A 57671-nucleotide genomic window follows, 5' to 3' on the forward strand; every position below is an offset into this window, starting at 1 on the left:
TGTCAGATAGAGGTTCGTGCCGTTTAGCACAGCAGTGCTGATTGCAATCGTGTTTCCACTTTGTTTTACAATAAACTGGTTCTGTGCTCCTGTAGGAAGTAGAGGAATCGTACGATCTAAGGTTAGGGTCAACGTATTCCCGTAAAACATTCCACTAACAGGCTTGGGCAATGTTGAATCAGTCGTGTTCTTAACCACTTGATTGTTAAAGGAAGCTGCCTCAACCCCACTTGCATTTTGCAACCTTCTTGCAGGTACGGAACTATCTTGGTAGTAAGACACTTGTACAGCTTGACCTATAAGTACAGGATATTGAAGCGACAAACGAACTTCCTTTCCTGTGATGTTCACACCCATTACCGCAGTAACAACACCGTTAACTGTCACATAGAAGTTACTAGGGGATGGAATTTTAGATGAATCAAGGTTCTCGCTATAGGTCAGAGCAATACTAACTCCATCTATCGTCGCTGTATTGATTACAGGAGTGCTATTAGTGCCTGTTTGGAAAGTCCATTGATATGGATTAGAGATTCCTGCAAATAGATTTGGCTTTACAGGAACTAAATCTGCGATTACATTCTCAGGGATAGAGATCGAATAGGTTGCTGAATTGCTTAATTTCGCAGTTCCGACAAGCTTGAATAGAATCCTAGTATTGTTCGTCGGGTCCACCGTCATTGTGAGTTCGCGCCTCGCAGTTGGGCTATTCTGCGGAAAAATATAAGCTTTCGGTGTTCCAACCAGAGTGATTGGTTTGTTAAATATCAGACTAAAGTCAGTTGTAGATATACTATTTGATATAGAAGCTACTGCTGGCGAATAAGCTGTAATTACTGGCGGAGTCACGTCAACTAGAGCTTTGAACTTCCAGATCACTCCCTCAAAGTAATTGCCACTTGCATCGCGATACACATCCGGTCCGATCGTTACTGTATAGTCCGTATTGTTCACGAATGCAGGACAGTAAGAGGCTGCAAGATTTGCCACAATCTGGTCGGTGCCATTATCTGTCGCTGTCACCGTACAAACTAAGTTATTAGTTACTGCGTTACGAATGACAAGGCTTTTGTTAGGGCTAGCGAATACTTTTTCATCGAATTTGATCGATATAACTCCTGGAGTTAAGCTCCCTAAAGTCCCATTGTTCACCGGATCAAATGTAACTACCTTAGGTTTGGTTGTATCTAATGCTGGTTTCGTTGCGAAGTTCCAGTTACCTGCACTGATTCCTGCGAAAGCACCACCATTACTGGCATCCTTCAACGCCCCCGGATCGATTAGAATCGTATAGGCTGTATTATATTCCAGACCGCGTAAAGGAGCACTCATCGTTAGTCCCGACGGGGATATAATCACTTCAGCTGATGCAATGTCAATCGACTGAACCGTGAAGTTATCCGTGGTTCTCTTCACTTGTATGTATCCCATTCCTTTAGCAATCTGCCTAGTAAAATCGAGCGATAGATTACCTGGAGCGCCAGGATCTACCATATTCGGCGAATTAGATGGAATGAAGTTATAAGCAACCGGTACAAGCTGCAGCACTGTGAATGACCACTGCATCGCACTCAGACCTACATATGGCAACCCAGAAGCATAACTCAATATTGCACTAGCAGGCACGATTACATAATAACTGCCATCTGTCAGACCACCTGGCTGAATAACAATAGATTTATTCGCATCATCACGTTGGACGACAGCTACATTAGTAACATCATAAATTCCGATGGCTGTCGCAACCCCAACTTTATAAAGCTCAATCGAACCAGAGCCAGGTATAATTTCTTCATCAAAAGTAAGCTTTAAGCTCGTATTGGGAACAACCCCTGTCGCACCACCATTTGGAGATGCCGATACAAGCTGAGGCCCAGCAGCCCCCGCTAATGCATGCACTTCAGGCCCTTTTGGAGCTGCGGCAGCAGTCATTACGGATAGACACTGTACGACGAGTGCAACAATTAAGATAAGCGATAGAGTACGAATACGTTGCAACAAAATTACCTCCCGAAATTTAAACAGACTTGTACTTATTACTTCGGCTAAAGTGAGGAACATAATTAGTGTTTTGGACAGAAAAAAACGCATTGCACCTCATTTATTACGGTGCAATGCGTTTTTGATGAATGAATTAGAAATCTATACTAAAGCGCCTTGCTTCAAAACTTCCACTTTATCCAGACGTTCCCACGGAAGATCAACATCCGTACGACCGAAGTGGCCATAAGCAGCAGTCTGACGATAGATTGGGCGACGTAGATCTAGCATCTTAATAATGCCAGCAGGACGAAGGTCAAAGTTGTTAACGATCAATTCAACCAGCTTCTCTTCTTCGATTTTGCCTGTGCCATAAGTATCCACATTAATGGATACCGGGCTTGCAACACCGATAGCATAAGCGAGTTGGATCTCACATTTATCAGCCAGTCCCGCAGCCACAATATTCTTCGCTACATAACGCGCCGCATAGGCAGCGGAACGGTCAACCTTTGTCGGATCTTTACCGGAGAAAGCGCCTCCGCCATGACGAGCATAGCCGCCGTAAGTATCAACGATGATTTTACGACCAGTCAATCCTGCATCCCCTTGAGGTCCGCCAATTACAAAACGGCCTGTCGGGTTGATGAAGAATTTTGTGTCCGCATCCAGCCATTCTTTAGAAACTTCCGGATAGATAACATGTTCGCGTATATCGTTCTGGATTTGCTCCAAAGTAATATCCTCCGCATGTTGAGTCGAAACAACAATCGTATCTACACGAACCGGCTTACCGTCTTCGTATTGAACCGTCACTTGAGTTTTGCCATCGGGACGTAAGTAGCCTAGTTTGCCATTCTTACGTACTTCGGACAAACGACGAGACAAGCGATGGGCAAGTGCAATTGGAAGAGGCATCAATTCAGGGGTTTCATTCGTTGCAAAACCAAACATAAGACCTTGGTCACCCGCACCGATATCTTCGTTCTCTTGTTGAATATCTTTGCCGTCACGGTTCTCCAGAGCAGCGTTAACACCTTGTGCGATGTCAGCAGACTGTTCATTCAGTGACGTAAGTACAGCGCAAGTACTGGAATCGAAGCCGTACTTAGCACGAGTATAACCGATCTCCTTGATCGTGCGACGCGCAATTGCAGAAATATCGATAAAATCAGCTTTACTACTAATTTCACCAATAACTAGTACAAGTCCTGTAGCAACAGACACTTCGCAAGCTACACGTGCATAAGGGTCTGCTTCTAAAAACGCGTCCAATACCGCGTCTGAGATTTGATCACATATTTTATCCGGATGGCCTTCTGTGACCGATTCGGATGTGAAGAGATGCCGTCCTTTAATCGACAAAGTCTCCAACCTCCACATATAAAAATCAGCCTTTCCCTATAGGAAAAGGCTGTTAAGAGAAACCTTCGATTAATAATGATACCGAAATTGTCGAGGGGTGTCAATGTACAGCGACCTATTCACTTCTAAAATTGCTTATAATTTTGCTATAATATTGTTTGCTGAGCCTGACGTATTAGCCGCTGTGTAATTCCTCCACCAAGTGCTCCAGCTTCTCTAGATGTAAGGTCACCTAGATATTGTTGCCCATAACTTGCAATTGCTATGCTTCCCAACTCGCCAGCAAATTCGGTGTCTAATCCTTCAGTGTGCTGAGTAATGGGTACTCCCAGCTCTGCAGCGATCTCATACTTCATCTGTTTCAGTGCATTCGCGCATTCCGGAACGACCAATCTGTTGCTTCTGCTGTTTCTCGACATAATATTTGTGAGCCTCCTTGAATGTGATGACTTTTAGTATGTGTCGGTGCATCATAATCAAGGCGTATTACATTATGGATGTCGGGGGAAAATGTAGGAGGAGCGGAATTTGATTATCTTGTCTTCGCAGTTTAACTAATTTCGAATCTTCGACTTAATTTCTTTGCGCTTGCTCCAAGTCAAAGGCATTAGACGCAACAAGTTAATCCAACTCCCACCTAATACTTTAGGATCTCGAACAAGCAGAGCGATCTATAGATGCGTTATCCACAGCACTATTGTATGTAACGATACATACAGTTACTTGAGATTCATCAGAAGCCCTAATCAAGTATTTGATCCTTCATGAAAGCTTTCAATCCCTCACGCCACGGACGCAGATCCGTCAACCCATTCTGACGAATAGCTGAATGATCCATTACCGAAAAGGCAGGTCGAGGCGCCGGTCTAGGGAATTCCTCCGTTGTGCACGGTTCTGTCCTAATGGACATGTTACTCTCCTCGAAAATAGCTTGGGCAAATTCATACCAAGAGCAAGTTCCTGTATTCGACGCATGATAAATACCATATGCTTCTGTCTGTACAAGCTCAATGAGAAAACGTCCCAAATCATAAGTATATGTCGGGGAGCCGAGCTGATCGTGAACAACCGATACATACTCCCGCTCGGACCCCAGCTTTAGCATTGTTTTCACAAAATTATTACCGTATTTACCGTATATCCAAGACGATCTCACGATAAAATATTGATTACTTAGACTTTGTAGAAGTACTTCTCCCGCACGCTTTGACTTTCCGTATACCGTTTGTGGATTCGTATTATCATACTCGTTGTAGGGCTCTGTGGATGTCCCATCGAATACATAATCCGTACTCACATAGCAGAGTTTAGCACCATACTCATTTGCCGCAAGGGTCAGGTTGCGTGTACCCATCGCATTAATTCGGTAAGCTTCATCTGGTTCTGTCTCCGCTTTGTCCACAGCGGTATATGCACCTGCATGTATGATAGCGTTAGGTCGTACTGCAGCAACCATCTCTCGACATTGTGAGAGGTTCGTTACATCAAGCTGATCGCGGCCATATCCAACAATGGTTACCTGATCATTTCCGAGCCTAATCAACTCTTGTCCTAGTTGACCATTTGCTCCTGTTACTAGCAGAGTAACCTTTCCCGCGCCCATCCGTTAACCTCCCAAACGTTGTCCATATTGTTTTTCATAATATTGTTGATAAGCTCCGGAGCGTACTTGCTCCATCCATTCCAAGTTGCTCAAGTACCAACGAATCGTTTTGCGAATACCTGACTCATAGTTATATTTCGGTGTCCAACCTAATTCATCACGGATTTTCGTTGCATCAATTGCATAGCGACGATCATGTCCTAGACGATCCTGTACATAACTAATTAACGTTTCTGGCTTGTTCAATTCTTGCAGTATCGTCTTAACGACTTGAATATTATTACGCTCATTGTTGCCACCTACGTTGTAAACTTCTCCACTGCGACCTTTTCTTATAACAAGGTCAATCGCACTGCAGTGATCTTCCACATAGAGCCAATCGCGCACATTCAACCCATCACCGTATACTGGAAGCGATTTGTCCGCCAAAGCATTCTGGATCATAAGTGGGATAAGCTTCTCTGGAAATTGATAAGGTCCATAGTTATTTGAACAACGAGTAATATTCACATTAAGACCGAAAGTTTCATGATAAGCTCGAACTAACAGGTCAGCTCCAGCTTTACTCGCAGAATAAGGACTGTTAGCTTGCAAAGGTGTCTCTTCCGTAAATAGCCCAGTATCACCCAACGTGCCATAAACTTCATCCGTAGACACTTGGACAAACTTCGCTACTCCGTATTGCTTGGTAAGATCAAGTAGAGTTTGTGTTCCCATGATATTCGTACGTACGAATACATCAGGCTCTAATATACTTCGATCGACGTGAGATTCTGCAGCGAAGTTCACGACTACATCGATACCTGCTTCAAACAATGGCTCTAGTGCAGCACGGTCTGTGATATCTGCTTTGACAAAGCTATAGTTCGGATTGGAATCGACCAATCGTAAATTCTCCAAATTACCCGCGTAAGTCAAACTGTCCACATTAACGATTACATCTTGAGGATGCTCCTGCAAAATATAATGAACAAAGTTACTGCCAATAAAACCGGCTCCGCCGGTAACGAGCAATTTCATCAGAGTTGTCACCCTTCGTATACGAAATTATTTTCTGCATCGGCCAATACCGGATGCTCTGCATCTTTATCAGAGAGTATAGGCTGATGTAATGGCCATTCAATACAGAGTGCAGGATCATTCCAAGCTATCCCACGGTCATTTTCCGGTGAATAATACTCATCAACCTTATATAACACCTCTGTATTCGGCACTAATGTGCAGAAACCATGCGCAAATCCCTGAGGTACAAATAATTGTCGTTTGTTGGAGGAAGTAATTATGAATCCTTCCCATTGTCCAAAAGTAGGTGAGCCTCGTCGAATGTCCACCACCACGTCATAAATCGCTCCGGAAGCTACCCGTAGCAATTTGGATTGGGCTTTGGGGTTTAATTGATAGTGAAGTCCTCTCAGCACACCCGCTTCTACAGATAAGGAGTGGTTGTCCTGAATGAACGTACGATCAATACCGTTATCAGCAAATTCCCGCCAGCTATAGGATTCCATAAAGAAACCGCGATGATCTCCGAACACGGCTGGATCAATGAGTTTCAGACCTGGTAACTTAGTTGCAGTAACCTTCATTTCAATCCCCCTATCTCATCTTGTTACAATTTCAATTTCCCGAATTCTTCTCCGAAGAGCAAATCCTTTGCTAGTTCATTTGCATGTGTTAACGATGCGTGTGTTCCAGCATCCGTCCACCAGCCTTGCAGAATATCATACTTCAGTTGTCCTGCAGCAATATAAGCATTATTTACATCAGTGATTTCCAGTTCCCCACGACCTGATGGTTTCAACGTCCGGATGACGTTAAATACGTTCGTATCAAACATATATATGCCAGTAACCGCATAGTGACTCTTCGGATGACTAGGTTTCTCTTCGATAGATACAATTTGGTCTCCGTGAAGCTCTGGAACACCATATCTCTTCGGATCAGGCACTTCTTGCAGAAGAATCTTTGCGCCTTTACCTTGTTTCACAAAGCTGTCAACGAAAGGAGCGATGCTGTCGGAGAATACGTTATCGCCTAAGATGACAACCATAGAATCGTCTCCCACAAAATGCTCTGCCAGACCCAGCGCTTGGGCAATACCTCCTGCTTCATCTTGCACTTTATATGTAAATGTGACTCCCATCTCATAACCGCTACCGAGTAAGTTAACGACGTCCCCCATATGGTCTTTTCCTGTGACGATCAAGATATCATTAATGTCTGCAGCCTTCAATTTTGATACTGCATGAAAAATCATTGGATACTTCCCAACTGGGAGTAAGTGTTTGTTGGTTACTTTGGTTAACGGGAACAGTCGTGAACCTGTCCCTCCAGCAAGAATTATTCCTTTCATTCCGGTTCGCCCCTTGTCATTATTCCTCAATAAAAACCTTATAACTAGTTTTCACCAGTTAATGTAAACGATGTTGGAGAACAACACAGTTCTCCAACATCGTTTACACAATTCAAATTGCAATCCCTCTATATCACATTTAATAAATACATTATACGAAATAGAGAATTATCAATTATTGAATGTCTGTATAATCCCGGTTTCCAACAATAACTTATTCGTTTATATAATGATGAATTGCTGTTTAAGAATTTTTCAATCAATGTCCTTTTGTCCTTCGATAAGTCTTCACAATATAAACGATAAAACTCTTGCGCTTGTTTTCGAAGTAACTGTCGCTTCCGATTCCTACTGAAGTTCATTAACTTTCTTGACCACTTTTGAACAAAGCTCGTAGTTCCGCCAATGCTATTGGAATCATGTTGCCTATACATTATAGTTGGCTCATCATCATATATGACACGTCCAAAAGCTGATATACATAAGTAGATCCACCAATCATGCATAATGACCTTGCTAGAATCGGGAACTCTACTTAAAATCAACTTCCTTGCAGCACTATTAATAACAACAGTGCATCCTACCGCAATATTCTCAATGATCGCATTAGCGAATAAAGCATTCTTTCGTGGTCTTGGTGGCCAATATCCGAGGTGATTTAGGTTCTCATCTACCAATTCCGTTCTGGAACAATACATTGCAGGAATATTGGGTGGGATTGTTTTTAAGTGGGATAGCGCCCGGTTCAATTTATTCGGCTTCCATACATCATCCTGATCACAAAAGGAATAGTAATCAGTATCCTCAGATGCTTTTTTTAACAAATCGAGAAAACTGTCAATTATCCCCACGTTTGAACCTAATGTGATTGATAATGAATTATCCTTCAAGGACAATAGAACTTTTTGAGTTTCCCCAGAAGAACCATCGTCTCGTATAAGGAGTTTCATTTGTACTGAAGTTTGATTTTTTAAACTTACGATTTGTTCAGTTAAATGCTTCTCGCCGTTATATGTAGACATCAACACTTGAACCCTATCCATATTTGTCACCTCAAGACGGCTTCTAATGACATCATAACAAATACGACTCAAATATTTTATTTCGTTATTATCTCTACAATATCTGCTTGCTGGAGGTTGTAGACATTGGGTATTTACCAATTAGAAGTATATATTTGTTGATCACATTGGTTGGTAGAAATATAAGGGGTCGCATTCCGCCTGCAAGAATGATGTCTTTCATTTTGGATGTCTAGTAGCTATTGATCAATACCCTTAATCACTCGCTTGCTTAGCATAAAAGTAACAGGTATGGTTGTAATGGTTACCAACAACGGCGCTACCCTCTCATTCGTGTTTAAAAGCTCAATGATAACGTACATAAGAAGATATCCGAGAACTAACTGCACCAAATAAACAATCGGAAAAGATAAGAGTTTCTTTAATGATAACGGTACCCGAAAAACAAATAAAGAGTTAATCAAGTATGAAATCAATATTCCAATAATAAAGGAGAGCACATAAGAAACATTATAAGACATAAACAACAATAAAACTAAGTATAGCGAATATCCAAGCAGCGTGTTGAGTAATCCACCTATAATAAACTTCTGAAATTCCGCTTCCTTAACTTTCATCCACAGTTTATTAATACCTTCTCCTACACCCACGCCTAATCCCCCATCACTATTCCCATTAAGACTCTTCAGAAAAATTAATTCTTTCCTTCTCTGTTACTAACGGCCTTTTTAATACTTGTGTATGAATAGATCCTATGTACTCGCCGATAATCCCAATGAAAAACAGTTGAACAGAAGAAAATAAAAACAAACCAATAACTAGCGGAGCAATACCCACAGAGAAATAATTCCAAAAAATTAGTTTTGCTAGTAAATAACCAATAGCAACTAGGAAACTGCCCGCTGACATAACAAATCCAAGTATCGCCGCCATTCTTAATGGTATCTTTGAATGATTCGTAATTCCTAGCATTGCAATGTCGTAGAGAGTGTAAAAATTATTTTTGGTAATTCCCCTTTTACGTGCAGGCTGTACATATTGAATTTTATAGCTTTCAAAGCCTATGTCAGAAATAAGACCTCGGAAATATGGATAGGGATCATTTACTTCCTTTAATATCGTTATAATCTGCTTATCATACAGTCCAAACCCGGTATTATTCTTAGTCAACTCGATTTCAGAAACCTTGTTTATAAAGTTATAATACATTTTTCTTATCATAAACATGGCAGAGGATTCTTCACTTTGGTGCTTAACTCCTAAAACAACCTTAAACCCTTCTTCCCACTTTTGTATGAAATCTTTAATCATCGAAGGTGGGTCTTGCAAGTCAGCAACCAATAAAATAACAGCTTCTCCAGATGCCTTTAACAAAGCATGATAAGGAGAACGAATGTGTCCAAAATTTCTTGCATTTACAATAATCTTGACATTTTTATCTTCACTTGCAATTTTCTTTAAAATACTAACAGTTCGATCTTTGGATGCGTTATCTATAAATATATGTTCATAGCTATAACCAATGAGTTGATTAAAAATCTCTTTCACCTGGCTGTATAACTCTTCTACATTATCCTCCTCATTGAAGCATGGAGTGACTATACTAATCCTCTTCATTAACAGTACCCTCATCCATAATCGATTTGTAAATCTGATGAATGCCTTCTAAAGATGTGTATCGAGGCTGATAATCTATTTCATTAGCATTGAAATGCTGAGAGTAATAATTGATTTTCATTCCAGTTACCGAAGCTTCATTATGCTCGGTATATTGATATTTAACATCATAGTGCTTTTCAAAAAAATCCAGCAGTTCAAACTTAGGAACTGGCTTCAAAGAACATACATCATAAGCTGTATTAATCCTTCGTTTTTCAATACATAGCTCAATCAATTGCAATAAATCATCGGGATGCACATAATCTCTAACTATGTTCACTCTATTTGTCACAAACACTCGATTACTTTTAATTGAACTAACCAGCTCGGTCAGAAAAAAACTTGCATTCATATCCACATACTTACTAAAAAAACCGAAAACTCTTAAGTCTACAATGTGCAAGTCTGGATGACTTCTATGTTTTGCCTCTGAATGTAACTTGGCAATACTATAGTAATCTTTTGATGATACATTATTTATAGAAATTGCAGCCAAAGTATCCATATTTGCCGGATCATTGAACGATGATCCATATGCTGCTCCGCTGCTCAAGTTGATATATATTGTGTCAGGGGAACCTTGAAGATAATCAAGCACTAAATTATCAAACTGTTCCGTAAGTCTGAAAATAGCCGATACATCTTGCTTAAGGGATCCTGGATTGCCAATACCTACTCCATTAATAACAACATCATAATTATGGTTATGAAAATCACCATATGATAATATATCAACTACATAATTGCTTCCCAACTGATCTACAAAAGACTTAGTGCGATCAGGAGTTCGAGAGAACAGGTATAGTTTATATTTCTTGTTTCTTATCATTCCGGCAATGATATTTTTAGAAATATGTCCAGTCGCACCCAATATAGCTATTTTCATTTAGGTATATCCATCTCTTCCACCAAATCAATAATCATCAGACTCTTCAACTCTTGTCGTTCTAAATGTGGCGACATGTCTTCAATTGGTCGATTAACGACTAACTTTGGATTCACGGTAGTCGTACTTTCCAATAACACTTCAATGAAAACCGGCCCGTTTAAAGTTAGCGCCTCAGATAGAACCGGATCAACGTCATCATTTACGGATATTTGATATGTTGGAATACGGTATGCTTTTGCGATTTCAATAAAACTAGGATTCGCAGAGGTAGTCGATTGTTTCCTGCCTTTAAAATAAAGGTCTTGGAACTGTCGTACCATGCCTAATGAATGATTGTTCATGACTACAATTTTTATTGGCAAATTCATTCTAACGATTGTATCCAGTTCTTGAATATTAATTTGGAAGCCGCCATCTCCGGCAATAACAAGCGCAGCCTTTCCTGAAGAAAGAACAGCCCCTATCGCAGCAGGCAACGCAAAACCCATCGATCCCATACCGCCTGAATTCAATAATCGCTGTCCACGTTTTAAATTGAACGATTGGGAGGCCCACATTTGATGCTGCCCTACATCCAAACAAATACTCAAATCCTCTTCACATTTTGCAGAGAGTTGTTCCATAAACCGATTCGGTTCAATTTTATTGGACTCAGCGTCTGAACGTGTAGGATATTTCATTTTGTATTCTTTGATTTTGTTCAACCATTCATCTATTTGACTTCCCTTGTAATCTTGCAACGCTTCATTTAAGTCTGTCAAAAATATCTTAATATCCAAATCAACACTAATATCGACCTGGACTTTACTATTAAACTCATTTTGATCTATATCTACATGAATTTTTTTTGCACTTCTAGCAAAAGTGTCCGGTCTAGTCCCTGTTTGTCGACTGTCTAATCTTGATCCTAGAATAATTAATAAATCGCAATTTGCTAGAGTAAGATTGCTGTAGCGATTACCGTATGAACCGATAAGCCCATAGAAGGATGGGTGATCATGAGGAATTACATCAACCCCCATCAATGAGCTGACCATAGGAAAACCAGTAGAGTCTAGAAATGCTTCCAGTTCGTTCTGGGCTCCGCTTAATCTAACACCACCGCCAGCGAGAACGACGGGCCTTTCAGCTTCACACATCAGCCTTATAATATCTTGAATTGATTCCTGAGAGATTGATTTTGTCGTCTTTACTTCCATGCTTGCATATTCTTCGCTATCGTAAAAACTTTCTAAAGTATCTGGTTCAATATTTGTTCTTTGTAGATTCATAGGGATATCCAATAAAACCGGCCCTGGTCGACCGCTTTGTGCCATATAAATAGCTTTCTCAAGACAGTATCTTATCCTTAACGGATCTGTAACAAGTTCCGCATATTTGGTTAGCGGCTTAGCCACACTGACAATATCTGTTTCTTGAAAGCCTATTTGCCGGACAGGTTTGTCAAATTTATATTCATAAGTGTTCACTTGTCCTGTAATAAACAAGCAGGGTACGGAATCAAAATAACAGCTTCCGATCCCTGTCATTAAGTTAAGCGCCCCTGGACCGCTGGTAGCCATAGCGACTCCCAGCTTACCGTTTAAACGAGCATATGCCTCTGCAGCAAATGCCCCAGCTTGTTCATGTCGGACTGAGACGCACTCTATATCATCTCGATATGAAATGGAATCTAATAAATGAACAATCGCCCCTCCAATAAGTTCGAATACGTGCGATACACCTTCCTCAACTAATGTGTCCACCACATAATCAGAAAGCTTCATCTTATCAACTCCATTTCGATGTCAGATTACTTCCACGTTGTATATTCTTTTATCTGCTCCAAACTAAATGCCCGCATATCTTTCTTTGACATATAGGCTCTCGTCCATGCTAATATTTGTTCAATCGTAAATTCTAAGCTCCACCTTGGCTGCCAGCCTAGTTCGTAAAAGGCCTTAGAACAATCTAGTTTTAAATAATGTGCTTCATGCGGGTTAGAGCCTGTGTCTTGTTCATAATTGATTTTTGGCGTCCAACTGCTGATAACTTTTTCCACAATCCACTTCACAGGTTTAGCTTCTGAGTCTAACGGACCAAAGTTCCATGCATCAGCATATTTGGATCCGCCCTCATATAAATGCTGCAAAAGCATTAAATATCCGGATAAAGGTTCAAGAACATGCTGCCATGGCCGAATAGAATCTGGATTTCTTACTTTTATAGTTTGATTCGAAAGCAACGAACGTACACAATCCGGTATTAATCGATCATTTGCCCAATCTCCACCACCAATTACGTTTCCCGCTCTCGCTGATGCAATTGCTACTGAATTCTCTTGACCAAAAAATGAATTTCTATATGCACTTGTAACTAACTCTGAACAAGCCTTACTGCTGGAATAGGGATCAAAACCTCCCAATGGTTCAGTTTCACGATATCCCCATACCCATTCTTTATTCTCATAACATTTATCTGTGGTAACATTTAATACCGCTTTAACAGATTTACATTGTCTAACGGCCTCTAGCATATGAACAGTCCCCATCACATTCGTTGAATATGTTTCAACCGGGTTTTTATACGATTCTCGAACTAAGGGTTGCGCAGCCATATGGATTACAATATCAGGCAACGCTTGTTTCATAGCGCTAATCAAGAAATCCAAATCCCGAATGTCACCTACATGATGGTTTTCAATCAATTCTTCTACTTTACATAATTCAAAAAGGCTGGGATTTGTTGAAGGTGGCAGGGCAAACCCTGTTACCTTGGCTCCCAAATCTGAAAGCCACATACATAACCATGACCCTTTAAAGCCTGTATGTCCTGTAACGAATACTTTCTTATTTTCCCAAAATTGCTGATTGATCATCGTTGGTTCACCAACACATTCTCCCAAATTTTCCACGGAGCTTTGTTGCTTTTCCATAACTGTTCCAAATGATTCTTGTCTCTCAACGTATCCATAGGTTGCCAAAATCCATCATGCTTGTAGCTCATTAATTCTTCCTTCTTGGCAACACCTTCTAGGGGTTCCTTCTCAAAAACGGTTGAATCACCTTGAATATAATCGAAAATTTCAGGCTGAAACACGAAGAAGCCAGCATTAATCCAAGAGCCATCTCCTTTGGGTTTTTCCTGGAACCCTCTAACTTCATTGTTTTCCGAAATATCTAATGCGCCAAATCTACCACTAGGCTGCACAGAGGTGACAGTAGCAGTTCTTCCATGTAATTTATGATAGTTTACTAGCTTACTAATATTCACATCAGATACGCCATCTCCATAGGTTAGCATGAATGGCTCATTATTCACATAAGGTTGAATTCTTTTAATTCGTCCCCCAGTCATCGTATCTATTCCCGTATTTACTAATGTTACTTTCCAAGGCTCTGCTGAATGATGATGGGTAATCAATTGATTATCATTTCTAAAATCAAACGTCACATCTGATTCATGTAAAAAGTAATGAGTAAAATATTCTTTAATAAAATAACCTTTATAACCTAGACATATTATGAAGTCGTTGTACCCATAATGGGAGTATTGTTTCATAATGTGCCAAAGAATAGGTCTTTCACCGATTTCGATCATAGGTTTAGGTCTTAAATGGGACTCCTCACTAATTCTAGTGCCGTATCCACCCGCTAAAATAACGACTTTCATAGATTATTTCCCCCTAGATTGTCTATAAAACTTCTTATATTAGCAATCACATAATCGATCATTTCATTCGTTAACCCTGGATATACGCCAATTAAAAAAGTATCGTTTAATATTTTATCGGTATTATTCAAATCCCCATGAATTCGATAATTCACATTTTCAAATGCTGGTTGACGAATCAAATTCCCCGCAAACAACATTCTTGTTTGAATTCGATTCGATTCAAGATAATTTACAATTTCATTTCTTGAAAATTTTCCGTGATCTTTAATCGTTAAGATAAAACCAAACCAACTTGGATCTGAATTTTCTGTAGCTCTAGGAAGTATGAAGTATTCGTTTAAATCAGCCAGCCCGTTTAGCAATCTATTAAAGTTGTTCTTCCTTGCTTGGGTGAAACTTGGCACTTTTTTCAGTTGTTCAACACCTATTGCAGCTTGCATTTCAGTTACTCGAAGATTATAGCCAATGTGCGAATACGTATATTTATGATCATAACCTTCTGGCAATGAACCTAACTGCCATCCGAACCTCTTTTTGCATGTATTGTCGCAGCCAGAAGGACACCAACAGTCTCGACCCCAATCACGGAAGGATTCTATGATCATCTTTAATTGGGCATTATTCGTATATACCGCTCCACCTTCACCCATCGTCATATGATGAGGAGGATAAAAACTTGATGTTCCGATGTGGCCGAAAGTCCCTGTTAGTTTTCCGTTGTATTTGGAACCTAACGCATCACAATTGTCCTCAATGACCCAAAGCCCATATTTCTCCGCTAGCTCCATGATTTTGTCGACTTTAAATGGGTTGCCCATCGTATGTGCCACCATTATCGCTTTTGTCCGCGTTGTAATTGCCGATTCAATTCTATCAATCATAATATTGTATGTGCCTAGATCGACATCCACAAAAACTGGGATCGCGCCGTTCTGAATAATTGGAGCAACCGTCGTCGGAAATCCAGCTGCTACAGTAATGACCTCATCACCTGGTGTTATTCTTCTGTCACCTAGTTTTGGGGAAGTCAATGTCGAAAATGCCAAAAGATTTGCAGATGACCCCGAATTGGTCAATAAAGCATACTTCACACCAAGGTGTTCAGCGAATTCTTTTTCAAACTGTTTGTTATATCGACCAGCAGTCAACCAAAAATCTAGTGATGAATCAACTAGACTCATCATCTCCCGCTCATCATATACACGCCCTCCATAAGCCAAAGAATCCGAGTTAGGATCGAATGTGTCCTTTTTTTCATGGAACAGATGATAGTAAAGATCGACTTTTGACAGTATATCTTTTCTTAGTAACTTCTCTAAGTCATTAGCGATAACGGCACCGTGTAAGGTCAAACCTCCGCCTGGCATACTGTTTTTATTCCTTATATCAACAAGTAATGTTTGTTCATCTTCCGTTCGTAAGGACAATTGAAAATCATTTTCGACAGCGCCATCTTTATTCGCCATTATCACGGTAAACATATCTGCTAATTCCTCAATAACGACACCCAGACAATTGTTTTGCGTATTCACAACGCTTCCCACTCTGATCATAATGTTCAACTCTCCATTTTTCTGTTTTAAATTCGACAAATACAGACGAAATCCTTTGTTCTTATGCGGATGTTAGACTAGGCTGTTGAAGCTTCTTATTAGACCGATACTCCATAGAGATGATCGGGAACACAAAGTACACAGCCAACAATATGAAATAGAAATATCTCCACTCAGCAGTTGAAAGGGCCACGAACAAAAATGGCATGTTATACAAGAAAAGAGTTGAATACAGGGCTGCGCCCGGTATTTTCCTAAAGAAACACAATACCACTGCCAAAATAAGAAACGCCGGCAAAGTATTGAATATTAAGAATGGGATGGGGAAATCCCCTGTATACCAAGTCGATGTCTGAATTATTTTATTCTCGATTTTCTCCAACCACTTCGATTTAGTGCTATTCGTAAGATGGTATGCTTCAATTGGTCTCCAAGCGCTTTTATCGACTTCGGCATCTCGAAGGGCGTTCGTCGTAATGAATACATTACTTGATAAACCCATTGTCCCTAACGTCATGGATAAGCGATCCGCGAGAAAAATATGCGGATTTTGCAAGCTGCGTGTTATATAGAGACTTGCCAATCGCGATTGATCATCCGGACTCATCGCGGACCATTTGCCCATCATGTAAGAAACAGTGTCCGCTTGCATAACAGGCGTATAGTATTGTCTCAACTCCTCATCTGTCATCCACCTATTAATGAGTAGTTTATCGTCTCCAGCTGTTGGTGAATAATAATGCTTAGACGTATAGATTGCCGAAAGTGGTGAAACTTTATAGGTTTTAGAGAAAAAAGAACTTACTTCTCCTACAGTATTTATCGCAATCATTGGAGTCACAATATAATAAATTAAAAAGATAATGCAACTTGCAACCGAGAATTGCCAAAAATTCTTTCTTGTAAATAATTTGAAGAAGAACAAGATCGCTGGAATAGCAACTACGAGCACAAGACCATTTTGTCTTAACGTGCATACCAAAAAAAATAAAATCGCAAACATTCCGAGCTGAAACACATTTAAGTTAACTTGAGTGCCTTCATACCTTTTTTTATAATAAAAGTAAAAAATGATAAACCCCCAAAAGAGCATCAGTGTGCTAAAGGGGATATCCTTCCACATTGTGATATTGTATACACCTACAGGTATTGAGGTTATAAACAACACCGCACAAGCGAATACGATCCATTTGTTCGCTTCTTTTTTATAACAAAAATATAAAATCAGTGAGCCTAGTAGTGAAGTAATTAAGATTTGAAACATCCCGACCACAACAGGCGAATCATATAACTGGGTCAATGCCAAAACATACAGATTATAGATCCATGGTGTTACATTTTCAAATTGAAGCGTCTTGATCTCACGCCACGTAAAATGATAACTATCCACGGTCATAACACCTGGCCACTGTCCTAAGAGCCACAAGGAAAAAACGGCAGTCGATAACACGAACAACACCCAAAAGAACCAGCGCCGTTCGCCTATGAAAATATAAGCAAGAGTATTTTTAAGATTACTTTTTCTGACTCTCTCCAAATATGACCAGAGGTAAAATAAGGCTACCGTTATGACTGCTGCGGTCAGCAATTGCACGATCATCAGATAGGCGTGAAATGACGCTGTATTCAAATTTACCGAATCCATAAAGATCGTTGTACCATTAATTGATGATTCAGGTATGGGCATAGCAACAGTACCATTGCCGGAAACTAGAGTAACATCATCAACCGTCACGCTCTCATTTGCGAACACCCATTTTAACGCCGTGATATCTAGTTGAGGGAGAGCGAACTTATTCTCTACTGTTCCTGGCAGCGCTCCGTTGTCATATGACACCTGCTTGGATACCGTATTCGCCGAGTAGAGATCTTCTGTATATTTCTTTCCATCGATTGAAATTAGTGCTTTCCCTGCCCATTGATGGTGGAAAAAAACAATATCGAGCTTTTCAAACGTCTCCGAGATTTTAATTGTTACATCCGGTTTGTCAAGCACCAATTTCCCACTGTCATTAATATGACTTTCCCCAGGAACCACTGCATTTTTTAGATCTATGGAATTCATTCCATCCAAAATTATACTATCGATCCACACTTCACTTGCATCAGACTCTGGATTCACATCTGTCAATCGAGTAATTTCAATATCATGAAGCTTTTTTTCGAATTTTTTTATCTCATACGGGACAAATGCATAGCTTTCTCTCTCGTTGAATCCCGATCCGCTATCCCAATACAACTTCGCGGTTGTCGATTCAGTAGCACTGGATTGGATAGTCAGTTCGGACGGAACGTAAAAACGGTTATTGAAGAAAAAGTGTAAAAAGATCGCAATGAAAACCGTAATTAATACTCCGTACTTAATTTTTGTTTTATGTTTCTTCACATCATACCTCCGCTTTCGCTGTTACTTTCATTTAATGACATTCCTCATTTTTTTCAACACTTTTTTAGTAAACGCGCTAATGCCCTGAGTACGAATAATATCGACCGATTTTAACCATACGCTTTTTGATTTTTTGATAAATTTACCTGCATTTAATTTGTCACCAAAATAAGCGTTGCTCAATCCAAAAGGATTTTCTACGCTGAACATCACATCATAATCTTTGCGATACGCGACTCTAATCGCATCATCTACTTTTTCACCTGTAACATAATAGTTATAAGACCAAGGGGTTTTAGAGATCGAATCTGAATTGTTGGCGTCATGGATTTTCGAGTATTGCGCATAAAGCTTCTTAAATGGGTGCTCCCCTTCCGGAAGCCAGTCGCGCATACATTTTTGCGCTGAATCTCCATACCCGGAAAAATGGATAAAACGCAGTGGGTCTCCTTTTACGTAGAAATCCCCGTTTCCTTCGGTCATCTCGCAGTTCAGCAGAGACCAAGGGGCAAAATCATACCCTCTGTGCTTGAATATTTCGACATCAAAAAAGCAAGGCGCCAAATCAACCCATTTTTGATCCGTAAAAATACCATTTGCCTTATCGTCATAACAAAATAAATATAGACGCTCCGCCCACCAATCAATAAACTTTCTCGCCTCTTGACTACGATTAACACCAAGGAACCCCAGATTATATACACCATGTGCCGTACTAGAAAGTTCCATGTCAATATTCCCAGGATCCAATAAATGAGGGCATAAGACGATGGGGCGTGTATCTAAAAGTAGCCTTAACTCAGAAAAGTCGGAATAGACATATATATCCGGGTCGAGATAAACAAACTTCTCTTCCTCCGGATAAGTTTCATACAAATACCGGAAAAATTGGCCTTTCACTGATGTCGAAGCTTCCACAATCGCATGCTTAAAAATAAATCTATCGAAGTTACCTTCCCAAGCATCTTTGGCCAACACAATTTTATCGAAATACGGATACTCGATTTGAGGCAATACTTCGCGCTCTGTCAAACAAACAACGAAAGTCGCATCTGGAATGTTTTCTTTAACTGATTTTGCCAGCGCACGAGCTTTATGCACATAGTTCGCACATATAGAAGTGAATATTATCATGTATTAACCTCTTTTTATTTCATAATAAGTTTCTTGATAATCGATTTAAGAATGGGAATGCGCTTGAGTCTCTCTAGTATCGCGATACTTTTCTGTAATGCTCTATTTAAGAATATCTGTTCTATTAGCGTCTCTCTAAGCAGCATCGCATATTTATCCTTATATTTCTCGTATAGCAGAGGATGATTCTGATAGATTTCACGATATGTTTGTTGCACATTATTGATATTGCTTAAAAATTCGGTCGTCCGCGAGGTCGGCTTAATACGGTAATGAAAAAGCACTTCAGGAATTTGATAAATCTCACGGTCTATTTCCAGTATTGACAACCAGAAATCATAATCCTCCATCCCGTGTTTCATATTTAGTTTAAATCCGCCAACTCTTTCCCAATCCTCTTTATAGAACAAGGAGGTAACAAAGACTATATTATCTATCAGCATCTTATCTATAGCATAGTCAGGAAGTTCCCATCTACCACTCGATTCACCAAAAAGATCCGCATAACAATACACCACACCAATTCGCTCATTATCATCTAATATCTTTACTGCCTTTTCTATATAATCCATTTCAATTCTATCATCCGAATCTAAGGGTAAAATATACTTGCCAGTTGCTATAGCTATACCCGCATTACGCGCACCAGTTGGACGGAGTCGATCAGTCTTCAATATTATAGCATTATTGTAACTGGATATCCGGTTTAATATCTCCAATGTATGTTTATCATCAGATCCATCATCAACAATGATCAATTCAATGTCTTTATAGGATTGTGCGTATACCGAAGCAATCGCCTCTTCTATGTAAGCTCCATCATTATAGCAAGGCATTATCACACTGACTTTACTCATCAGATTTCCTCCTAATAATACCGCCATATATCATGACTTTTACCATCGATTTTATCCGATGATCATTCAACTCGGTAACTATGTCTTGCAAATTACCTTGTGTGTTTTGCAATTCGATCTGTGCACTGTTCAGTTCGTGTTGCACATCTTGTAATTCATTCTGCTTAGTTTCAATTTCCAAACGTAACATATCGTTTTGTTCTAACAATTGCTGATTAACCGCCGCTTGTTCTTCATTATTGTGACGTAAGAGGCTTATTTCTTCTTCTCTGCGCCGATATCCCTGAGTCCAATCCAAAATATGGCAGGTAAACCACACCTTTAAGTATGTTGCATTCGAAAAGTCCCCCGTAATATTTAACTGAGGATCGAATGTAAAGAATTCATAGCCTAATTCATCTGAGTATCTCTCGGCATTTATTGCAACAACATCAGATATTAAGCCGTCAGTTTCTATTTTTTGTATTTTTATGAAACAAGCATTACCTTCGAGTGGATCCCATCTTAGCAATTTTGCGTTACTTAATTTTTCTTGAGTAAACGTTGCAATAAAACCAGTTTCCGAATATTTCGCATAACATCTTTCATAATCTGAATCCGTAAATCCATTACCCAAATCAAAGAATAAGGTGCTTTCTAGCACCTTTTCTTTCGTTTGCTGTATTACAGCTTGCTCTATGTCGATCGGGACTGTTTCTTGGGAAAGTTCAAACAAATCTCTTATCCCTACGTATTTTCTCGCGAAATGAGATTCCCATTCATAAAAACATTTTTCTGTTTGTTCATCAATATTTATTATTGAGTGGCGCATAGATTTGGTGATGATTTCACCTAAATCGTGATCATCAATAAACTGCTTAAGCATACGCCACATAACAAACTCTTGAGGCACCTTGCATGGAACATGCCACTCGTAGTCAATTACATGATATTGATTATCTATTAGAAACATATTTCCGGATATCATATCGACATTAGCGTTGTCCGTCCACCGTAGTTCCTTTAGACAGTATGTTTCACCAAAAACATTTCTAAATTCCTCAGAATCAGGTTGCTTTTGCAACTGAATATCCGCAAATAATGTATCTCTCACCTCTAATATTCGCAAAACACCCTCATCTATATTCCCACTATTATAAGCAGCAAGTAGTGTATCCTCAAAGTTTTCTTCTGCGATGAAGGGAAATGTAAGGTGACCTACTTCTTCTTCCTGACTCTCAATGTTCAGAATACGGCTAAAACCATAATCAAAAGCGCTAAACCGCTCCATATATGTTAAATGATCTTCTGCCTGTGAACATAAAGATTGCTTATGAACTTTATTTTCATTTTCCTTGAAATAAGTGGCAATTCGAAATCTTTCGTTTCGATTAGCACTTAACTTTATATAAGCCATTTCTGTAGGTAATTCATCTTGTGCCGATGCGATCTCAACTAAAAACGAGTTAGAGAACTTGTCCATTACTCCTAGCTTCATTAGTGATCGATACATAGATCTCTCTTCGAATAGCTTGGTTCTGGACATATCTAATGGATAATTGGGGACTGTTGGCATCATTTCATTAATCGTGGAGTCGGTGTAGATCTCGGCGGGAAATTTATAATCCGGATAAGGATAATAAAACTTCAATGCATTCAGATCGGCTTTGTTAATCTCATCACACAGTTCTTCTTGAGAGAAAGTTCTCACTCTTTCACCATCAATGTAACCGTTAAGACCTGAAAAATATTTGCCAGTGTGGTCTTCCTTCGCTCCAGCAAAGTATTTTAAGCCAAGCCTATTTTCAATCGATAGCAACATTCTCCCATTAGGATTCATATGCTCCGCTGAAATTCTAAGGAAATCTTCATAGGGTTGCTTGCCGTCGAGCATGTAGGCTGCATATTCCAGCACTCCATTAACAATAACGTAGTCAAATTTCCACTTAGAAGGAATCTTCTGAAAGTCGCATACTACAATTTCAAGATTGTTATAGTGACGATGACGTTCATAGTTTACTTCCGCACGCCTTTTCGTTAATTCTACCGCCACCACTCTTTGCGCTCTCTCGCAAAGCAGCCCCGTCAATGCACCACAACCAGCGCCGATTTCCAATATACTGCAGTTATCCTTGAACGGAAACCAATTTAGTATGTTGTGCCTCAGATGAGACATATGATAAACGACTGGCCACCTGCTATCCCCATACCAATCGCAATTGCCACTTTTTGCATAATGTAGTAACTCATTCTCAATATCGCCATCGGAGTACGCAGCGTCAGTTGTTGGCTCATAATAATCGAAATTAAGCTTCGCCACACCAATCTCCTCCTACATTACAAACAATTATTCACACGTTATTTCATTTTGCGTCTTTTTCGTGAGAACTCATCGGATGAGCCACAATCATAATGGACCTTCAAATCAACAATTTGGTCATCGACTACCTTAAATGATCTAATCGCTGAATAGGTATCGATTTCCGTTAAAAACACTCTATCATCGATAAACGAAAAGTAGTATGGGACTCCCTTTAACTCGAGTAAGCTATAAACATCCTCATAACTATTCAATAATTGATTTAAATCTTTCACTCTTACCAATCTAGGCTTTATATCCCCGTTTCCATTCTGGTATACACTAAGGTAGAAATAAGAACCTATTTTTGCAATGTCATTCATTCCTTGGAGTTCGAATGGAACTATATATTCACCGATTAAATCAAAAGACAAATCTGATGATTTTGCAACTGTAATTTTGCCCGGACCAGACACGAAATAAATGTTTCCATCTATTAGACTTAGTGCCCTTACATAAGCTGTTCCTAAATAGTCTAGCCTAACTACTTTCTCTACAATAATGTCTTTTCCATCATTCTTTAAAACGAAAGCCTCTTGCGTTGAAGCTGATATACCGTAGAATCGCTTGTGAACACTATCATAAATAACCTTATTAGGTTGACCACCAATATCCCCGATTTGTTGTGTTTCGTTGAAAGCATTCCCCATCTTCCGTAAAACTTTTATTCTATCATTTTTCGTATCTTCAACCAGATAAACCTGACCGTCACTTGCGATAGAATGAGGTATACTAAAGTAACCGTTCATTGTTTTCCAGTCCTTGATGGGGTCAAGTAGATTGTCATTATAAATAACACGATGGTGCCAACAATCAACAATGAAGTACTGGTTATCGATTTTATTAATATACGTTGGTGTATACAACTTTTCTGTATACTTCAATAAATCAGTAGGATTGGACTCTTCCTGCGAGCTAACGTTAACGTAACTCATATATGAATTTATTACTTCCTCCGTGTTCCCTATCATTCTTACCTTACCTCTTTCTAACCAAACAACACGGGTACATATTTCTCGAATTTGCTCAATGGTATGAGATACTAATATGACCGTCGCTCCACCATTTATTAATTCTCGCATTCTCTTGGAGCTTTTATGTTGAAACTTAGCATCACCAACCGATAAAATCTCATCGACGATCAATACATCCGGCTTAACAAGAGTCGCAATTGAAAACGCCAATCTCGCTGTCATTCCTGAGGAAAAATTTCGGATTGGAACATCCATAAATTCATGCAATTCAGAAAAATCAACGATCTCATCATACTTTTCAGTTAAATATTTCTTGGAATACCCAAGCACAGCACCGTTAAGAAAAATATTTTCTCTTGCCGTCAGGTCAATATCAAAGCCGGCACCCAGTTCCAGTAACGGAGCAATATTCCCACTTACTTTCGCATTACCTTCTGTTGGTGTTAAAATACCTGAAATAATTTTTAGCAGAGTACTCTTACCCGCACCGTTACCGCCAATAATACCTACGACTTCACCTTTTTGTATCGTAAAAGAAACCTCATTTAATGCAACAAATTCTTTGTATACAATTTGACCTGTTATTTTCTTAACAACAAATTCCTTGAGACTCATAATTCGATCATTCGCCATGCGAAATTTCATAGACACGTTATTTAGCTCAATCAAAATGAATCCTTCTCCTTACAAATTAAGAATAAATTTACTTTGATTTCGTTTGAATACAACTACACCAATTGAAAGCGATATTATTGCAAATAGTGCACAGAACAACCAAGCTTTAGGATCTGGAATGCCTTGGTGTAGTACTATAAAACGGATAAATCTAATAAAATGATACATCGGATTAAATTTCATGATAGTCATCATATAAGCCGGGAGAATGCTCTCCGGATAAAAAATAGGTGTGAGATAAGTCCATATCGTTAATACTATGCTATACAAAAATTGTGTGTCGCGAAAGAAAACCATTAACGAAGACAAAAATAGAGAAACACCCAGTATAAACACAAACATACAAGCTACTCCATACAATATAGCTAAGTGAGAAAAAGTAATATCCATTCCAGTTGCAATAATCACCACGTAAAGAGCAACGAGGGATAATAAAAAGTTAACGCCAGTTGATAATACACGAGAAAACGGATAAATGTATTTGGGAATGTACACTTTGTTTATTAGCGAAGCATTTTGAATAATGCAAGTCATAGATTGCGTTGTAGCTTCCGACATATAATTGAACATAACTATGCCGCTGAGTAAGTATACCGCATAGTTTGGAATATCAAAGCGGAATAAAGTAGAGAATACCAAATATTGTACAACCATGATAAGAAGTGGATTTAACAGGCTCCATAATATACCCAACACAGATCTTCGATATTTTGTCTTAAAATCTCTTTTTACCAATTGAGAGAGAAGAAAACCGTATTTGCTTTGCACAGCAATTGCTTTTTTTATCATGGATGAACCCCGCATCTTCTGTTAGTTCTTGTATAAAAATAAACTTATGCATCAAAAAATGACATATTTGTTACTGCAACTTATAAGCCCCACGAACAAGCACAATCAATCCCTTAGCCTGCTTAGGATCCGCCTCAACGCCGCGTCCTCCTCGAGGGAACAATATCAGGTGGTTGGCAGCAACAGCCTTACCTGGAGCAATATCCAGACCATCAGTCATATCAGAAAGGCCATTCGCATCTGTACTATAGGCAATCGCTTTACCCGAGCGTACAATCAGCTCTCCACCATCTTCAACAATTACTTTACTGCCCCAAGGCACAGTAACAACTTCTAACTTAGTAGACGATCCTGAGCCACCTGAACCTAGCTTATCCAACTCTTCCTTAACTAGCTTCGCCACAATTTGATCAACGTAGCTCTTAGTTACAATCGGATCATCGACATTCCCCGGGGATGATGAACTGTCTGCCTCTACCGATTGATACCAACCTAGACCACCTATAACAATAACCAACACTATAATTGCAGAAATCCTCAGGAAATTTGATTTCATATTCCCATCTCCCTCACATTGATTTTGTCGTTTCTTTTTGATCCCAGAAGAGAGGATGCATACTACATTTCCGACGAATTACCCGTGGAAGGGCATGATGGATGAGTCCCATCCGATATCCCAAGTACTTTATTGCTGACTCTGCAACCCACCTAGGCAGCCATCGCCACATCCGTGGTTTAATCAACCGACTAAGTTGAGTTTTCATCAGACGTGCTCCTTCACCTTCTGCAGGGGTATACTCTAGTATCCATTTATTCATCCTAATAGATCCGCCAATATCGAAGTATCGAGTGAAGGTTTGCTTTAATGTGTAGTTATGCGAGTGATAGACTTGTGCGTCTGCAGCATAGGCTACTGTATAACCAGCTAGTATGCATTTAGCAGCTATAATCATATCTTCACTGACAACGATCGGAGATGGGAATCCCCCTACCTTGTGGAAGGTTGCACTCCTAATTGCTGAACAAACATTAGTAAAGAAAAATGTTTTGATCCCCAATCGTTTCACATCGGCAAGGCTTTTTCTCATCGGGTCCGGCGGATAGTTGAATTCTTTATTCATTCTTTCAAGAACATTGGTATCCGCAACTGAGACTTGCCTTCCGTATGCAGCTACAACATCAGTATCTTCAAATGGCTGTATCATGTTTTGCAAATATTGCTCATTCGCTGGTATTGCATCCTGAGTAATGAATGTAAACACATCACCCGTCGCATGTGATGCCGCATAATTTCGTGTACCCCCGTGGTCAAATGATCTACGATCAACTGAAAGCACAGTAGCACCCAGTGTACGTGCAATATCAGCAGTCTGATCATCCGACGTTGAATCGACAACGATGATCTCATACGGTTTTACCGTTTGTTTCTTTAATCTTTCTATCAGTCTCTTAATGTACGGTTCAGCATTGAGGGTGGGTATAATGACTGAAATACGAATGTTTGTTCACCTCCCAATGAAAATTACCAGTAACTAATAATCAATTGCCCTGTTGTTCTTGCACTTTACTAGCAGCCTCACGAACAACATCACTAACAGCGAACCTATTGAGCAAAGTAATCGTATCCGGAAGGTCAATGATCTTCTGCTCATAAGATTTCATCGTTTCATGGAGATCAATGATATGTTTGGCTACAACCTCTTGATCCGATGATCCCGCAGCTTGAAGTACTATCCATTTGTTTAATAGTTCGCTAGCTGCAATGTTATAGAGAGATTGATCAAACGGATATCTCTTAATATCATTTAACAAGATATCCATGGCCTTATCACGTTCGCCAAGACTTGCGGTTATAGAATATCCCATCTCAACAGCTGGACGATAATTAGGCTCATATTTATTAAGCTTGATCAGATACTCATTCGCAGTATCTAGATACTTCTTATCTTGTGTCTGAGAATAAGCATCATAATTCAAAGCCGTCAGCTGATGAAGCAGCACGGGATTCTTCTTATCTTGTGACAACCCGTCCTTGAGCGTCTGAACGATGATATCAAACGAGACATTTTTCCTCATATCACTCTCTGATTGCTTCATTTTATTGATGGAATTGAGATGCTTACTCGAAGGAATGGCAATGACCATTATAATTGCCACAACAATAGCACAAGCTCCCCACTTGATCTTGACTCTAGCTTGTTTGCTCAGTGAACTCCCTAACGGTTGACGTTGTGTTCCTGCCATAACCCCTAAGCATAGGAAGACAAGCACCATATACAAAATATAGCTCATCTCGAAGTCAATTAAGGAATGAACTAGAGTTGTCATCGGAACGATAAAATAAAAGATTAGCTTATTACGTTCTGTCTCATTCGCCTTCCGATAGTAACGAATATAAACGAATGTAATTACTGCGATAAATCCAAAATAGACTATAATCCCCAGTAAACCTACATCGATTAATAATTGAGTTAAATATCCATGAGTTTGTGCACTCTGATAGGAATAACTCTGATGCTGCTCATATACAGCTTCCCATGTGCCAGCTCCACTACCTATGATCGGACTACCCTTCCAAATTTCGATAGCATCCTTATACATCGTTAATCGCTCGTACACGGAGTGCGTCTGAAAGTTAACATCCTCAACACGAGTCCGTATAATCGCTGGGAGTAGCTGTGTGATCCAATCACTAGTAATTGCAATTGCACCAATGATGAATACACAAATCAACGAGATCGGTACTACTCTATCGATCCATACTGATGTTATTTTCTCAACTCTACTTGTAATACGTGGTTCAACGTACTTCACGATTAAATATAAAAATATTGCCATGATGATTGAAACACCTATTATGTATAGCCAAGACGTTATCGCTGGGGAAGAGAAGACGGACTTCGTATCAAAAGCAACTTGTTCTGCCCTAGCCTGTTGAATACGCTCAAACACTTTCGTTCCCGCTTGTTCTAGGTGAGTATAGATCAACAAGGATAATCCCATTCCCACGACAGAATACACAATAATCAACACTTGTTGCTTGAACTTAAACATGAGCAATGTCACTATCGCTACGACAGGCAGTACAATTAAAGCACCACGAGACAACGTGAGCAAGAATGACACAAGAACAGGCACAAGCATGAATCCATGTAACATACGGAACCATTTGTTAGGGGATCTAATGATCTCAACTAGCATAACGATCCACATGGTCAGGAGCAGCACCGCATAAGCATTCGCATATTGGAATATCGATGTGATCCTTATTCCATCGATGAAAGACAGCGAGTCTAACAGATACGCATTACCCAATAGGTTTTGAAAACCATAGATAACGACAATATACCCGAAGATTAAGTACATCTTTGGAAAATGAATAATAAGACGATCATATTGAATGAAGAATGTTCCTGCAATAAAGAAGATTACGACCATCAAGCTTATTAACACGCCGTACTGTGCTAGAAAAGGTGACTCCGCATTAAAACTACTTATCACATATACGATACACATCAAAGATGCAATGGCTGCAAAAACCATTCTACGCTCTAGTTGGAACTGCTTATGAAACATATGAATTCCGATCCATACAACAACAGCAGTTGTAAGAAAGAGACTATAAATAATTGGCTTCTCATAAATCAGGTTCACTCCAGCTGAGTGCAAACCAATGCCTTGAAATATTCCATTATTGTTTCTTGCGATCAAGAATAGTATCCCAATCATCACCCAAGCAAACCATTCCATTGCACTAACGGTATTCTGCTTCCTCAACTGTGACACTCCTCATCAATATGCGCCAGCGCCTTTAATCACTACAGGTATCGTTTTAAACAAGATCTTCATTTCAAGTGAAATACTCCAATGTTCAATATAATAGATGTCTAAATCTATCCATTGCTCAAAATCAAGATCACTCCGGCCGCTTACTTGCCATAATCCTGTCATCCCTGGGAGTACATCCATCCTACGCCAGTGATAATCTGAATACTTCTGTACTTCGTCTGGCAGAGGAGGTCTAGGTCCTATTAGGCTCATATCCCCTTTCAGAACGTTCCATAGCTGCGGGAGCTCATCTAAGGAGTACTTTCTAATGAAACGGCCTATCGGCGTTACTCTAGGGTCATTACGCAGCTTAAAGACCGGTCCTGTCATCTCATTCTCATTTATCAAAGTTTTTTTGGTAGCTTCCGCGTCATTAAACATAGATCGGAATTTCACCATCTGGAATGGAAGTCCATTTTTTCCCAATCGCTGTTGCTTATAGAAGACAGCACCTTGAGAGCCCATTCTAATTAGACAAGCTAACACGAGAAATAACGGTGATAAGACAAAGAGCAATGTGAGGCTCCCACCTATATCTGCTAAACGCTTCAGAAAGACATTTAATCCTCTTAGCGGTGTTTTCACGATTTGAAGACAGGGATACTCAAGATCATTCCGGAATGCAAATACAGTTGACATCCGATCAAACATTTCTGGGATGATTCGAATATCCACATCATACTTGTAAACGGTGTGAAGCATCGACTCAATGATATGCTTCTCAGAAGGAATAGTGATGTAGATTGTATCTACTCTTGTTTCTTGTAATATTCGTTCGAGATCGATTATCTTACCCACCGTGTCTTCGTCTGCTTTATAATCATCCAAATATCCAATAAAATGGTTTTTTTTCGAGCTCGAATTAATGACTTTATCATACACATCGATGCCCACTTTGCCCGCACCTACGATGAGAACATTGTTTCGTAACGTACCTCTATGATACAAATACTTCATCGTGAGTCGTTTTGCCGCTAGCCACATCACGGTTTGAATGAGTATCGCAATTACGAATAGCACCAAAGTTACCCTTGAGTAGAGGAAAGTCGTTTTTAGTAGGAATGTAATTCCTAACGTAATTAGAAATGCGAATATGATAGAACGAAAGTTAAACATGTACTCTTCCAGTATTGATCGATCAGCTTTACTAGAGAATAATTGATTCTGAACAAGTGTAAAGGCATGTAAAATAAGAAATATCCCTAGAAACAAGGCATAATCATTAAAGACAGTGATATGCCGAGCCCATTCTATAGGATTGTATCGATTTACATCTGGAAAATCGGATACAACTCTAACTGCCATGAGAACATAGAAAGTAAGAACAAACCCTAAGTATTCTGCAAGTAGGATTGTTCTTCGAACGATTATTGTAATTTTATCAGCACTTGCCCGTTGTTTTGCAATCGAACCTACACTTATGGTCTGATCTTGATAGTGTTGAGGTCGATTAATAGAATCGCTTAAATTCATTCCTTAATTCCCCAATTTTATAATAGTAATATCAACTAGTTTAACATACTTCGCCTTGTTACGTGTCACTTAATCTGGAAGTTCCTCTATTTAAGTCGAAAGGGTTGAGCAGTATACCACCTGCTCAACCCCAGTTGCTAAATCTCTTATTTCAACTTTCTATCCACAAGCCACGATATTTTCTCGGATGCAATCAAAGTCTTATACCCTGGTTGTATCTGATGATAAATATTCAAATCAAAATCCCTTAACATATCGATTAAGAAAACAAGTTGATCATCGTTCCATGGTGATAAAGTCAACGTATGATCCCCTATCAGAAGATTAGTATTCTCAGACCCCGCTGTAGGTGTGCTTGTCGTTGGAAGTGACAATTCTCTGGAGAACGCTACTTTCCGATTCTCATCTTTAATCTCTATAACAATTTTATGGTCCTTCATACTCGCTTTGTTCAGTAAATCCTGCGAAAGTGAATAATCAAACTCAAGTGTGATTTCCGATTTATCAAATCTGATTTGTGTCCCTACACGTTTAATGGATAACTCAAATGGTTTAAGATCAATTTTTTGCAAGCCTACTTGCGGCTGTTTTATTGCCGGTAGCAGGAAAGAGTAAGGATCCGTATATCCGATAAGGTTTTCTGTTGTTGCACCTGCTTCAGAAGGATTAGAAGTCGTCTCAGTTACCGCTTTACCCACAACAAGATTCATACCGCTAACGTCTGTATCCTTTGGTATTGTAGCCGAAACATATACAATTCCTGCGCCGCCAGGAGATAGTTTCTCAGTAACATTTTCGAAAGTTGCTGGAAATACAGTCCCGTCAGCTTTCTGGAAGTATCCTGCAAGAGTTTTAAGCACAGCTTGGCGTTTTTCTTGATTTTCTACCGATAGTTGCGCTACTAATACATTCGCACTCACTCCAGTATAGATCATTTGATTACGCACTTTCACTTCAGAGCGATATCCAACATCCTCAATCTTGAATCCTACATCGGATTTGATTTTTTGAACAGCATCAAATTTCCCTTTTGTAGTGAACTCAACGAGATTAAGCATCTCCTCATTAGTGCCCGATGACTCTTTCTGCTGCACTACAAGATTTAGTTTTGAGATATCAAAAGTATACGGAACCCTACTGACCAATTGTATATTAGCAGAGGCTCCAGGCTGAAGAGATATTACTTTATTATTATTCGTGCTAGTAGCGGTTTTTTCAATGGATTCATTGAAAACATACTTCCCACTCAATGCAGGCATTGGAAGTGAAGTCGTTCCTTTGTTAGCAATGGTCAGATTAGAAATAACAAGATCATCATCCTCGATTGGTAATCGATTCATCGAATTTAATTTAATATTATATATGCCCTTAGAGGTTGAAAATGTATAGTACTTACCTGTAACCTCACCAGAATCAACTTGCGCTTTAGGCAGTTCAAATACAGCTAATGGTTGCTTATCTTTACCTTCATTAATTGAATTGACTACGGCCAGCTTCCAGCCATTCTCTTCTACCTTAATCGGTATTGAAGTCGTTAACTGAAACTCTTTCTCGGTTAAAGGGTCCAGTGTTGCTCCTTTAATATCTTTTACACTCAATGGATACATTAGGTTTTCTTTTGTAAGAACGAACAGTTGATAATCAGGTAATGTAATTGTACGGTTACCATCGTTTCTAATCATGAGTTTAATTTCCGGCCGGTAGTAGCTCTCACTCTTACCAATTGTCGCTTGTTTAACAATAAATGAAGCTTTAGTATCTCCTGCAACAACCATCCTACCACTATTGGAAGGTGTTACAGTGCTGTATTTAACAGGAACAGATAAAGCGCCTAGTACTTTTGTATAAGATGCTACTGAAAAGTCCCATTTGATTACTTTAACAATTAAATCTGTTGCTTTAATTGTACTACCCAATGTTCCTATAAAGTCGATATTCACTGTAGATTTAGCTGGTATTTTACTAACCTTAGTGTCGGCCAACTGTATGTTAAGTTTAGTTCCTGACTTGGTATACAGATTAACCCAATAATCTAAAAAATTTAACTCAGAGTTACTGTTATTCTTAATTGATAAGGTCAGTGAAACGATTTGATTACTGCTGGATGGAAGAACGATTAAGTTATTGACGCTAGCAGTAACACCTTCCTTAAGCGTTACGTTTCCTAGTGAAACTGGTTCAAGGATTTTGATAGGCGCTGATTTGCTTACAGTATCTTGCGCATAGATCGTTGCTTGCATAGTGCCCATTATCACACTTATAGATAATATAAGTGTTAACAACTTCCTTCTTCTATTCAATGCATTCATCCTCCTGCGTTGGGTTTATCTACTATATTAACGTTGTAAACACCCAGTAAGTTGCGCCTTAAGGAGTGTATAACGCAAAAAAAGGCTGTCGGGATAAACCCGACAGCCTTTTTCGCAACTAACTATTGGTTATTAGTAAACCAAAGTGCTAGCTGTTTTACCGTTAGGAGCATTAGCAGTTAATAGGAACTCAGAAACACCAGCACCAATAGTAACTTGGTTAGTGAGTGGGTTCACTGTAACTGTACCGCCTTTAACGTTAGTGATGGAGTAAGTGATACCAATCAATGCATCGTATTTCTTGATGTTAGTACCTTTGTACTCGATACCGTAGTTGTCTACGACTTTAAGATCCATAAGATCATAAGCATCGAATGTACCTGCAGATTTATCGGCATCGCCGTTACCAGCAGAGATTGATGCTACATCAACTGTATCAGCTTTAACTGTTACAGTTCCAGAAACATAAACGATTTCGCCTTTAGCGCTGTAAACTGTTGCGTTAACAGATGCAGCACCTGCTTTATTACCCAATACATAGTAAGTTGCACTAGAAACGGATGCATCTAATTCGCTGTTAACTTTTCCTTCTTTACCTGTTTTAACAGCTACACCGTTAGAAACAGTTAGGTTTTGAATCAGATTGCCCGGGAATGCAACGTCAGTACCAGAGGAATCTTTAACAGCAACGTTAACTGTTTTGTGCAGATTGCTAGTAATTACTGTGTCTGCATACAGATCCGAAACTTCGGAGTAAGCATAAAGATTACCAAGATCTTTAAGAGCATAAGTCAGATCAACCTTAGTTGGGTCGATCGATTGGATTGATTGAGAAACTGCTTTAATAACTGTATCGTTTGCAGTCACTCCTGGTACAGCCAATTTAATCAATTCTGCTTTGAATTGAACTTCACCGAAATGATTTGGTTTTGTGTCGAAAGTAAAGCCTTTGTTAAATTCAGAGCCTTCAGTTTCACCATAGATCAAAGTGCTATCTGCAGGAAGACCAAGTGCAGGAATTTGAGCTTTAGTGCCTTTACCTTTAAGAACAGTGTTAGAACCACTTGTCAATGTTACATAAGTAACTTTAACATTGTGACCAGCAAGGTTGTTGAATTCTTCGCCGTATTGGTCTTTAACAAGAACTTTAAAGTCTGCATCTGCACCAAGAACAGCTTTCGGAGCAGCAGAATCAACCACATCTAGTGTTTCTGGAACACGTTTGTCTTGAATAGTGATTTGCATTGTTTTGTAATCTTGTGCATCGATTTGAGTGATGCTTGCGCTAACGAAGATTACTTGTTTCGCCAATGCTGCAGCAGAAACACCAGAGATTTTGATCGAACCTTTGTTAGGTCCTGATTTCACAAACTCAAATCCATTAATAGGACCACTTGCAAGCGGAACGATTCTATCAACGTTTGTTTGATCAACAAGCTCGTCTTTTGTCAGTTGGTTGCCATCAACATCATAACCAATAACAGGGATGAAGAAGTTTTTAGCAGTGTCGCCTTGAGCAACAACTTTATCAAAGTCGCCGAAAGCTAATTTAGTAGCAACTTTACCATTGCCTACATTGATTGTTTGAGTAGCGGAAGTACCACCAGCGTAAACAGTCAAAGTATAAGCAGAGGATTTCGCTTCTTTACCACTCAATGTGATTTTAGTTTCATACTCATCATCATTGTTGTAATCATCTGTTTTAGCAGTCAATTTGTTTGGTTGTGGAGTAATGAACTCGTTCCAGTTAATTGCAGTGCTAAGAGATTGATCTTTAGTTACAGGGTTGCCGTATTGGTCAAACAGACTTACTGGAACAGTAGCGATTTCACCTGCGTTAGACAGGCTAGTTTTTGTTCCGTCATACTTAACAGCACCAAGCTCCATTTTAGTAACGAAAGGTGCGTTACCAACTTTGAAGGATTTAGTAGCAGTTAAACGAGTGTCGTTGAAATAAACAGTTACAGGAATTTGGCTTTGGTTTTGGTAAATACCAGATACGTTAGTATCCATTACAATCACCAAGTGACCATCGTCGCTCTTAGTTACTCTTTCGTTCATACCAGCATAGCCAGTGAACACGGAGTAGTTAGAAGCAGCGTAAGAAGCTAATTCGCCGTATTGGTTTTTAGCAGCTACTTTAACTTTAGCTTTTGCAGTATAAGCGATTTCAGCTACGGAAGAAACGAATTCGATAGTTGAAACTACTTCTTTAGCACCAGTAAATTTAGCGTTGTCTACAGCAACTTCATCAGCAGCAAGACCGCTCAAAGTTACTGTGTATTCACCCTCGGAGATTTTAACATCTTTAAGAGGAAGAGTTGCAACTTTTTTATCTTCGGACCATTTAACAGTACCAAGAGTTACAGCTACAGAACCCTTTTTCAAAGACAATTTAGCTTTTTCAACGTCAACTGCTTTGTCCAAAGTAACTGTTACTTGTTGAACACCAGTAGCTTTAGCTTCTTTAACGGAAACTTTCGCAGGTACTAGTGTAGCAGCATACAGTGGGTAGCCAACGTCAATTGTTTGACCGCGAGTTGCATTAGCTTTGTAGTTTAAGCCAGTAGCGATCAAGCCTTTGTCAAGAGCAGCTTGGATGTAAGGACCAGCCCAGTCAGAAGCGCCTTCGATCTTAGCGTCTTTAACTGGTTCTACTTTAGCGATTTGTACAGCAACTTTGATAACTTCTTCAATAGTTACTTTGTCAGCTGGTTTGAATTTGCCGTTATAGCCTTCAACCAGACCTGCTTTAGCAGCAGCTTCGATTGCACCGTACCACCATTGTTTAGCAGTTACGTCAGTGAAGCTGTTACCAGTTTTCTCAGCAGGCAAGCCTGCAAGAGCGATTGCGATTGTAGCGAACTCAGCACGAGTCAAGTTGTCAGCCAACTTAGCATCGCCGTCCGGATTCCCTTTCAAAACACCAGCTTTAACCAATTGATCGTATTTCTCTTGCGTAGTTGGCGCAGCAGTTTCAGCCGCGGAAGCCATGGAAGCGAATAAACCGAATACCAAGGCGATAGATAGTAACAAAGATAAACTTTTCTTCATAACCTTTTTTTCTCCTCCTCGAGAATGTATCTGTTTTGTTTGTGTGTGATAATTATAGCTCGAATCTCTCATCTGTATTTCACCCCCTTCCTTGAGTAGAGCATTGTCTATAATTGATGTCTGTGGCATGTCTATTAAGTAGAAGCATGTCGCAGAAACTTGTAAACTAGGAGAAAGATTTCAATAGTGAGCAGAAATCAGGCAGGGTAAATTATCCCACTTTACTCATTATACATGAGACGCTTGCTCAGCGTAAAGAAGATTTTCATAGAAAGGGTAGAATATTAGTTCTTGAGTCCCTCTCAATAGTCTCACCATGTTAAACGCACGGAACAGAGAAAAGTTGCGGTTTAAATCAAATTCATCCAACTTTTTTTGTCCTTTTTTTATTTACGAGCTAACCTTAAACCTTATGTAAGGGATTGTCGCCTCTCTAGTATAGCTTGGACAATTGATTACGTCATTGGTAGATCATTTCCTATACACCCAAGTTGATGCATATAACAAGAAGAATCGCCTCCCACCAAGAAATGGACGGAGGCGATTCTTCAATTCACACTGAACTGTCTAGTTAATCTTTGGCAGTCGCTTTTTATCTGCCAACACTCTTGCTACCAAGATTGCTGAATCTGAGCGCAATATGCTTGCCTTAGGTTCGAATACGAAACCTTTCTTTACATCTTCCAGATCGACCTGTGAACCTAGAATGAATCCTTTTTTCGCAACTGCAAGCACTGCTGAACGAGCATAGTAATCGATCTGAGCATAATCCTTGAATTGCTTTTGTAAAGCAGCATCGATCTTCTTAGCATCTGTATCGAGCTTCAGATTAAGCGTACGCGCGATAATTACAGCTGCTTGTTCTCTAGAAACAGGAGCGTTAGGCTCAAAAGCTCTTGGTGTAGTACCTCTAATGAGTCCTTGGCGAGCCGCAGTCTCTACATAACGGAAATCCCATAAAGCATCTGGGTTTATGGTATAAGGTACATCGTCAAAGTGAGACTTACTCAATTCATAGTTCAATGGAATATTCACTGCTTTAACCATCATCCGCGCGAACTCGCCACGGCTAGTAAAGAGATCCGCTCCAAATTGATCGTAACTAACCGGGTTCATGACCCCTTTGGCATAGATCGCTTCTAAATAGTTCTTAGCATACTGATGTTGCGTAATGTCGTAGTAGGAATACACCATCTTACCAACAACATAATAACCAAACTGCGAGAATGGGATCGTAATTGTGTGTTTTTTCGTGTCGACAACTCCACCAACATTCTCCCAATACTTATTCTTCACATCGTAGCGGAAGGCAGTAATAATCGTCCCTACAGCATCACGCATGTCTGGATCATATTTCAGTTCAAGAGTACCAATCTTAGATGTAACAACCTCACGATTATCCGGTCGTAGATCATAGGTTGGAATTTCAGTATTATTCAATCCCTTAGCACCTGGGAATTGGTATGGGTCAACACCCATCTTCAAAGGATCATACGTATTCGTTACAGGATCATCCGCAAGACCGGCATCTATCCAGAATACCGGGCTCGATTTTGTGAAATGCGTTGGGTAAGATACGTTAAATCTTGTTCCAAAGCTTTCTAAAATCAAATCGAAATTGGCTGGAAGGGTCTCATACTCCCGACGATCGACGACACCATCTTCTGGATTTGCAATTGCAAACATGAGTTGGTGTCCATCAAATATCTGATTTTTCAAGTTCTCAGGAACATTGAAATCTTGTCGGATTAACGTAGTTCCCTTTTCGAACTTCAGGTTCAAACTGCCGTCAAATTGTTTGTGACTGCTCTTCATGGTTTCTAAGAATGCCGCTCCAGGTATATTCGTTGGGACATATTTGATCTCAATCGAATCTTTGCTAACATCTTTTCCATTAGAAATCGTCAATTCAATTTTATTGACCTTACCTGCCTTCAATCCTGAAACAAAGTATCGGTAAGCATTTGGATAATCTATCTTTCCATCGTTATCACTGTCAAAGTCGATTTTTTCCATTTCAGCCGACTTGACGTCTCCACCTTTTATGAGGATTTTCTCAGCACCCGGGGCATCAATTACAACCTCGATAAAGTTTTGATTAATAACACTTTTTTCCGGCAGAATCGGACGAAGGACTTTGTAAGGAATAGAAGTCGGATCAACTTCTAAACGATAGCTAGCTCTTGGTCCAGCTTCTCCGCTGTTGTACACGTAGAAGTTATAAACCTTAGGACTTCCATCTGGGTTCAATTGCTCATTTTTAATAATAAAGGAGAAAGATTGCAGATCCAAATCATAACGAACAGTCAGATTATCCGTAAACGTAGCTGTAGTTGGATATGACCCTACTACCTTTCCGTTTTTAACAAGCTGGAACGGCTGCGATAAGTCCCACTTCATATCCGCCTGACCTGGCGTTGTAATTTTCAGGATATAATTGGTTTTGGTTAATTGCCCCAGTAACTTTGCTTCCACTTGAAATAATTCAGTTCCAAGATCAATAAAATCAAAAGTACCATATACATTCATTTCAGATTGAGTTGTTGTAAAGATACTTCCACGTATCGGGAAGCTCGGGTCATTAGCAAGTGGAGCATCCTTATATTGAGTCCCGTACGGGAACACACCAGACGTTCCTGGCGCCGGTATAACCGGCAAGTTAGTCGGAATCAAATTAACTTTAATGACCTTCTCATAATAACTAGTTGAAGTTTGGTATACGATCCTTAGTTTGTTCTCCCCTGAGAAGAACTTGCTATAAACATCTGGAAGACTATAGCCTGCAGCCGATGTATCAATTTCAAAGTCAGTAACCAACGTAGAATTAGCATTCTGCATCAGTGGTATAGCAGTATTGTTGATATAGAAGAAAACAGATTGCATTACAGGAGTACTTGTCGTTGTCGTTCTATACTTAAACTTATCGAGATCTGTGATGTTGATGAACGATCCTTTTAGATCACCTAGGCTCTCCGTTAGCACAAAAGCAGCTTGGTCTCCCACAGGTTCAGTTGTATCAACATTAATAATCATGCCATCTACAGCTTTGTCATACTTGACGAAAGGTCCAGAGAGTAAATTAACTTTCGCAGGTGTAATTGCACCACCCGTTCCACCCATTCTAAAGTTGATAGTCTGAGTTCCTGTTGTGGGCATAGCTGAGAATTCATACACAACTCGATAGAAGTTCTTAGTAACTCCGTTTACGAGTTTACTCACCGACTTAACATCAGTAGCTGTTACGTTCTTCCTGGTGTTGGTCCAACCAGTTGTTTTACCATTACCCGCAATATCAATAATTTTCTCTATCTCTATCGGTTTTTCTGTGTCTTGATAAGCAGTAGGATTGCCTATTAATATTTCAACAGCAAACGGCATGTTAAATATATTGGTGCCTTCCAGAGTTGTTCCAGTTAGAGATTCATAGTTAACTCCATTATAACCTTGAAGATAATTAATCTCATGAATATAGGGTAACGTCCCATTTTGCAGCGTAAATCCTAATGAGGATGTTCCCTCTTCTGTTGGTGTAACATTTAGCTTCTTGTTCGATTCATTGACAGCCTTCAACTCTAGGTTGTATTGAACGTTAGGTTTAAGCGACCCATTATCTATAGGATCTTTCAACATTGAAGCGTCTAAAGCAGGAACATCATAAATAAAGAACGCATCTGTCGGCAAATATGCTGTCGGAGGAATCGCATATACGGATCCACTTACAGATGTGGAGCTTCCCGCACGCGTAAGCTTATAATTCACTTTAACCATCTTCGAATTATTAAGATTATTCGCAATGTTATTAATCGCTGGATCCGGGTGAGGCTGAGCTGGATCACCAATGACATCTGGATAGATCGCATTAGGTACGATAACCTTACCATCAATTATGACATTAGCTAATGTCTGATAGTTATATTGTGGGTAATACTCAATTGGCATGCCCTCGTTGGATCCTTCTTTGATATTCATATCATAGAAAGTAACCCCACCATTATAAAAAGCAATCTCTCTAGTCGTTTCAACCGTCTGGGAATTATTCTTCACTCGGATGGTGACTAAGTTTTTCCCCTTCTTCAGGTTAACAGGAGAGGCAACGAAACTGTTATTATTGCTCGGATTAACGTTATAGGTTTTACTATTACCATTAACGATAATGGTTACACTCTGGGCATTAGGTGCGTTACCCGTAAGACTAATATCATAATTATTACGTCCTTTAGAAGCGCTCGAATGAACGACAGTCGTTCTCCCCTCTTCAACAGGGAACGATTTGCCATCAATTTGGGCAACTAAGTTATAGAACAAAGGCCCATTACGGTAATCAATATAGTAGGAGTTGCTTACTTCTCCTCCTGATTGCAAACCTTTGAACGTAATTTTATTCATTCCAGGGAATAGTTCAAGATTGAAGATCGTTAGCGCAGTTCCGTCCAAAAACACATTGCTCGTCTGATCAACCTTAGAAGTCCCAAACACTTCAATAGGTAAAAGTGTGATCGGATCCACCTTATAGCTTACAACTTGTTGGATACTGTAGGAAATCGTAGACACATTAACATTATTAACAGAACCTTGAAGTGTGACCCGCGCATCAGTTGTCACTCGAGCTGCGGCATAAGTAGAGCCTTCGTTCGGAAATACAAAGCTTTCGTTCGTAACTGCCGCGTTCGCCTCCGGCGATTGAGCGGGAAACAATTGAAGCAGGAGTGCGAACACGAGTAATACTGAGCTGAATTTTTTTAACACAATAATTTCCTCCTTACATGTCTATCCCGGCATTATGGGTGTATCACTGTTATCGGACGCGAAGCAAGGAATATTTAGTCGAAAAACAAAAAATCCCTGAATCTCATGAGAGATTAGGGATTTTTCATCTATATTGCTTACTTTCCTCGCGTATCCGTATGAGGCTTCATGCGAAGTCTAGCCAGGAAGTCGAGAACCGGACGGCGGGTCTGGTCGACAATTCCGATAAGCTCGGCACCAATTTGTAAAAGGAATACGAGAGCACAGATTACGATAAAGGTAATCCAGTTACCTAAGCCTGTGTTCGATACGGTTGATTGAATAACTGCGCATCCACCGAAAAAGGCTGCGATTCCGTAGATGATTAATACCGTCTTACGATGACTAAAGCCGAGCTGCTGTAGACAGTGATGCAGATGCCCCTTATCTGGAGCAAAGATCGGTTTCTTGTGAACCCAACGACGAATGATAGCGAAGAAAGTATCCGACAACGGGACTCCAATAATGAGTAATGGAGTTACGAAGGAAACGACCGTAATTTGTTTGAATCCTAGCATTGACAACGTCGCCAAGGCAAAACCAAGGAAAAGTGAGCCCGAGTCGCCCATAAATATTTTCGCGGGATGAAAGTTAAAGAACAGGAACCCAACAACTGCGCCAAGCAAAACAGTTGATATCAAGACAACAGTGGAATTCCCCATTATAATACCCATTACTAGAATCGTGGCAATTGCGATCCCGGATACACCGGCAGCTAGCCCGTCCAATCCGTCAATTAAGTTAATTGCGTTAGTGACGCCAACGATCCAGAAAATCGTCAAGGGAATACTTAGCCACTCACCAAGCGGTTGCATGGCTGATCCAAACGGAATATTCAACAGGTCAATCTTAACGTCAAATCCGAATACAACAATACATGCTGCACCAATTTGTACGAGAAGCTTAAGCTTTGCAGATAAGTCGTACTTGTCATCCAACGCACCGAGTAAGACGATTAACGTCCCTCCAACGAGTAGCCCACTAATTAAATTGCGGTCATGTGCGCTAAGCGTGCCTTCCGGCAACCAAGGTAATATAAGTAACAAGCCCACCGTAAACGCAGCATAGATCGCCACGCCACCCAGACGGGGCATAATTCTCGTATGAACTTTACGCTGGTTCGGTATATCCATCGCACCTACACGGATCGCCAGCTTCTTAACAAGTGGTGTTAGGACAAGCGCAAGCACCAATGCTACTATAAATGAAATGAGTCCAATACCTAGCATCCAACCAGACACCATTTTACAACTCCCCTTTTTTTGCACCGGAATGAATTATACTCCCGTCACAAGGAATTCAACAAGGTGAACATTCAGTCGTTTTCCGCCATTTTGAATGATTTTCATCATTTTCATGAAAGTTATCGTGATTATTTGTTGTGTTTCAGGACTTTATCTCCGTCTTTAATGACTTTGAGAGCAAATTGCGGTAGCACGAGCATTCTTTTAAACCGGGAAGGCTCTTGCAAGAGCCTATAAAACCATTCCATACCTAATTTGCGAAATAATGCCGGAGCTCGCTTGAGCTTACCAGAGACGACGTCTAAGCTCCCCCCAATACCCATTACAACAGGAACATTGAGCACGGACTGATATTTCTCGATCCAAGGCTCTTGATTCATTGTAGAACGGGCAACAAACAGCAAATCTGGATTAGCAGCTCGAATAGCTGCCACGACTTCCCCATCATCCCTATCCGTAAAATAACCATCCCGATACCCAACGAAACGTATACCTGGAAATTGTTGCTTCAGCTTGTCATGAGCCGTTTGTAAAATTTCTGAAGAAGCACCCAGTAAATATACACTCCATTGATGCCGCTCTCCCTCACGTAAAAGCTCATGCAAGAGGTCAAAGCCTGCAACACGCTCTTGAACGGGTTGCTTTAACCGACGAGCTGCCCATACGACGCCTGATCCATCAGGAACAACAAGATCTGCTGTTGCCAAAGTATGATGGAAGGAGGGATTGTCCAATCCAACCATTAACATGATCGGGTTACCAGTAATTACACGTTGCGGTCGACGCGTTTCGATCGCTAGCTTCAGATACTCAACGGTTTCTTTCATACTCATTTTCGAAAAAGGGACGCCATATAATGAAACCGTTGGATACGGCTTCGGTTTCGGGTTCAATTTGAGTCACTCTCCAACTGTAAGGTGGTGTGGTTATGTGCTTATCCAGTGGTTATCCCCTCCGCTCAGGAGCCGGAGATAAAAGTCAGTAACATGATATTTGTCGGTATCCCACTCGCTCAGGAAACGGTGGGGTTAATTGAATGATCTAATCATAGATGATTTGATGTAAGGAAATGATTAAAAATAATTAATGAAATGATCAAAAGATACTCCAAGCATTAAAATAATGCATTTAAGCATTTAAATGATACAACTTATTGCTGTAACCGATTGTGCAATGAAATAAGATGTTTTTCATTTTTGATGCTCTTTTATTGAATAGTTCGGGTCCAAAAATGATGTTTACCTATACTATTTACGAATGAATGCGACAATTTGTTGCGCAGGTCGTCCTGCCTCTTGCTTAAGACGATTTATCAATGCGTCACAAGATTCATGCCAGTGTTCGGGATTACGCAAAATATCGATCGCCTGTTGAGACGCATATTCGAGATCTAGCGATTCCGTCGTGCCGATAGCACGTTGTCCGAGACGCTGGAGGAACTGGTCGATCTTGGGGTCGTACGATAGGCCGAGCAACGGAACATTCTGATTCGCCGCATAAATAAGCGAATGCAGGCGCATCCCGATGAGCAACGCGCATCGGCCGACCTCCCGCAGCATCAGCTGCGGGTCATCGTGCGCCGGGGCCAGCTCCAGCTGAGCTGCGACCCCGGAGCTCGCTAGCCGTTCCATCACGTAGCGCGACGCGTCCTCATCGGCGCCGCGATGGAACGGCAGGAAGCGCAGCCGGACCGCATGGCGTCCGGCGAGCGCTTCAAGCGCTGCAGCCGCGCGGTCTAGGTCCGCGCGGTCACTGCGCCAGAACCTGACGGACACGCCCACCACAGGTGGTGTGTCCTGGCCCTCAGCGGCGGCGATGCTGTCATCCGCCGCCATAGCTCCGCCGGCGCCACTAGCCGCCGGCAAGCCCATGACCGGATCCGGTACCACCTCGACGCTGGTTGGCGGAACACCATAACGTCGTAGCAGCATCGCCGACTCCTCATCGCGAACCGATACATAAGCAGCCTTCTTAAACGCACGAGCGATAAAAGGCTGGAACATTTTCCGGTTCACCGGGCCGATGCCCTGTGCGTATACAAACGTCGGTTTACCACACCATCTAGCCAACGCCATAATCCCTAGATAATACGGAATGGAGCCCAACCCCGTTGCATCCTGCAACAGGCTTCCGCCCCCACTTATTAATCCATCGCTATTTTTAAGCGCCCGACGTACTTCTCCAAGCTTTGTACGATGAACAGACTCCACACCATACTGCTTCTTCGTCCACTCTGGATCACCAGAAAGCACAATTGGCTCAACTCGAACTCCCGCATCGGTCGCTGCTTCTTCTAATGCCGTAATGATACTTTTTAATACTGCCTCGTCCCCACTGTTGCGAAAACCATAATACCCTGAAAGAACCAAGCGAAATGTTTTTCGGCCAGTTCCAGTTATTTTCTCTGCACGATGTCCGATTTTCCCCGCCCCTATCGTAAATATATCAGTCGTAGGTTACCCATTCTTGTCCGCGCCTACAAACTTCTGTTCACAATACTGCTATCCCTGAAAAAATAACGTTACCGCACCACTCGATTCCCGGTCATTGTTTCCCAGAAATTTGAATTAGGGTTACACCATCACCTTATTCTCAACCAGCGACTTCTCTTTTGGTCCTATGGATCACAATAACGCTATCGTATCACCTAATCCACATGAAAACCTACTCAAACACCACATTAACGTTATGCGATCACTCTATCCGCTTCATAACAAAAGTAGCCCATCCACCCCTGAGCGAAGGGGATATCGACCAAAGAAGTCGAAATCCCACACCAGCAAGCTCAAGCTACTTCTTGGATCGAACGCCCAGCACCGATGGTAACGTCACCCTTCACCCCTGAGCGAAGGGGATATCGACCAAAAGAGTCGAAATCCCACACCAGCAACTAAAGCGTCCTCTTAAACCAAATCAAATCCCCCACGCCATCATCAAAATGCTGGACGAAGGGGATATGTTTAGTTTGTTAAGACATTAGCTTTGAATCCTTAATCCATCTTGTCCAAATTTTCTCACAAACCTGCCAAGCTACGATAATGACCAAACCGATCAATACACCGATGCCCAAGCCGAGAAAAACTCGAATAAGCGATAACAGGAATGGCGTATGAATATGAGCGAAAGTATCGACCATAGATAGCTGGCCGATCGTTCCTGCAACTAGCAGAACCATTGCCCAACGATAGCGTAATGCAAGGAAAATCCCCACAAAGAACAGTGGATGACCACCCATAAATTCCTTAATACGTGGGCGCACCCCAAAAGTATTTTCCATTATTGATCTGAATTGCAGTTCAATTCCTGTGACTTGGCCACCATTACCCGTTCTGGACAAGTAATAGTATCCGACAGCACCAAGAATCCCGACACCAGCAATCCACATTACAGTAAGTGGCATCCCCAGTATCTTCCTCGCATTTCCCACAACCGTTTCCCCAGAACCATACAAGAAGACATAAATCGCAACTAGCCCAATTGGCACCAGATGTAACAGGCTCACACCACGGAACTGTTGCAGTACCAAGCTATACGAAATATGGTTAAGAAGCGCCACCATAAAAGGAACAGCGGCTAGTGATAGGATGGTCGTCCTAACTAAGAGCAACACAGCTCCGCCAAATCGACGTATGCTTGAAATTGGCTGATCTCCAGCACCTTCTCTAAGCACCCTAATTCGCTTAACAAGTAGCACAACCGACGCAGTTGGTGCGGCAATCGCCACTAGCAACGCTAAGGCTTGTACCATTAAAGTGGAACTTAACACATAGAGACCCGCTCCACCAATCGCACCAATCACAAGTCCAGGCAGTAACAATGACGGAATAAACAAGCCAAAAGTTAACGCAATCAGCGCGATTGCACCAAGAGCAGCAATTGCCCTCAAAATCATTTCCGAAGGTGCCTTATGCACATCGAATGATTTCGCCTCACCAACTTCAAATCCAAAATCCTTCAACTGCTTGACAACACCTGTTGAATCTTCATCACCTTGCAGAACATCAACAATGTTACCTAGCGGATGGGTCACTTGCCCCTTAATTCCATCTCTAACCGCGATTGCATTCAAATATAACAAGCGCATATTGCGATCTTTGACCGCTAGAATAAGTCGATCTTCCAAAACAGGCTTCTTGATCACTGACATCTCGGCTTCTCCAACGGAGTGAGCTCGGATCGCATTATAACCTAGAATGTTAGCAAGCTTAGACATACCCTTCTGCGGAACCTTCAAGTTCTCGAATATCCCAACGCCGATATTGTGCTTTTGGAGTTCGCTCGCGAACCGTTGCACACCACCGAATTTTAAGCCTTTGCCAAAACCCGTAACGGCTTCACCATCGAACAATACCCGAGTAACACCGAGCTCTTGGAACGATTGTAGCCACTTGTCAACTTCTACAGGATCAAAAGGTACAAAGCGATCCGACAACCTAGGTACGATCATGAATCCGGCATCCTTCAACATCTTCATCGCAATCGGATTTGGCTGCATCGGACGAATATAAGCATCATCATATCCCATGCTCAATCGCACACCCGAATGGTCTTTGATCGTCCAGTTTGTAACCTCTGCACCATGATGTTGGAAAGCCCACTCGATAATCGGACGAAGTGTCTGCTCATGCTCAGGTTTGTTGAAGACGACATACGTACCGTTATCCTCAGGAGGAGATACTCGGTCTTCAAGTAATGCAGCTTGCATGGCATTGTATACGTTAACTTCTCCCGCCCAAGCTAGCTCCTCTAGCGTACTTTCGAATACTGCCATTCCATTTACGCCAGCATCCTTCAGAAGCTTCAATTGCTCTTGAACGAACTCTTGGGGATGCGCCTGCGTATTCCCAACTTGGAGCAAGTCTCGATAATCCATCACTATTGAATATTGGTCCGCCGAAGTTTCCGTCTGCACTCTTGCGTACATGACCGGCAACGCCGCTACTACACCAACTAGCACGACCCACCATAGCCACTTCGCCAATCTTGTGTTCCATGTGTTCAGCCATTGAGGCACAACGGTCACTCCTTTATTTGTAACTACTTAGGCAACAGAGAGCTAATCGATAGAATCGACTAACGACTAACTCCCTCCCGTTTTACCTAGTCCAGCGAATCTACTCGAGCCATAACAACCTCAGCAAGCTGCTTCAAGGCAGCAGAAGCTTCACTAACCCCTGTACCTCGTACCGCAAAATAAACCTTTATCTTCGGCTCCGTCCCTGATGGACGCAAACAGAACCAGGATCCGTCTGCAAGCATGAACTTCAATACATTTTCAACGGGTAGACCCTCAAGTCCCTTTGCATAGTCCAGAACCTGAGTGACCGCCACACCGGCAATGTGCTCCGGAGGACTTACACGCCAATCATTCATAATCGCTCCGATTTGCTCCACGCCGTTCTTGCCTTTAAGTGTACGAGACTCCAGCTTTTCCAAATAGGTTCCATACTCGGCATAGAGCTCAAGCAATACTTCGTATAAAGTTTTGCCTTGTGATTTATAATAAGCGGCCGCTTCACAGATCAATAGAGCAGCAACAACCGCATCCTTATCACGCGCATATGTACCTGTTAAGTATCCATAGCTTTCCTCGTATCCAAATAGAAATTCATGAGATCCAGAAGCTTCGAACTGCGTCATCAACTCACCAATATATTTGAACCCCGTTAACGTACTGAACACTTGGCAGCCAAAAGCAGCAGCAATGTCAGCGCCCATCTCACTCGTTACAATAGTCTTAATGACCGCTCCATTAGCTGGTAGATTCCCTTGCGCCTTTAAGTTAGACAACAAATAATTTACCATAAGCGCGCCTGATTGGTTGCCCGACAAGACCACAAACTCACCTTGATCATTTTTTACGACGGCACCCATCCGATCACAATCCGGATCCGTACCTACGATAATATCTGCGCCCGTTTCCTTCGCAAGCTTAATGGCCAGCGTGAAGGCTTCTTGCTCTTCCGGATTCGGAGATTTAACCGTAGGGAACATTCCATCCGGCTGCTCTTGCTCTGCTACGATGCTTACGTTCGAGAAGCCTGCTTGTGCAAGAACCTGTTGAATCGGGAGGTTACCTGCTCCATGTAGAGGTGTAAAAACAACTCCAAGTTCTCCGCCAGCTCCATCCTTGAGCATTTGGGGTTGAACGGTTTGCGCCACAACGGCATCAACAAACCGTTGATCAGCCTCTTCATGTAACCAACACAACAAGCCCTGATCTTCCGCTTCAGCTTGTGTTAATCGTTTCACTTCGTCAAAGGAGCTAATCTCACGAATTTGATTTATAACTTGTTCCGCTTGATGAGGGATTAGCTGACCACCATCAGCGCCGTATACCTTGTAGCCATTGTATTCAGGCGGATTATGACTTGCGGTGACGACAATGCCACCCGTCGCCTTCAGATCACGCACCGCGAACGACAGCTGCGGCGTTGGTCGTAAGGAACGGAACAAGTAGGTGCGTATCCCGTTTGCCGCAAGAACACAGGCAGCCTCTAAAGAAAACACATCGGAATTCATGCGCGAATCATGTGCAATAACAACAGATGGGGTAGAGGATTCGTTCAGCAGAAAGTTTGCAAAACCTTGTGTCGCTTTACCGATCACATATCGATTCATGCGATTCGTGCCCGCACCCATTACTCCACGTAAACCACCTGTGCCAAATTCAAGATCGCGATAGAAACGATCCTCAATCTCTCCTATTTGGCCCTTGATTAGTTGTAGCTCATGCTTCGTATGCTCATCTATGTTGGGATCATTTAACCAAGCTTCATAAATAACCTGTGGATTCATAGTCAAGGATAATTTCCCCTTTCAAATTTACTTAAGCTTTAGATGGGTCGGACAAAGCAAACATAAGCTCGCCTTCTGCAACAACTACATCTCCAACACGAGCAGTACCGCGGCCTTTGCCGATTGGTCCCTTCAAACGTGTCACTTCAAGCTCCAAAATAAGTGTATCACCCGGTTTAACTTGACCACGGAATCTAAATCCATCAATACCTGCGAAGAAGCCAAGCTTTCCTTTATTCTCTTCAAGCGCTAGCATCGCGACTGTTCCTACTTGAGCAAGCGCCTCAACGATCAATACCCCAGGCATAACCGGATATCCTGGAAAATGTCCTACAAAAAACGGCTCGTTCATCGTAACATTTTTAAGTCCAACAGCACGTTTACCTGGCTCAAGCTCCAAAATACGATCAATCAATAGAAACGGGGGGCGGTGTGGGATTAACTCCTGAATTTGTACAATGTCCAACATCATTAATTCCTCCAATTATTATCCTATTTAGATGCACATTAACGCATAAGCCGCCTATGTGCGGCAAATAATACAATCATCCTTAAGGTGGTCTGCAGCCGCCAAGGTTGATATAAGAGAGCCTGCCGCCGCACAACGATTAGTCGGCGGTGGGTTCTTTTGTGGGACAATAAGTCTAAGTGAGACTAAGATACCCTATTTAATGTTTTGAATTTCATGAAGTAAATAACCGAGGCAACGAAAGATAAAACAATTCCGCACCATAATACAGCGACTCCTCCAGGCCCTTCAAAGAACATCAGCGTAATAGCCACATAATAGATTACTGTCGTCGCTTTCCCGATTAGGTTTGCTGGCACTGTCTTAAAACCCCTGAAATGATAGATAGCTGAACCGATGATCATTACCAATTCTCTGAATGCCATAGCTATGAATGCCGCTAAAGGGAGCACGCTCTTCATCAAAAGCACCAAGATGACCGCGAGCATCATTAGTTTATCCGCAAGTGGATCTAACATACTGCCTGTAGCGGTAACCTGTCCACTTCGACGAGCGATATATCCATCTAAGAAATCCGTGAATCCAGCCAATAGCAAAATACAGAGGGCAGCAATCGTCTGATCATTCAAATATAAAACCACAAAAAAGGGGATTAACACAAACCGGGACATCGTCAACATATTGGGTACATTCATCCCCCGTTATCCCCCTTCTCACTTACTTTCCCCGTCATTATCCCATTCACCTCTACAAATGAAAACTCCCCAAGCGGAAGCCGGGGAGTTGCCGTCCCGGTTGCAGGGCGCAGGCCAGGCATCAGCCGCCCTCCGCGAACACGAGATCATACATATGCTTCCATGTGTTGAAGTCGAATACATCTGATAAGGGCTTGTCCCCCAAGATGACATATCCGATCGCCAAACCAACGATTAGAGCTATAATACAAAGCACTGGGATTATTAACAGTTTAATGCTCATCCAAATGATCTGGGCAATAACCCTACCTGAGGACTTATTGCTAGGTTCATTCGAACGGGTAGCTGCTGTCATGAAGCTTTCGTCTCCTTCACCATACAACGTCGCGGATAACATTCGTATCTGTATCCGCTTGTAGACTCAACCTCGCAGGTTATTCGCCATTCCCATCATCTGTTCACTAGAGGAAATCGCCCTTGCGGTCAGTTGATAAGCACGTTGCACGATCATCAAATCAGTCATTTCATCAGCCATATTCACGTTTGACTGTTCTATGAAGCCTTGTCTAACAGATACATTTCTTTCTCCGTTAGGCAATAACGCTGCATCACGAACGACATTATTCGGATTAACGCCTTCCGGAATTCCGAATAAGTTATCTGCAACGGTCCGCAACAAATCAGAATTGGTGACCTCAACCAATTTCAGTGAGCCGAGTTGAATCGGGGCTACACCTTCACTACTTACTGCTGTTAACGTACCGTCAATTGCAACGCTAAGATCATATCCAGCTGGAACACGGACGAAGCCCTCACCGTTACCCGTATTCGCAACAACATGCTGCCCTGAATTCGTAACCAACAGCCGATCTCCATTTGCAGCCGGAGTCAATTGGAACGGGCCACTGCGTGTGAATGCCCGAGGCCCACCAATATCTCCCGTAGTTCTTACTTCAAATAAGCCGTTACCTTCAATCGCAAGATCTGTCATCAGGCCCGTCTCGGACAAAGGACCTTGAGTCATGTCGGTTTGCAAGGAAGCTAATCGGGCACCCCATCCTTGGGTAAACCCAAGTGGTGTCCGTCTCCCAGCTTGATTAAAATCCTCTGTATGAGGATTCAGGCTCGTCATTATATCTTCGAAAGCAGCCGATTTACGTTTATATCCGGCTGTATTCATATTAGCCATATTGTCAGCTAGCATATCTAGCTTGTATTGAAGGGCACCCATAGAGACGGACGCAGTTATCATGGAGTTGTTCACTTAGGAGTTCCTCCTTATCGAATGTATTATACACGGCCTACTTCGTTCACAGCTTTTTCCAAGCTACGATCATAAGCCTGAATAACTTTCTGATTCGCTTCATAGGCGCGGAGAGCTGCCATTAAATCAATAGATGACTGAGCGGCATCCACGTTAGAGCGCTCCAGATAGCCTTGACGAACTTCAACTCTGTCCCCTGCAGCAATCTGATTAATGCCTGCTGGATCACCCGCATAACGGAAGCGCCCATCCCCTTGACGAAGAAGCATGTTAGGGTTGTCCACTCGCACAATACGTAGCTGAGGTGCACCTTGCAGCGGTTGCCCGCTAGTGGCATCAAGCAATCTACCATCCCCGGACACAGTCACCCGTTCCCAAGGAACCGTCACTACGATCGGATTACCATTAGCGCCTACGACCTCATTGCCATCAGCAGTTAACAGCGTGCCATTCGGATCGGTCTTGAAGCTACCGTCCCTCGTATATTGCTCTTCACCTTGTGCGGACAAGACAGAGAAATAAGCTTGAGGTTTATAGGTTACAGCACCATTCTGATCCACGGACTTGCCTGATTGATCGAACGTAGAGCCAGCAATCAACAGATCGGATACAAGAGCTAAATCCTGACTACGATAAGTTTGCTGCAAATCTCCCTGTTGCATTTGCAAGAGGTTCTCTTCCGCGAAAACTCCCAAACTTAGCTTGCCCACGCTTCCTGCAGGTGGGTTTGCCCCCCCCATTACTGAAATGAGAGTTTCAGGGAATGTACGAGTAACCGCACTACTCCCTTTAAATCCGGGCGTATTGAGATTCGTGATATTGTTCGTGATCGTGTCATGACGTCGTTGCTGAGCCAGCATCCCCGAAGCAGCTGTGTATAAACCTCTTAACATGGAGTATCCCCCTAGCCCCGCTTACGGGTCATTTTATCCAGATGATCGAGCATAATCCCGGTTCCTTTAACGACGCAATGCATCGGGTCTTCCGCTATAAGCACAGGTACCTTAATCTCGTCCGACAACAGCGCATCTAGTCCATTTAGGAGCGCACCGCCACCAGTCAGGATAACCCCACGGTCAATAATATCCGCGGATAATTCCGGTGGCGTGCGTTCTAATACAGACTTAGTCGAGGCTACGATCGACATAATAGGTTCCCACAATGCTTCACGTACTTCATCCGAATGAATCGTTACTGTGAGCGGAAGCCCCGTCACCATATCTCTACCGCGAATATCCATCTCTTCTCTACGTCCGTCGAGGTATACGGTTCCAATCTTGATCTTGATATCTTCACTCGTACGTTCGCCGATTAACAGCTTATACTTGTTCTTTATGTATCTCATAATCGCAGCATCGAACTTGTCCCCTGCGACTTTAAGAGAAGAGGCGGTTACGACGTCGCCCATGGAAAGAACGGCAACATCCGTCGTACCTCCGCCTATATCAACTACCATATTACCGCTAGGTTGGAAAATATCCATACCCGCTCCGATCGCAGCAGCCTTCGCTTCTTCCTCAAGGAACACTTCCTTGGCGCCGCTTCTCTCAGCTGCTTCGCGGATCGCTTTCTGTTCAACCGACGTTATGTTCGTCGGTGCACAGATGAGTATTCGCGGGCGACTGTACCAGTTCTTGCCTCCAACACGTTGAATGAATGCTTTAAGCATCATATCCGTTACTTCGAAGTCGGCAATAACACCGTCTCTAAGCGGACGAATCGCAATAATATTGCCAGGGGTACGACCCACCATCCGGTGGGCTTCCTCGCCTACCGCAAGTACTCTACGGGTATCGCTCTCAATGGCAACAACAGAAGGCTCGTCGAGCACGACTCCCTTACCCTTTACGTGTATAGATACGTTCGCCGTACCTAGATCTATGCCGATGTCTTTGCTAAACATGCGCTTATTATCCCTCACCAAATATGAAGTGTCTGCTATTGTAATAGTATAATATTCGCCACTTAAGCCGCAATTCCTTTTTTTCCAGTCGACAACTTCAGCAAAATTATGCTTTTCCCGCCGTCATAACTTCCCGCTTTTTGATCGTCGTCTTCTTGTACTTGATTTTGGTTGCTTCTCCCCCCCTTAGGTGCCTGATCGACTTATGATACTCGAGTATGTGCTTTACCTGGTCCGCCAAGTCTGGATTAATCTCCGGCAGCCGCTCAGTTAGGTCCTTATGCACCGTGCTTTTGGAGACGCCGAATTCTTTAGCAATCGTACGCACCGTATGGCGCGTCTCCACAATGCATCGGCCAATCTTGATCGTGCGTTCCTTGATGTAATCGTGCACGCTCCCGCCTCCCTGCTGAAATAGATTGGTACAGTATATGAGGAGCGCGGTCACTTATTCTAGGTTGCCAAGCCTTACAAGCTAGGAAAGTCCTTTTTTTGACTCAATTTATAGGTCCAACAGGCTCTACTGTGCATCTTTAGCCCTAAGAAAAAAGACAGAAGGGGTTTCCCCTTCCGTCTTTTAGGACAGGTATATTCGTTTATTTGTCGGCTTTTCCAACGATCACGATATTCATATGCTGTTGCAAGTCCAGCAAATATGGAATTTCAGTTGCCAAACCATCTGCATCGCAATAAATTTGTACGATCGGACGTTGAATAGGTCGACCCGCAGTCTCCATGACCCTAGCCAGCTGTCCACTACTAAGCCTCACAAGCGTTGAAACCGGATAAATGATGACGTGTTTCAGGAAATCCTCGATTAACCCTTTTTCAAATTCATAATTGCCCGAAGCAAATAGGTACTCTATCGCTTCCCCTGGGCCATAAGCATTCCGATGATGACGAGGAGAACCTATCGCGTTATACACATCTGCAATGCCGACGATTTGTGCGAATTCAGGGATGTTATCTTTCGTCATCCCTAAAGGATAGCCCGAACCCCGGTAACGCTCATGATGGAGTAAAGCGCATTGAGCAGACGCTATGGGAATTTCCTTAATCCCTTTCAACACTCTATAACCTTCGTTTGTGTGCTGACGAAGGATGTTGAGCTCCGATTCTTTCAGATCACGATTCACCTTCGTGAAATCCGTAGGCAATCGGGTCATACCAATATCACAAAACAAAGCTCCTACAGATAACTCATAGAGCTTCGCACTATCATAATTTTTGGCAGTCCCCATGATACTGGAGCAAAGCGTCACATTAAGAGCATGCTCGAACAACATACGATCTGTCAAAATCATGACACCTAGCTCTTCAGCCAACGCGGGCTGCGAGGTGATCTCCATGAGAATATCTCGAAACTGTTGTCGGAAGGTTGCTTCCGGAAATGGGAGAATAATATGATCCAGCAATAAACTTCTATCAATAAATTCCGTGACGAGCCCTATCGCTTCCTTACGAGAAGCTTCATTATTCTTCATCTCATTGATATCTTGACGAACCCACGAATCAACAACTAAAGATCGCTTTTTCTTAACGAGCTCAGCTTCCTCAGCTATCACGGAATCACTCAAATGAACGTGCTTAACCCTGAGCGTTCTAAGTCTATTGATATATTGCTCTGTAAGAATAGTACCCGCTTCTAGCATAACTACACCGTTATTCCCTTGAACCGACTTCTCTAGTAGGTCTCCGATCTTCAGTTCCGATACACCAACAATTCTCATGGTTCTCTACCTCTCCATCGGAATCTACTGAGCCACTATCATCTTTGGTAAAAATTATGACATATTTAGTCTATTGTTGTCGAGATTGCAATAAAAATAGAACAATTCTATCGCAGCTTATGCGATAGAATTGTTCTATTCTTTCATCATTTTCTTACTTCGCAGCTTTAATCAAAGTGCTTGGATTAACAGAAAGACCGTTGTTGAGTACTTCGAAATGTACGTGAACGACTTCTTGCGGTTCCAGTTCGCTCTGGCCTGCAGAAGCGATCACGTCTCCTTGCTCGATTTCGTCGCCAACTTGAACTTTAAGGTCGGTCAAGCTTTGGTAGACAGTGACTAATCCTTGCGGATGCTCAATCTGCACCTCGTATCCGTTTGTCGGCGTTTGGCCGGCAACCGTTACCTTACCGCTTAGAGCAGCTAGGACATCGAATGACTTGGCGTCCTTGCGTGCCAAATCCGTAGCCATATGTGCCGAGAAGGTGCTATTGTACTCTACCATAGCTGCCTCTCGTTCTTGCACAGGAGCCGTTGCATCATAGAACGGAACAATCGTAGTCATGTCTTCCATTTTGTTTACTGGCCACCGAAGTGTTTCTCCGTTAGCCATTACTGCTGTTGCTGCTGGACTTGATTGCCCTTCAGCGGCCGCTTCGCTCTCGACACCTGTTAGACCAGGAACAGCTCCCGGATCTTTTGAACTCGTTCCCGAATTCATCCAGAGAATCGTAACGATAATTGCTGCCGCGGCCATGTAAGCTGCAGGGAATACCCAGCGCTTGGAAAGGAACTTCTTCCATCCGGTAGGCCTGACAGCGGGAGACGAACCCGCAATCGACTTGTGCGACTCTTCCATTTTACGTGGTGTTTTGTTACTTCCATCATTCATTATTATCATCACCTCAGTAACCCATTGTTGCCAGGTTAAGAGGTTTTATACCTGTTTACTTTGAAAGATTACAATATTTATAACATACCAGTCTCTAATCTCATTACTGATAGCTGCTCAATAGCTTCGAAACTTCCTCCAGGTCGATTCCAGAATAATAGTATTCGATGATCTGACGAGCCGAATAACCCTCTTTCGCCATCCCTTCCGCCCCCCATTGACTCATCCCAACCCCATGCCCGCTGCCATATGTAGTTACATAAATCTTGTTATCTTTAATCTTCCAATCGAATGCAGCAGATCGCAGCCCTAATCTACGACGAACTTCCACTCCAGTAAGTTCTTCCGATCCCACTAACAACCGCTTAACTCTGTGTCCACCAGTCAAATCTAGAATGCGTATCGCCTTCGTCCCTGCTTGGCTTGCATTAACTGAGACGGATTCGACACCTAACTGAGTATAGAAATCTTCTAAAGACATCTCTACCGTCTCTTCGGCTCTCGGGGATTCTTCCTTATCCCATGGGCTAGCTACTGAACGCAAGTAGGGAAGCTTTGTCGAGAAAACCTCCTCCGAATCCTCTGTAAACCCATTACTTGTTGAGAAAAATAGAGCTTCTATCGGCTCATCACGATAAACAATGATTTTACCCTTAGTCCCCTTGACCGCCTCTTCTACTTTTAACACACCTTCCCTATCCTCTTGTTTCAATTGCTGCATTTCAGATAAAGAACGATATACTTGATGGGTTTGCGTATCCGTTACATCTGCGTTGCCTACCGGCACCCCTGTGCGATCATTCAGCCATAGCTTTCGAACAATATATGTTCGAGCTGCTAACGCCTGGGCTTGCATTGCTGCTGGTTCGAAATCTAAAGGCATCTCCGCAGCAACTACCCCTTGGACATAAGCTTCAAGTGAAACTGTCTCCACTGTCTGAGACTCTGACAAATACACTCTTATATTAGGTTGTCCCTTATTGAAGTCCGCTTGGGAGCCAGAAGAGTTCTCTATTGACTGATTCTCAGCTAAACTCTCAGTTGACCTCACCGTCTTCGATAGCAACGATGCTGGTTGCTCATTATTTAGACCTGTCGCTATTCCACCTGAATTCATTGTCCCCCCGCCATGCAGCACAAGCCACAGCATCATAGACATTAGCGCTCCACATGCGAATGAGAACCAAAGCTTTCTCGGCTTCACCGGCCCACCCCAGCTGATTATCAATTTTCGGAGGCAGGTAGCCAATAGTTGTAAGTATAACTTCCCATGCCCGCCAACCGATGCTTTCAAAATATGCGAGATTCAGAACAGGTAGAACCTAGTTCTCCGTCCACCAGAATCTGATAATCCTCTCATTTTCCTCTCCACGTATCTCTGCGTCTCCCTCTCTATCACCCTCGTACTCTCTGTCGTTTTGCCTTTTCACGGTATCCCCTTGGCTCAGGTTCCTTCGTTCCTCTCCTTTTCACGGTATCCCTTTGGCTCAGATTCCTTCGATCCTCTCCTTTTCACGGTATCCCTTTGGCTCAGGTATTCACACAATACTTAACTCTAATTTGTTAAATATTGTAACACCCTCTTTAAATCTAACCCCAAGTTTGGTATTATAAAAATAAGAACAAACGTTCTATTTCTTTCGGAAAAAGGAGCATCATTCGATGAGCTTGAGACTAGAGGCCGAGGCTTTCAGTGCATTCTGTAACCGATTTGACAAGGAAGAAGTGTGTATTATCGCCCTTTTCGAAGCCAAGTGGCCAAACGGATTTCACTGCCCTCACTGTCAGCACCCTAGTTACTATCTCATCTCTACGCGAAGACTACCTCTATATGAATGTCGTTCCTGCAAAACGCAAACCTCTCTAATAAAAGAAACAGTAATGGAAGGGAGCCGAACTTCACTCCGACTGTGGTTTCAAGCTATCTATCTCCATTCAAGATCTAGCAGCGTCAATGCACTTCAATTATCAGACCTCATCGGAGTCACCTACAAGA

The 57671-nt window shown here is 41.7% G+C and carries 45 protein-coding genes (2 of these 45 cut by a window edge); 1 reads left to right on the top strand and 44 read right to left on the bottom strand.

Features of this window, described 5'->3' with window-relative positions:
• The 44 genes from M1K58_RS12185 to spoIID form a co-directional block, all read right to left on the bottom strand.
• On the bottom strand, positions 1–1998 hold the beginning of the coding sequence (locus M1K58_RS12185) for a SwmB domain-containing protein (RefSeq protein ID WP_256759136.1). It extends 2049 nt beyond the left edge of the window; the window shows 1998 of its 4047 coding nt (coding positions 1–1998); the start codon lies at positions 1996–1998; the stop codon falls past the left edge of the window.
• Positions 1999–2142: 144 nt separating this feature from the next.
• On the bottom strand, positions 2143–3345 hold the full coding sequence (gene metK, locus M1K58_RS12190; protein WP_256759137.1) for a methionine adenosyltransferase: 1203 nt from the start codon (positions 3343–3345) through the stop codon (positions 2143–2145).
• 146 nt (positions 3346–3491) lie between these two features.
• On the bottom strand, positions 3492–3764 hold the full coding sequence (locus M1K58_RS12195) for an alpha/beta-type small acid-soluble spore protein (protein WP_256759138.1): 273 nt from the start codon (positions 3762–3764) through the stop codon (positions 3492–3494).
• Positions 3765–4087: 323 nt separating this feature from the next.
• Entirely contained in the window at positions 4088–4948 is an 861-nt protein-coding gene (rfbD, locus tag M1K58_RS12200) for a dTDP-4-dehydrorhamnose reductase (RefSeq protein WP_256759139.1), read from the bottom strand.
• A gap of 3 nt (positions 4949–4951) precedes the next feature.
• Entirely contained in the window at positions 4952–5968 is a 1017-nt protein-coding gene (gene rfbB / locus M1K58_RS12205) for a dTDP-glucose 4,6-dehydratase (RefSeq protein ID WP_256759140.1), read from the bottom strand.
• A gap of 8 nt (positions 5969–5976) precedes the next feature.
• A complete protein-coding gene (gene rfbC / locus M1K58_RS12210; protein WP_256759141.1) occupies positions 5977–6534 on the bottom strand; it encodes a dTDP-4-dehydrorhamnose 3,5-epimerase in 558 nt (185 codons plus the stop codon).
• Positions 6535–6557: 23 nt separating this feature from the next.
• Positions 6558–7301 (bottom strand): sugar phosphate nucleotidyltransferase, encoded by a 744-nt coding sequence (locus tag M1K58_RS12215; RefSeq protein ID WP_256759142.1) that lies wholly within the window; start codon positions 7299–7301, stop codon positions 6558–6560.
• A gap of 128 nt (positions 7302–7429) precedes the next feature.
• Complete coding sequence (locus tag M1K58_RS12220; protein ID WP_256759143.1) at positions 7430–8344, bottom strand: glycosyltransferase family 2 protein; 915 nt, start codon at positions 8342–8344, stop codon at positions 7430–7432.
• Positions 8345–8562: 218 nt separating this feature from the next.
• Positions 8563–8973, bottom strand: coding sequence for a GtrA family protein (locus tag M1K58_RS12225; protein ID WP_256759144.1), 411 nt, complete (start codon positions 8971–8973; stop codon positions 8563–8565).
• 25 nt (positions 8974–8998) lie between these two features.
• Complete coding sequence (locus tag M1K58_RS12230) at positions 8999–9940, bottom strand: glycosyltransferase family 2 protein (RefSeq protein WP_256759145.1); 942 nt, start codon at positions 9938–9940, stop codon at positions 8999–9001.
• Complete coding sequence (locus M1K58_RS12235; RefSeq protein WP_256759146.1) at positions 9927–10868, bottom strand: NAD-dependent epimerase/dehydratase family protein; 942 nt, start codon at positions 10866–10868, stop codon at positions 9927–9929. Before M1K58_RS12235 ends, M1K58_RS12230 begins: the two co-directional genes overlap by 14 nt.
• Entirely contained in the window at positions 10865–12637 is a 1773-nt protein-coding gene (locus tag M1K58_RS12240; protein WP_256759147.1) for a thiamine pyrophosphate-binding protein, read from the bottom strand. Before M1K58_RS12240 ends, M1K58_RS12235 begins: the two co-directional genes overlap by 4 nt.
• Positions 12638–12663: 26 nt before the next feature.
• Positions 12664–13728 (bottom strand): CDP-glucose 4,6-dehydratase, encoded by a 1065-nt coding sequence (gene rfbG / locus M1K58_RS12245; RefSeq protein WP_256759148.1) that lies wholly within the window; start codon positions 13726–13728, stop codon positions 12664–12666.
• Positions 13725–14522 (bottom strand): glucose-1-phosphate cytidylyltransferase, encoded by a 798-nt coding sequence (rfbF, locus tag M1K58_RS12250; RefSeq protein ID WP_256759149.1) that lies wholly within the window; start codon positions 14520–14522, stop codon positions 13725–13727. Before rfbF ends, rfbG begins: the two co-directional genes overlap by 4 nt.
• Positions 14519–16078, bottom strand: coding sequence for a lipopolysaccharide biosynthesis protein RfbH (gene rfbH / locus M1K58_RS12255; RefSeq protein WP_256759150.1), 1560 nt, complete (start codon positions 16076–16078; stop codon positions 14519–14521). The genes rfbF and rfbH overlap by 4 nt, the downstream gene beginning before the upstream one ends.
• A gap of 61 nt (positions 16079–16139) precedes the next feature.
• Entirely contained in the window at positions 16140–18464 is a 2325-nt protein-coding gene (locus M1K58_RS12260) for a hypothetical protein (RefSeq protein ID WP_256759151.1), read from the bottom strand.
• Between the two features lie 27 nt (positions 18465–18491).
• Positions 18492–19598: a glycosyltransferase gene (locus M1K58_RS12265; protein WP_256759152.1), complete on the bottom strand. Its 1107-nt coding sequence runs from the start codon at positions 19596–19598 to the stop codon at positions 18492–18494.
• 14 nt (positions 19599–19612) lie between these two features.
• Positions 19613–20455: a glycosyltransferase gene (locus M1K58_RS12270; protein WP_256759153.1), complete on the bottom strand. Its 843-nt coding sequence runs from the start codon at positions 20453–20455 to the stop codon at positions 19613–19615.
• Positions 20448–22754 (bottom strand): methyltransferase, encoded by a 2307-nt coding sequence (locus tag M1K58_RS12275; protein WP_256759154.1) that lies wholly within the window; start codon positions 22752–22754, stop codon positions 20448–20450. Before M1K58_RS12275 ends, M1K58_RS12270 begins: the two co-directional genes overlap by 8 nt.
• 38 nt (positions 22755–22792) lie before the next feature.
• The gene (locus M1K58_RS12280) at positions 22793–24436 is read right to left on the bottom strand and encodes an ATP-binding cassette domain-containing protein (protein ID WP_256759155.1); all 1644 of its coding nucleotides are present in this window, start codon (positions 24434–24436) and stop codon (positions 22793–22795) included.
• A 15-nt stretch (positions 24437–24451) separates the two neighbouring features.
• Positions 24452–25231 carry an ABC transporter permease gene (locus tag M1K58_RS12285; RefSeq protein ID WP_256759156.1) on the bottom strand — a complete coding sequence of 260 codons (780 nt, stop codon included), beginning with the start codon at positions 25229–25231 and terminating at the stop codon, positions 24452–24454.
• Between the two features lie 70 nt (positions 25232–25301).
• On the bottom strand, positions 25302–25787 hold the full coding sequence (locus M1K58_RS12290) for a hypothetical protein (protein ID WP_256759157.1): 486 nt from the start codon (positions 25785–25787) through the stop codon (positions 25302–25304).
• Positions 25788–25800: 13 nt separating this feature from the next.
• Positions 25801–26730 carry a glycosyltransferase family 2 protein gene (locus tag M1K58_RS12295; protein WP_256759653.1) on the bottom strand — a complete coding sequence of 310 codons (930 nt, stop codon included), beginning with the start codon at positions 26728–26730 and terminating at the stop codon, positions 25801–25803.
• 40 nt (positions 26731–26770) lie between these two features.
• Positions 26771–29008 carry an O-antigen ligase family protein gene (locus M1K58_RS12300; protein WP_256759158.1) on the bottom strand — a complete coding sequence of 746 codons (2238 nt, stop codon included), beginning with the start codon at positions 29006–29008 and terminating at the stop codon, positions 26771–26773.
• Positions 29009–29023: 15 nt separating this feature from the next.
• A complete protein-coding gene (locus M1K58_RS12305) occupies positions 29024–30532 on the bottom strand; it encodes a sugar transferase (protein ID WP_256759159.1) in 1509 nt (502 codons plus the stop codon).
• Between the two features lie 146 nt (positions 30533–30678).
• Positions 30679–32832 (bottom strand): hypothetical protein, encoded by a 2154-nt coding sequence (locus tag M1K58_RS12310; protein WP_256759160.1) that lies wholly within the window; start codon positions 32830–32832, stop codon positions 30679–30681.
• A gap of 141 nt (positions 32833–32973) precedes the next feature.
• Entirely contained in the window at positions 32974–35967 is a 2994-nt protein-coding gene (locus M1K58_RS12315; protein WP_256759161.1) for an S-layer homology domain-containing protein, read from the bottom strand.
• Positions 35968–36462: 495 nt separating this feature from the next.
• A complete protein-coding gene (locus M1K58_RS12320; RefSeq protein ID WP_256759162.1) occupies positions 36463–40641 on the bottom strand; it encodes an S-layer homology domain-containing protein in 4179 nt (1392 codons plus the stop codon).
• Positions 40642–40778: 137 nt separating this feature from the next.
• Positions 40779–41909 carry a glycosyltransferase family 4 protein gene (locus tag M1K58_RS12325; protein ID WP_256759654.1) on the bottom strand — a complete coding sequence of 377 codons (1131 nt, stop codon included), beginning with the start codon at positions 41907–41909 and terminating at the stop codon, positions 40779–40781.
• A 143-nt stretch (positions 41910–42052) separates the two neighbouring features.
• Positions 42053–42817 (bottom strand): WecB/TagA/CpsF family glycosyltransferase, encoded by a 765-nt coding sequence (locus M1K58_RS12330; protein WP_256759163.1) that lies wholly within the window; start codon positions 42815–42817, stop codon positions 42053–42055.
• Between the two features lie 354 nt (positions 42818–43171).
• Positions 43172–44323 (bottom strand): polysaccharide pyruvyl transferase CsaB, encoded by a 1152-nt coding sequence (gene csaB / locus M1K58_RS12335; protein ID WP_256759655.1) that lies wholly within the window; start codon positions 44321–44323, stop codon positions 43172–43174.
• Positions 44324–44892: 569 nt separating this feature from the next.
• Complete coding sequence (locus tag M1K58_RS12340) at positions 44893–46938, bottom strand: DUF5693 family protein (protein ID WP_256759164.1); 2046 nt, start codon at positions 46936–46938, stop codon at positions 44893–44895.
• An 86-nt stretch (positions 46939–47024) separates the two neighbouring features.
• Positions 47025–48722, bottom strand: a complete 1698-nt coding sequence (locus M1K58_RS12345; protein ID WP_256759656.1) for a phospho-sugar mutase — start codon at positions 48720–48722, stop codon at positions 47025–47027.
• 31 nt (positions 48723–48753) lie between these two features.
• Positions 48754–49191 carry a 3-hydroxyacyl-ACP dehydratase FabZ gene (fabZ, locus tag M1K58_RS12350; protein WP_256759657.1) on the bottom strand — a complete coding sequence of 146 codons (438 nt, stop codon included), beginning with the start codon at positions 49189–49191 and terminating at the stop codon, positions 48754–48756.
• Positions 49192–49376: 185 nt separating this feature from the next.
• Positions 49377–49886, bottom strand: coding sequence for a CDP-diacylglycerol--glycerol-3-phosphate 3-phosphatidyltransferase (gene pgsA / locus M1K58_RS12355; protein ID WP_256759165.1), 510 nt, complete (start codon positions 49884–49886; stop codon positions 49377–49379).
• Complete coding sequence (locus tag M1K58_RS12360; protein WP_256759166.1) at positions 49883–50008, bottom strand: hypothetical protein; 126 nt, start codon at positions 50006–50008, stop codon at positions 49883–49885. The genes pgsA and M1K58_RS12360 overlap by 4 nt, the downstream gene beginning before the upstream one ends.
• Positions 50008–50241 carry a DNA-directed RNA polymerase subunit beta gene (locus M1K58_RS12365; protein WP_256759167.1) on the bottom strand — a complete coding sequence of 78 codons (234 nt, stop codon included), beginning with the start codon at positions 50239–50241 and terminating at the stop codon, positions 50008–50010. Before M1K58_RS12365 ends, M1K58_RS12360 begins: the two co-directional genes overlap by 1 nt.
• Positions 50242–50307: 66 nt before the next feature.
• Complete coding sequence (locus tag M1K58_RS12370) at positions 50308–51150, bottom strand: flagellar hook-basal body protein (protein ID WP_256759168.1); 843 nt, start codon at positions 51148–51150, stop codon at positions 50308–50310.
• 26 nt (positions 51151–51176) lie between these two features.
• Positions 51177–52043 carry a flagellar hook-basal body protein gene (locus M1K58_RS12375; protein ID WP_256759169.1) on the bottom strand — a complete coding sequence of 289 codons (867 nt, stop codon included), beginning with the start codon at positions 52041–52043 and terminating at the stop codon, positions 51177–51179.
• An 11-nt stretch (positions 52044–52054) separates the two neighbouring features.
• On the bottom strand, positions 52055–53053 hold the full coding sequence (gene mreB, locus M1K58_RS12380; protein WP_306220377.1) for a rod shape-determining protein: 999 nt from the start codon (positions 53051–53053) through the stop codon (positions 52055–52057).
• Positions 53054–53159: 106 nt separating this feature from the next.
• Positions 53160–53447, bottom strand: a complete 288-nt coding sequence (spoIIID, locus tag M1K58_RS12385; RefSeq protein ID WP_027087171.1) for a sporulation transcriptional regulator SpoIIID — start codon at positions 53445–53447, stop codon at positions 53160–53162.
• 202 nt (positions 53448–53649) lie between these two features.
• Complete coding sequence (locus tag M1K58_RS12390) at positions 53650–54783, bottom strand: HD-GYP domain-containing protein (RefSeq protein WP_256759171.1); 1134 nt, start codon at positions 54781–54783, stop codon at positions 53650–53652.
• A gap of 154 nt (positions 54784–54937) precedes the next feature.
• Complete coding sequence (locus M1K58_RS12395) at positions 54938–55675, bottom strand: M23 family metallopeptidase (RefSeq protein ID WP_256759172.1); 738 nt, start codon at positions 55673–55675, stop codon at positions 54938–54940.
• 103 nt (positions 55676–55778) lie between these two features.
• The gene (gene spoIID / locus M1K58_RS12400; protein WP_256759173.1) at positions 55779–56879 is read right to left on the bottom strand and encodes a stage II sporulation protein D; all 1101 of its coding nucleotides are present in this window, start codon (positions 56877–56879) and stop codon (positions 55779–55781) included.
• Positions 56880–57337: 458 nt separating this feature from the next.
• On the opposite strand from spoIID, the gene M1K58_RS12405 reads away from it, so the two are divergent.
• On the top strand, positions 57338–57671 hold the start of the coding sequence (locus M1K58_RS12405; RefSeq protein WP_256759174.1) for a transposase. The gene runs 605 nt beyond the window's last position; the window shows 334 of its 939 coding nt (coding positions 1–334); the start codon lies at positions 57338–57340; its stop codon lies off the right edge, out of view.

This window comes from Cohnella sp. WQ 127256 (genome assembly GCF_024519285.1).
Lineage (GTDB): Bacteria > Bacillota > Bacilli > Paenibacillales > Paenibacillaceae > Cohnella.

Coding starts and splice junctions, on each gene's coding strand:
- M1K58_RS12390 (WP_256759171.1), bottom strand. CDS start 54,783: ATGAGAATTGTTGGTGTATCGGAACTGAAGATCGGAGACCTACTAGAG.
- rfbC (WP_256759141.1), bottom strand. CDS start 6,534: ATGAAGGTTACTGCAACTAAGTTACCAGGTCTGAAACTCATTGATCCA.
- M1K58_RS12375 (WP_256759169.1), bottom strand. CDS start 52,043: ATGTTAAGAGGTTTATACACAGCTGCTTCGGGGATGCTGGCTCAGCAA.
- M1K58_RS12240 (WP_256759147.1), bottom strand. CDS start 12,637: ATGAAGCTTTCTGATTATGTGGTGGACACATTAGTTGAGGAAGGTGTA.
- M1K58_RS12395 (WP_256759172.1), bottom strand. CDS start 55,675: ATGAATGATGGAAGTAACAAAACACCACGTAAAATGGAAGAGTCGCAC.
- rfbH (WP_256759150.1), bottom strand. CDS start 16,078: ATGATCAGAGTGGGAAGCGTTGTGAATACGCAAAACAATTGTCTGGGT.
- M1K58_RS12365 (WP_256759167.1), bottom strand. CDS start 50,241: ATGACAGCAGCTACCCGTTCGAATGAACCTAGCAATAAGTCCTCAGGT.
- M1K58_RS12270 (WP_256759153.1), bottom strand. CDS start 20,455: ATGAGTAAAGTCAGTGTGATAATGCCTTGCTATAATGATGGAGCTTAC.
- rfbB (WP_256759140.1), bottom strand. CDS start 5,968: ATGAAATTGCTCGTTACCGGCGGAGCCGGTTTTATTGGCAGTAACTTT.
- pgsA (WP_256759165.1), bottom strand. CDS start 49,886: ATGAATGTACCCAATATGTTGACGATGTCCCGGTTTGTGTTAATCCCC.
- M1K58_RS12220 (WP_256759143.1), bottom strand. CDS start 8,344: ATGGATAGGGTTCAAGTGTTGATGTCTACATATAACGGCGAGAAGCAT.
- M1K58_RS12325 (WP_256759654.1), bottom strand. CDS start 41,909: ATGCTAGGTATTGGACTCATTTCATTTATAGTAGCATTGGTGCTTGCG.
- M1K58_RS12195 (WP_256759138.1), bottom strand. CDS start 3,764: ATGTCGAGAAACAGCAGAAGCAACAGATTGGTCGTTCCGGAATGCGCG.
- rfbF (WP_256759149.1), bottom strand. CDS start 14,522: ATGAAAGTCGTTATTTTAGCGGGTGGATACGGCACTAGAATTAGTGAG.
- M1K58_RS12230 (WP_256759145.1), bottom strand. CDS start 9,940: ATGAAGAGGATTAGTATAGTCACTCCATGCTTCAATGAGGAGGATAAT.
- M1K58_RS12305 (WP_256759159.1), bottom strand. CDS start 30,532: ATGAATTTAAGCGATTCTATTAATCGACCTCAACACTATCAAGATCAG.
- rfbG (WP_256759148.1), bottom strand. CDS start 13,728: ATGATCAATCAGCAATTTTGGGAAAATAAGAAAGTATTCGTTACAGGA.
- M1K58_RS12285 (WP_256759156.1), bottom strand. CDS start 25,231: ATGATAAAAAAAGCAATTGCTGTGCAAAGCAAATACGGTTTTCTTCTC.
- M1K58_RS12290 (WP_256759157.1), bottom strand. CDS start 25,787: ATGAAATCAAATTTCCTGAGGATTTCTGCAATTATAGTGTTGGTTATT.
- M1K58_RS12345 (WP_256759656.1), bottom strand. CDS start 48,722: ATGAATCCACAGGTTATTTATGAAGCTTGGTTAAATGATCCCAACATA.
- M1K58_RS12315 (WP_256759161.1), bottom strand. CDS start 35,967: ATGAGAGATTCGAGCTATAATTATCACACACAAACAAAACAGATACAT.
- M1K58_RS12265 (WP_256759152.1), bottom strand. CDS start 19,598: ATGATAATATTCACTTCTATATGTGCGAACTATGTGCATAAAGCTCGT.
- mreB (WP_306220377.1), bottom strand. CDS start 53,053: ATGTTTAGCAAAGACATCGGCATAGATCTAGGTACGGCGAACGTATCT.
- M1K58_RS12360 (WP_256759166.1), bottom strand. CDS start 50,008: ATGCCTGGCCTGCGCCCTGCAACCGGGACGGCAACTCCCCGGCTTCCG.
- M1K58_RS12215 (WP_256759142.1), bottom strand. CDS start 7,301: ATGAAAGGAATAATTCTTGCTGGAGGGACAGGTTCACGACTGTTCCCG.
- M1K58_RS12235 (WP_256759146.1), bottom strand. CDS start 10,868: ATGAAAATAGCTATATTGGGTGCGACTGGACATATTTCTAAAAATATC.
- rfbD (WP_256759139.1), bottom strand. CDS start 4,948: ATGGGCGCGGGAAAGGTTACTCTGCTAGTAACAGGAGCAAATGGTCAA.
- fabZ (WP_256759657.1), bottom strand. CDS start 49,191: ATGTTGGACATTGTACAAATTCAGGAGTTAATCCCACACCGCCCCCCG.